This window comes from Bradyrhizobium sp. 190 (assembly GCF_023073415.1).
In the GTDB taxonomy this organism is placed as follows: Bacteria; Pseudomonadota; Alphaproteobacteria; order Rhizobiales; family Xanthobacteraceae; genus Bradyrhizobium.
Genome location: NZ_JADPJL010000012.1, coordinates 172,296 through 228,944 on the forward strand (window position 1 = coordinate 172,296; position 56,649 = coordinate 228,944).

Consider the following 56,649-nt stretch of genomic DNA (forward strand, 5'->3'; position numbering starts at 1 on the left):
GCCTGCTGCGACGAGCCGCACTGGCGGTCGACCGAGGTGGCAGGCACGCTCTCGGGAAGTTTTGAGGCCATCACCGCGTTGCGGGCGATGTTGTTGGATTGCTCGCCGGCCTGCATCACGCAGCCCATGATGACGTCTTCGATCTGGGCGGGATCGACCTTGGTGCGATCGACCAGCGAATTCAGCACGGAAGCGGCGAGATCGGCCGGGTGCCAGCCTGCGAGACGTCCGCCCTTGCGGCCACCCGCGGTCCGAGCGGTGGCGACGATATAGGCCTCGGCCATGTCTGTTCTCCCTGATTTGTTCTGATGGGTGTTTTGAAAGATGGGCTGGATTTAAGGGGCGCTCCGGGATTTAGTCAATCAATCAATTAACTCTTGAGTGCAGCCGCGGCATGCGCTTATGTGCGGCCCGGATTTCCGGCAGGCAGGGAATGGGATCGCCCTTGAATACCAGCGTACCGACCAGGCTTCCGGGCGGTAAGAACGGCACCGCCGAGAAGCTGCTTGTCGCGGCGAGCGAGCTGATGATCGAGCGCGCCTCGATCGAGGTCTCGCTGTCGGACATCGCGCAGAAGTCGGGCGTCAACGCTGCACTGGTGAAATACCATTTCGGCAACAAGGACGGGCTGTTGCTGGCGCTTCTGGCGCGCGACGCCGCGACCGAGATGTCGGGGCTCGAATATCTGATCAGCCAGCCGATCTCGCCGACTGCAAAACTCAAGCTGCATATCGGCGGCATCATCCGCGCCTATTATCAGTTCCCGTATATGAACCGGCTGATCCATTACCTGCTGCATGAAAGCAGCGCGGAAGCGGCCGACGAGGTGTCGAAGTTTTTCGTGGCGCCGCTCTTGGATTTCCAGCGGCGGCTGCTTGCGGAGGGCATCAAGGCCGGCGAATTCCGCAACATAGATCCGGTGATGTTCTACACCAGCCTGGTTGGCGCCTGCGATCACCTGTTCTTCGGCCGCCACGCGATGTCGCGGGCGACCGGTGTCGGCCCGGTCACCGATGAAGTCTGCCGCGAATACATCAAGCATATGGAAGCGCTGATCTGCGGCGGCATGTTGAACGGGAAAGGTGCCGCCGCCGGATAACGATCGCGACACTCAGTAGTCTACGAATCCAGAGAAGAAACTCCCAAGGAAAGGTTGTTACCATGCAGTTGCAAGACGTAGCCGTTCTCATCACCGGCGGTGGCTCCGGCCTCGGTGCCGCCACCGCCCGCGCTATGGCCGCCAAGGGCGCCAAAATCGGCGTGATCGACCAGAACAAGGAAAACGCCGAGAAGGTCGCCGCCGAAGTGAAGGGCGTTGCGCTCCACGCCGACGTCACGGACGAAGAGGCGATCAAGGCGGCGATCGCCAAGGCCGAAGCCGCGCACGGCATCGCGCGCGTCCTGATGAACTGCGCCGGCATCGGCGGCTCGCAGCGCACCGTCGGCAAGGACGGCGTCTATCCGCTGGCAAAGTTCGTCCGCATCATCAACGTCAATCTGATCGGCACCTTCAACGTGCTGCGCCTGTTCGCCGAGCGGCTCGCCACTGCGCCGACGATCGGTGAAGAGCGCGGCGTTGCCATCAACACCGCCTCCGTCGCGGCCTATGAAGGCCAGATCGGCCAGATCGCCTATTCTGCGTCGAAGGGCGGCGTCGTCGGCCTCACGCTGCCGGCCGCGCGCGACCTCGCCAGCCTGAAGATCCGCGTCAACACCATCGCGCCCGGCCTGTTCCTGACGCCGCTGCTGATGGGCCTGAACGAAGAGGCCCGCAAGAGCCTCGGCGCCCAGGTGCCGCATCCGGCCCGCCTCGGCGATGCTTCGGAGTACGGCAATCTCGCGGTCCACATCGTCGAGAACCCGATGCTCAACGGCGAGACCATCCGTCTCGACGGTGCCATCCGCATGGCGCCAAGGTAGGCACGCCCCATCGTCGTCCCCGCGAACGCGGGGACCCATACTCCGCGGCGGTTCTTGTTGCAGAAGGTCTCTGCCACCATGCCTCATCGATACGACACGGCGTATGGGTCCCGGCTCGCGCTTCGCTTGGCCGGGACGACGATGGATAGGAGATCCGCGTGACTCAACCGTTGCTGATCGAACATCACGACGGGGTCGACCGGGTCACACTCAATCGCCCGGACGCCCTCAACGCGCTCGATCCCAGTCTCATCGATGCACTCAACGCCTATTTCGAAGGCCTGCAGCGCAATCGTTCGACCCGAGTCGTGGTGCTGAAGGGCGCGGGCGCATCGTTCTGCGCCGGGCTCGACCTCAAACACGCAATGAAGCGCCGCGCCGGGCAGCAGGAGCCGCCCGGCGTGACCGAGTCGCTCGACTCGCAACGCCGCATTGCCGACATCGTGATGCTGATGCGGCGCTGCCCGCAGCCGATCATCGCGCTGATCCAGGGCGCCGCAGCCGGCGGCGGTTTTGCGCTGGCGCTCGCCGCGGATATCCGCATCGCCACCAAATCGGCGCGGATGAACTGCGCCTTTATCAAGCTCGGGCTCGGCGGCTGCGACATCGGCACCTCCTATTTCCTGCCACGCCTGGTTGGCGTCTCCGTCGCCTCCGAACTGATCCTGACCGGCCGTTTCATCGGCGCCGAACGTGCGCTCGCGGTGGGCCTCGTCTCCGAGGTCGTCGAGGAAGGCGGGCTTGACGCGGCGGCCGAGCCTTATGTCGATGCGATGATGACGGCCTCGCCGGTGGGGCTGCGGCTATCCAAGGAATGCCTCAATATGAGCGTCGACGCCGGCTCGATCGAGGCCGTGATCGCGATGGAGGACCGCAATCAGGTCCTGTGCAGCCGCTCCGAAGAATTCAACGAAGGCATCAGGGCCTTTCTTGAAAAACGAAAGCCTGTCTATATCAAGCGATGACGACAAGAACCGCAAAGGACTGAATTCCGGGAGACGCAAAATGAGTGGGAGTGCTGCCGCAGTGCTGACCAAGCTGGCCTTTCGCAAGATCGAATGGCTGGCGCGCGACATCGCGGTCGAGCGTCGTCCTGATGGCGTCATCATTCTGAAATCGCGCATCCCGCTGCAGCCTTACGAGAAGCATATTCCGGCGTCGCTTGCGAAATGGGCGAAGCAGGCGCCCGAGCGCATCTGGCTGGCGCAACGTGGCGGCGCGGATCGGCAATGGCGGAAGGTCTCCTACGGCGAAGCCAAGCGCATCGTCGACGGGCTGACGCAGGGGCTTCTCAACTTCGGCCTCGAAGACCGCCCCGTTGCGATCCTGTCAGGCAATTCGATCGAGCATGCGCTGATGACGCAGGCCGCGATGCAGGCGCGCTCTCCCGCTGCCCCGGTGTCGCCGGCCTATTCGCTGATGAGCCAGGATCATCTCAAGCTCAAATATCTCTTCGACCTGATCAAGCCTGCGGTCGTGATGGTGCAGGATGGGCCGACCTTCGAGAAGGCGCTGAAGGCTCTCGATCTCTCCGGCGTCACCGTCGTGCATGTGTTGCGGGCCTGCGAGGGCATCAAGAGCGTGTCCTTTGCCGATCTCGCGGCCTCGCCGGTGACGAGCGCGGTCGAGGAGTCGATTGCGAAAATTACGCCGAAGACTGTCGGCAAGCTGCTGTTCACATCCGGATCGACCGGCATGCCCAAGGCCGTCATCAACACGCAGGAAATGATGTGCGCCAATGCGGCGATGATGATGCAGGTGCGCCCGCGCGATCCGAACGGGCCGATTGCGACCGTGCTGGACTGGATGCCGTGGAATCACACCATGGGCGGCAATGCCGCGTTCCATCCGATCCTTGTCGATGGCGGCACGCTATATATCGACGACGGCCGGCCGATGCCTGGCCAGTTCGAAGAGACTATCCGTAATCTGCGCGAAGTGTCGCCGACCTATTATGCCAACGTGCCTGCCGGCTACGCGGCGCTTGCGGCTGCGATGGAGAAGGACGATGCGCTGTGCCGCAGCTTCTTCAAAAACCTCTCTATCATGGCCTATGGCGGCGCGCGGCTGCCTGACGATCTCTACGACCGCATGCAGGCGCTGGCGGTGCGCACCACCGGCGAACGCATCGTGTTCTACACCGGCTGGGGCTCGACCGAGACCGCGCCGACCTCGACCGGAACCTATTGGGATACGGAGCGCGTCGGCCTGATCGGCCTGCCGTTCCCCGGCGTCGAATTGAAGCTGGTGCCGTGCGGCTCGAAATACGAACTGCGCCTGCGCGGCATCAACGTCACGCCGGGTTATTTCGGCCAGCCCGATTTGACGACGAAGATGTTCGACGAGGAGGGGTTCTACTGCATCGGCGATGCCGGCGTGTTCGTCGATGAAAATGATCCGCTGCAGGGCATCATCTTCGCCGGCCGCGTGGTCGAGGACTTCAAGCTGACGACCGGCACCTTTGTGCATGTCGGCTCGCTGCGCACGGATGCGATTGCAGCCGCGACGCCTGTGGTGCACGACGCGCTGGTGGCCGGGCAGGACCGGGAATTCATCGGGCTATTGGCCTGGCCTAATCTGCACGCTTGCCGGCAGATGGTCGGCAATTCCGATGCGACGTTTGAGGACGTGGTCAAGCATCCCGAAGTGATCGCCTGCGTGAAGCGCGGGCTGGAAGCGCATAACGCATCCGCCACCGGCAGCAGCAAGCGGATTGCGCGGGCCATGCTGATGGCCGAGCCGCCCTCGATCGACGGCAACGAACTCACCGACAAGGGCTACATCAACCAGCGCGCCGGCCTCGAGCGCCGCGCTGCGCTGGTGGAGAGGCTTTACGCCGATAAGCCGGGAGACGACGTAATCATTTTGAACTGACCGTAGGATGGGTAGAGCGCAGCGAAACCCATCACTCGCAACCAAACAAAGGATGGGTATCGCTTCGCTCCACCCATCCTACGAGCCACCATCAACCCGAGTAACACGCCATGAACTTCGATTTCTCCGACGAACAAAAACAGATGCGCGACGAAGCGAGGAAGTTTCTCGCCGAAAAATGCCCGTCGAAAGCCGTGCGCGAGGTGCTCGACGGCAAGGCGCCGTATGACAAGGCGCTGTGGCAGGGGCTCGCCGAGATGGGTTTTCTCGGCGTCGCGATTCCGGAAGAATTCGGCGGCGCGGGTGCGGGCCATCTCGAACTCTGCGTGATCGCGGAAGAAATGGGCCGCGCGAATGCGCCGGTGCCGTTCTCTTCCACCGTCTATCTCGCCGCCGAGGCGCTGTTGCTGGCAGGCTCCGACGCGCAGAAGCAAAAATGGCTGCCGAAGATCGCCAGCGGCGAGGCGATCGGCACGCTGGCGCTGTTCGAAGGCAAGGGCAATCCGTCGCCGAAGGCGATCAAGCTGCAGGCCTCCGGCGGTACGCTCAGCGGCGTGAAGAAGCCGGTGCCGGATGGCGCGATCGCCGATTTCGCCGTGGTCGCCGCGCGCACCGGCTCCACGGGACGCGATTCCGACATCTCGCTATTCCTGGTCGACCTGAAGGCCGGCGGCGTCGAAGCCAAATCGCTGACCAATGTCGATCCGACACGCGGCCAGGCCGAACTCACCTTTGAGAACGCCAAGGCCGAACCGCTCGGTGCTGCCGGTGACGGCTGGAGCATCCTCACTCAAGTGCTCGACCGCGCGGCGGTGCTGCTGGCGTTCGAGCAGGTCGGCGGCTCCGATCGCGCGCTCGAAATGGGCCGCGACTATGCGCTGGATCGTATTGCCTTCGGCCGGCCGATCGGCTCGTTCCAGGCGGTCAAGCACATCCTCGCCGACATGTATGTCTCGGCGACGCTGGCGCGCTCGAATTGCTATTACGGCGCCTGGGCGCTCTCGACCAACGCGTCGGAATTGCCGGAAGCTGCCGCCGCCGCGCGCATCAGCGCGACGCAGGCGTTCCAGCACTGCTCCAAGAACAACATCCAGGTTCACGGCGGCATGGGCTTCACCTGGGAGTTCGACTGCCACATGTACTACCGCCGCGCCAACACGACCGCGCTGACGCTCGGCAGCCTGTCGTACTGGGAAGATCAGCTGATCGATCGCATGCGCAAGAAGAACGCGGCGTAACGCAACAAATGCTGTCGTCCCCGCGAACGCGGGGACCCATACGCCGGGAAGTTTCGATTGGATGACGATGCGAGAGCCCGGGTTAAATTTTGTAGGTTGGTGGTTATGGGTCCCTGCGTTCGCAGGGACGACAGCGGAATTTGAAGGACTACGCTCATGAACTTCGACGACACCCCGCAGGAAGCCGCGTTCCGCACTGAGGCCAAGGCGTGGATATCAGCCAACGCGCCGAAGCAATACGAGGAGGAACTTCGAAAGTCCTCGCTCGGCCGTACCGTGCTGAAGGGGGCCAACATTCTCGAGGTCGCAAAGGCCTGGCAAAAGAAGAAGGCCGATGCCGGCTGGGCCTGCCTGCACTGGCCGAAGGAATATGGTGGCCGAGGATCGTCGCCGATCGAGCGCGTGATCTGGCAGCAGGAAGAGGGTCCGTTCGGCAAACTTAGCGGCATGTTCATCATCGGCCACGGCATGTGCGGGCCGACCATGATGGCGTTCGCCGGCGAGGAGCAGAAGCGAAAGTACCTGCCGCCGCTGGCCTCGGGCGAGAAGGTCTGGTGTCAGTTGTTCTCCGAACCCGCCGGCGGTTCCGACGTGGCGGGCCTGCGCACCCGCGCCGAGAAGAGGGGCGACGACTGGATCATCAACGGCCAGAAGATCTGGACCTCGGGGGCGCATTACTCTGATTACGGCATCCTGCTCACCCGCACCGATCCCAACGTCGCCAAGCACAAGGGCCTCACGATGTTCTTCCTGGACATGAAGAGCCCGGGCGTCGAGGTGCGGCCGATCAAGCAGGCCAGCGGCCAGTCCGACTTCAACGAGGTCTACTTCACCGATGTGAAGATTCCGGATTCACAGCGGCTCGGTGCGGTCAACGACGGCTGGAATGTCTCGCTGACCACGCTGATGAACGAGCGCATGTCGATCGGCGCCGGCGTTTCGACCGGCTTTCCGGAATTGTTCGAGTTCTGCAACAGCCTGATGCTGGACGATGGTCCTGCGATCGAGGACCGCAACGTTCGCTCGAAGCTTGCGAACTATGCGGTGAAGGCGAGCGGCCTGAGATACACCAGCATGCGCGCGATCTCGGCGCTGTCGAAGGGCGAGCGTCCGGGTCCGGAGAACTCCATCGGGAAGCTGGTGGCAGGCTCGATGGTTCAGGAGGTCGCGATGTATGCGCTCGACCTGCAGGGCGCCGCCGGCGTGCTGAGCGGGCCTGAAGACGCCGAAGTCGCCGGCAAATTCCAGGCGATGCTGCTGCGCGCGCCGGGCACCCGCGTCGAGGGCGGCACGGATGAGATCATGCGCAACATCATTGCCGAGCGCGTGCTCGGTCTGCCCGGCGACATCAGGGTCGACAAGGACGTGCCGTTCAACAAGATCCCGACCAAGGGCCGGGCGTAAACAGATTTGTAGGGTGGGCAACGCGCATGCGTTGCCCACCGCGTCACACTCAAATGGTGGGCTCGTTTCGCTTAGCCCACCCTACGCAGAACAAAAAAGGAAGCCGCCATGAACTTCGACGATACCCCGCAGGAAGCTGAATTCCGCGCCACCGCCCGCAAATGGATCGAGGCCAACGCGCCGAAGAAATATGAGGCGGAGCTTTCCAAATCCTCGCTCGGCCGTATCCGGCTGGAGAAGGAAGAGATCGTCGACGTCGGCAAGGCCTGGCAGAAGAAGAAGGCCGAAGGCGGCTGGGCCTGCCTGCACTGGCCGAAGGAATATGGCGGCCGCGGTGCGACCCCGATCGAGAAGGTGATCTGGCAGCAGGAAGAGGGCGTCTACGGCAAGCTGACGCAGCCGTTCCAGATCGGCGAAGGCATGTGCGGCCCGACCGTGATGGCGTTCGGCAGCGAGGAGCACAAGCGCCACTATCTGCCAAAACTCGCGTCCGGCGAACATATCTGGTGCCAGTTGTTCTCCGAGCCAGCCGGCGGCTCCGACGTGGCGGGGCTACGCACGCGGGCGGAAAAGAAAGGCGACAACTGGATCGTCAACGGCCAGAAGATCTGGACCTCAGGCGCGCATTATTCCGACTACGGCCTTCTGATCACGCGCACCGATCCCAACGTACCCAAGCACAAGGGCCTGACGATGTTCTTCCTCGACATGAAGAGCAAGGGGGTCGAGGTGCGGCCGATCAAGCAGGCCAACGGCATGCAGGAATTCAATGAGGTCTATTTCACCGATGTCGTGATTCCCGATCACCAGCGCCTCGGCGCCGTCGGCGACGGCTGGAACGTGTCGTTGACCACGCTGATGAACGAGCGCATGTCGATCGGCTCGCGGCTCGCGACAGGTTTTCCCGAAATGTTCGAGTTCTGCTCCAACCTGATGACCGATGACGGGCTCGCGATCGACGATCCCGCCACGCGTTCGAAGCTTGCGAACTGGGCGGTGAAGGCGAGCGGGCTGAAATACACCAGCTACCGCGCTATCTCCTCGCTATCGAAGGGCGAGCGGCCGGGCCCCGAAAATTCCATCGGCAAGCTGGTCTCTGGCTCGATGCTGCAGGACATCGCAACCTATGCGATGGATCTGCAGGGTGCGGCCGGTGAGCTCTCCGGCGCCGACGAGCAAGAGGCGAGCGGCCAGTTCCAGCAGATGCTGCTCTCGTCACCCTCGATGCGCATCGCCGGCGGCACCGACGAAATCCTGCGCAACATCATCGCCGAGCGTGTGCTGGGCCTGCCCGGCGATATCCGCGTCGACAAGGACGTGCCGTTCAACAAGATCCCGACCAAAGGGCGGTAGTCTCGTGTCCCGGACGCGGTGCAGCGTGTAACGTTGCACCGCAGAGCCGGGACCTATTCCTCGATAGGCCCCGGCTCTGCAGCGCACCGCTTTGCGCTGCGTTGCGTCCGGGGCACGAAAGTGAGCAAGGCAATGGACGCTACCGTGAACCAAAACGATCGTATCGGCGTGCTCGAGGAGCTCCTGAACGAGCGCTATTCCGTTCGCGCCTTCCTGCCGCAGGAGGTGCCGCGCGAGACCATCGAGCACGTTCTGAGCGTATCGCAACGCACGGCGTCATGGTGCAACAGCCAGCCCTGGCAGGTGCTGATCGCCAGCGGCGAAGCCAAGGAAAAATTTCGCCAGGCGATCTACGCCGAGGCCGCCTCCGGCGCCAAGGACGATCACGACTTCACGCCGCCGCGCGAATATCTCGGCGTCTATCTCGAACGCCGCCGCGAGAGCGGTTTTCAGCTCTACAACACGCTCGGCATCGCGCGCGGCGACAAGATGGCCTACGCGAAGCAGGCGCTGGAGAACTACAATTTCTTCGGCGCGCCGCATGTCGCGATTATCCACACTGACGAGCCGCTCGGCATCTACGGCGCGATCGATTGCGGCGCCTATGTCTCTAATTTCATGCTGGCGGCGCAGGCGCTCGGCCTCGGTACCATTCCGCAGGCGGCGCTGGCGCGGCATTCCGGACTGATCCGGCGGCACTTCAAGCTCGCCGACGATCGCCGCGTGGTTTGCGGTATTTCGTTCGGCTATGCCGACCACGCCCACAAGGTGAACAGCTACCGCACCTCGCGGGCGAGCGTTGGCGATACCGTCACGTTTGTTGACTGAACCGAAAGCAAAAATGCTCCAGACCGTGGAGCGTTAGGCGAGTATTCAGCGGTACGGCGCCGCATGGCTTGATCCTTCCCCGTGTTCCAGAACGTCGCCAAACGCCTGGAACACAGAAGAATCAACGTCATGCGCCTCGTCTGCAAACATTAAACCGGACAGCCGCGGGCTTGACCCGGGCAGCCATCGGCTTCAAAGCAGGCTGCCATCTTTTCGATGGATTGCAGGGTCATCCCCGATCAGGTCGGGGACAGGTGCCCGGCAATGACGAGATGGAAAACGGAAGGCCTCCAATGAAATTTGGACCCGCAAAGCACTTCATCGCGCTCCTGCTGGCAGCCCCATTGCTCACCGGTTGCCTCGAACGCGGCCAGCCGACCATGGTCGACACCAGCGCCGACGACGACGCATTCTGCCGCGCCAATAATGTCGCCGTGGGTTCAAACGATTATGTCAATTGCCGCAAGAACCGCGACGTGCAGCGTGGCAATGCCAATGCCCGCGCCGACCGTTCCCAGCGCAATCTCGCCGAGCAGATGCTGAACAATCCGACCAGGCCGTGACCGGGAGGCCATCATGAATGAAGACGTCTTCAATGCCAGCCTGCGCGGCTTCCTCAAGAAGGTCGGCATCACCTCGCAGCGCGAGATCGAAAAAGCCGTGCGCGACGCCATCGAGGCCGGCAAGCTCAAGGGCAATGAGAAGCTGCCGGCGAAGATGGTGCTGACCATCGGCGGCGTCAGCCTCTCGCATGAGGTTAACGACGAGATCGAGCTGAGTTAAGCGCGACCGTCATCACCCGCGAAGGCGGGTGATCCAGTATCCAGAGAAATCAGTTTTGAATCGATAGGCCGAGGCGTACTGGATGCCCCGCCTTCGCGGGGCAGGTGCGCCGGATTGCGCTTGTCAGGTCACCGTAGACACTGGATACTGAGCGGGTGAGTGATTTCATTACTGGAAGCGGGCCGACGAAAGAAGCCAAGGTCGAGCGACGATTCAAGCCAAGACAATTCGAGCTAGTTTGCGTTCGCGTAGCGGGTGAGTCCAATGAGCTTGGAGGTAGCCACCAGGGATGTACCACGAGCGCACTTGCCTGTGGCATGGTCGCCGTGGCTCATCTCAATCTCAGTCGCGATCGTTTTTTTCCTCGCAGCGCGCCTTAGCCTCGCTTTGCTCGACAAGACCGACGGCATCGCGGTGTTCTGGCCGGCAGCGGGCGTAGCTACCGGATTCCTGGTAGCGTTCGGTTCGACCGTACGGTGGCCGGTCGTAATCGGCGTGGTCGCTGCCACTTTCGCGGCCAATCTGCTCGGCGATCGTAATCTTGCCAGCTCTACGGCTTTTGCCGTGGCCAATGCCGGTAGTCCTGTCATTGCTGCAGAGCTCATCCAGCGATTCTATGGCGCGCCATTTGAACTCAATGAGCTGCGCCGTGTCTTTGGACTGTTCAGCGCCGCGATAATTGCAGCCATTGTCTGCGGCTGCGTGGGCGCGGTTGGATTTGCGTTCTTTCATCCCTCAGCCTCGTCCGTCACGACGATATGGCGTCACTGGGTCGTTACCGAGACGCTGGGCAGCATTACAGTCGCGCCGCTTGTGATCGGGCTTGCGTCATTCTTGCGGAGCGCTCCGCCAAGGCGCGAAATTGTGGAGGGGACCTTCGCGCTCGCGATCGTGGGTACACTGTGTTTACTCCTGGTCATTCTGCCGCATGAGCCGTGGACACTCGAACTGTCGATTGCCTCATTTTGTCGGCTGTTCGTGTGGATCGCCGCCCGCGTTCGCCCTGCCTTTACGGCTGTCGCAACGTTCATGTGTGCAATCACGATTGTGTGGACCACAATATTTGCCGTTGGCCTCTTCGGCGATACGCGTTTGCCGCTTGAGGAGCGCATCCTGTCTGCTCAGGCGACCATTCTGGCCACTTCGTTCGGGGCGCTTGTTCTGGCCGCGCTGTTCAGCGAGCGACGGACATACGAACTCGCTCTGCTCGAAAGGGAACGGCGGCTGCAAGAAGCGCTTCGTGCTGGTGGTGTGATAACCTTTGATTGGGATCTTCGCATTGGCCTGATACAGCTGAGCCAGAATGCGGCCGAAATCCTGGGTCTGGGCCCGAAGCAATCACTCAGCAGCGCGGAATGGGTGAAACAAATCCATCCTGATGATCGCCCGTCGGTCACTACTCGCTTGAACATCGCCGGTCTGGACGAGCGCTCACATTCGACGACGTTCCGATTTCTGCGACCGGATGGACGCGGCGAAGTGTGGCTGGAGCAAGTTGCAGTTACGCGCTTTGACTCAGCGGGAAGGCCCACACGCATCAATGGGCTGACGACTGACGTCACGGAGCGGAAGCGATTTGAAGGAGAAGTTTCCCGCGCCTGGAAATCAGCGGCATTGGCAGATCAGGCAAAAACCAGCTTCCTGTCTGCCGCCAGCCATGACCTGCGACAGCCGCTGCAAACGCTGAGATTCCTGCAAGAGGCACTCGGGCCGCACCTCACGGATGGGGAGGGACGCAATCTAGTCGGCGGAATAGCGCGATCTCTTGATACCATGTCCAGCATTCTGTCTAGCCTGCTCGATGTCAATCGCCTGGAGGCCGGGAATCTCCGGCCATCCAAGCGCGACTTCGCGATCAATGAAGTGTTTGATTCGCTGGCAGCCGATTTCCTCGATTCCGTCGCTGAGAAGGGGGTTAGATGGCGCGTGGTCCGTTCGAAACTCCTGGTTCGTAGCGACAAGGGAATGCTCGAAGTCATGTTACGCAATTTGCTGTCGAACGCTGGGCGATATACGGATCGTGGAACGATTCTTCTGGGGTGCCGACGCGCGGGTGACAGAATTCGAATCGAGGTCTGGGATAGCGGGATCGGCATCTCGCAGGATCAACTGCCTCATATATTTCAGGAGTACTATCAGGGTCCGCTTGGTGCGGAGCGCGGCGGCTTCGGATTAGGTCTGGCCATCGTCAGGCGTATAGGGAAGATACTGGACCACAGCATCGATGTGCGTTCTACCCCCGGTAGGGGCACCGTGTTTTCGATTGAGGTTCCGCGCGGAGACTCAAACCGCGATACGATGGAAAGAGCGCAGACGCCGAGATTCCAGAAGGGGGACTTACCCGACACCATCCTTGTCGTTGAGGACGAGAAGGGTGTCCGGGCCTCGCTAAGTCGCCTGCTGAAAACGAAAGGCATGGACGCGATCCTGGTCGCCACGGCGGATGACGCGCTAGCGCTAATCAACCGGCATGAGATCCGTCCAGACTTCCTGATATGCGATTACAATCTCCGCGGATCGGCCAACGGCGTTGATACTGTTAATGCTCTGCGCGCAGCGCTTGCCTGGAGTATCCCGGCCATTGTCATGACTGGCGACATCCGGTCGGAGGTCGTTGACAGGGTTGCTGCACAGGGCATTTCTGTCCTGATCAAACCATTCGTAGCGGACGATCTGTTGCAGCACATTGCGCGGCTTCACCGGGGATCCAGTCCCGGCAATACAGCTGGCCCGGCTCCGCCAAACAAAAACGCGACGGAATGAACCGCCGCGTTCGAAATAGCTCAGCCGAAGCCACCGGAAACCCTACTCCTCCTCGTCGTCCTGCTTCTTGCCGCCGATCGTGAGACCTGCGTCCGGTTTCCCGGCTATCTTTTCTCAACGGTCATACCGCCGAAGAAAGAAGGCCGCACCGACAAGGTCAAAGGCCTGGTGCTGCGAACGGAGTTCTTGAAGAAGGCGTGAGCTGTCTCGGCTCACCCGATTGTCCTTCGCAAATCCATCTTCGAATCGATGCTATACGAGCGGCATGGAACAACTTGCTATCAAGCTGCTGGGGTTTGCGGCCGCCGCGTGCACGACCCTCGCTTATGCACCGCAGTTCGTGAAAGTCTGGAGAACCCGCTCCACCGAAGACATTTCGCTTGGAATGTTCCTCGTCATGGTGCTCGGCATCCTGCTTTGGCTGTTGTACGGCCTGCTTTCCGGAGATGCGCCGCTGATCGTTGCGAATGCGGTTACGATCGTCCTGGCCGGTGGGATTCTCTGGATGAAGCTGAAGTACGGTTGAAGCGCAGCCGGCAAACAAAAACGCGGCAGGTTGCCCTGCCGCGTTCGAAATTCAGCAACCCGAATATGAGAAGCCTTTACTCCTCGTCCTCGTCCTGCTTTTTCCCGCCGATCGTCTTCAGCTTGGCGAACACGGCGTCGACGTTGAGGTCGTCTTCCGTCTTCTCGCTCGGCTCGAATTCCGGCTCCTTCTTCGTGGTCTCGGAGGCCGGCAGCAGCGTCGCGCCGCCGTAGGCTGCAGGCACCGGCTTTTCCTTGGCCGCGCGCTGCACCTCGAAATCGAGCTCGATCTGCGAGCAGAGGCCGAGCGTCACCGGGTCCATCGGGGTCAGGGTAGAAGCGTTCCAATGGGTGCGGTCGCGGACGCTCGCGATGGTGGTCTTGGTGGTGCCGACCAGGCGCATGATCTGCGCGTCCTTCAACTCGGGGTGGTTGCGGACCAGCCACAGGATCGCGCTCGGCCGCTCGTGGCGGCGCGACACCGGGGTGTAGCGCGGGCCCTTCTTCTTGGCGGCCGGCGGCAGGACAACCTTGCTCTCGCCGAGCCTGAGGCGGTAATTCGGGTCTTTTTCGCCCCTTTCGATCTCGTCCCGGGTCAATTGTCCCGTCGAAATCGGGTCCATGCCCTTGATGCCCTGGGCGGCGTCGCCGTCGGCGATGGCGCGGACCTCAAGGGGGTGCATTTTGGTGAAATCGGCCACCTGGTCGAAGGTCAGTGCAGTATTGTCAACCAGCCACACGGCAGTCGCTTTTGGCATCAGCGGTGCATTGCTCATGGCAAATCTCCTTTGTGCCTCGCCCACCTCTTTTGGAGGCGAAGCCTATGGTCATCGGTGATGACGGGAATTACGGCGCTATATACGCCTTCCCGGGGTATTGGCGCAATGGTCTGCTAAAGTGCCTTGACAGAGCCCGAAAGCAGTCCCAAGTCCTTATGCGAATTGGCCGTTCCCAGCCCGCCGGCTAGGGGTGATTCGGTCCCCGAGATAGCCCTGATGCCAGCGAAACCAGACCTCAGAATCGTGCTTTGTTCTCCCCGTGGCTTCTGCGCCGGGGTGGTGCGGGCCATCGATACCGTCGAACGGGCGCTCGCCATCTATGGCGCCCCCGTCTATGTCCGTCACGAGATCGTGCACAATCGCTACGTGGTCGACAGCCTGAAGACCAAGGGCGCGATCTTCGTCGAGGAACTCGCCGAAATCCCTGATAATACCAACGCCCCGGTGGTGTTCTCGGCCCATGGGGTTCCCAAATCGGTTCCGGCCGACGCCCGCGCCCGCAATTTCTTTTCGCTGGACGCGACCTGTCCGCTGGTGACGAAAGTGCACCGCGAGGCGGCGATCCACTTCAAGCGCGGCCGCGAAATCCTCCTGATCGGGCATTCCCACCACCCCGAGGTGGTCGGCACGCTTGGTCAGTTGCCGGCCGGCGCGGTGACGCTGATCGAGACCGCGGAAGACGCCAAGACTTTCACGCCGAAGAATCCGGACAACCTCGCCTTCGTGACCCAGACGACGCTGTCGATCGACGACACCGCCGAGATCGTCGCCCTGCTCAAGGAGCGTTTCCCGAACATCAACGGGCCGCACAAGGAAGACATCTGCTACGCCACCACCAACCGCCAGCTCGCGGTGAAGAAGGTGGCGCCGGTGGTCGATGCGCTGATCGTGGTCGGCGCGCCGAACTCGTCGAACTCGCAGCGGCTGCGCGAAGTCGCCGAGCGCGAGGGCTGCCCGGTCTCGGTGCTGGCGCAGCGTGCCTCGGATCTCGACTGGTCGCGCTTTGAGGGCATCAAGAGCCTCGGCATCACGGCGGGCGCATCCGCGCCGGAAGTGATCGTCGAGGAAATCATGGGCGCCTTCGCCGAGCGCTTCGAATTGCATGTGGAGACGGTCTCGGCCGCGGAAGAAAACGAGTTCTTCCCGCTGCCGCGTTCGCTGCGACCCGACGCCGCCTGAGGTTCTTCATGGCGGTTTACACCGACGTCGCCGCCGAAGACCTCGCGGAGTTCATGAAAGGCTACGACATCGGCGAATTGCTCTCCTACAAGGGCATCGCCGAGGGCGTCGAGAATTCCAACTTCCTGGTGCATACCAGCAAGGGCGCCTTCATCCTCACGCTCTATGAAAAGCGCGTGGCGGTGGACGACTTGCCGTACTTCCTGTCGCTGATGGCGCATCTGGCCGAGCGCGGCGTACGCTGTCCACAGCCGGCCCGGAGTCGCAAGGGCGAGGTCTACAGCGAACTGGCCGGGCGCCCCGCGGCGATCATCAACTTCCTCGAAGGCGTGTGGCCGCGCCGGCCCAATGCCGCGCATTGCACCGGCGTCGGCGAAGCGCTCGCGAAAATGCATCTGGCGGGACGGGATTTTCCAATGTTCCGCAAGAACCCGCTGTCGGTCGAGGGCTGGCGGCCATTGTTCGATCTCGCCGCGCCGCGTGCGGATAGCGTTGCGCCCGGCTTGCAGGATTTTATCGCGCGCGAGCTCGATCACCTCGAAGCGAGCTGGCCGAAAGATCTGCCGCCCGGCGTCATCCATGCCGATCTGTTTCCCGACAACGTGTTCTTCCTCAGCGACAGGCTGTCGGGGCTGATCGACTTCCCGTTTTCCTGCAACGACATGCTGGCCTACGACGTCGCGATCTGCCTGAACGCGTGGTGCTTCGAGCCGGATCATTCCTTCAACGTCACCAAGGCCCGCGCACTGCTCAATGCCTATGGCCGCGAGCGCCAATTGTCTGATACCGAGCAGGAGGCGCTGCCGCTGCTGGCACGCGGCGCGGCGCTGCGTTTCCTGCTGACGCGGCTGGTCGATTTCCTCAACGTGCCGCCGGGCGCGCTGGTGAAGCCAAAGGATCCGCTGGAATATGTTCGCAAGCTGCGCTTCCACCAGAACGTCGCGAGCGTGCGCGATTACGGCCTGACCCAGCCGGGATGCGTCGCTTGAGCGAATTGCCTCACGTGACGGTCTTCACCGACGGCGCCTGCTCGGGCAATCCCGGCCCCGGCGGCTGGGGCGCGATCCTGAGATTCGGCGACAAAGAGAAAGAACTGAAGGGCGGCGAGGCCCACACCACCAACAACCGCATGGAGCTGATGGCGGCGATCTCGGCGTTGGAAGCGCTGAAGAAGCCGTGCGTGGTCGACCTCAGCACCGACAGCCAGTACGTACGCCAGGGCATCACCGGCTGGATCCACGGCTGGAAGCGGAACGGCTGGCGCACCGCCGACAAGAAGCCGGTCAAGAATGTTGAACTATGGCAGCGGCTCGATGCGGCGCTGAAGCCGCATCAGGTGCGCTGGCACTGGATCAAGGGCCACGCCGGCCACGCCGAAAACGAGCGCGCCGATCAATTGGCGCGCGAGGGCGTAGCGATGGCGAGGTTGAAGCAGACGGTGGGGAAATAGCTGGCTCTTCCCCTCTCCCCTTGTGGGAGAGGGTGGATCGAATGAGCGCAGCTCATTCGAGACGGGTGAGGGGTTCTATCCGCAAACACCGCTTGCGCGGAGACAGACCCCTCATCCGGCGGACTGCGTCCGCCACCTTCTCCCACAAGGGGAGAAGAAGGAGGAACGTCTTCGTTCAGCTTACAGCTGCCCCAGCAGCGTATCGCCGCCGGAGACTTCGACCTTGCCGGGCGCGGGCTCGAGGTTGAGCTTCTTCACCACGCCATCGTCGATCAGCATCGAGTAGCGCTTGGAGCGGATGCCGAGGCCGTTGCCGGAGGCGTCCAGCTCCATGCCGATTGCCTTGGTGAAGTCGGCATTGCCGTCGGCGAGGAACACGGCTTCGTCGCGCTGGTCGGTGTCGCGCTTCCAGGCGTTCATGACGAAGGCGTCGTTGACGGAGACGATGGCGATGGTGTTCACACCCTTGTCCTTGATGGCATAGGCGTTGAGGAAGATGCTCGGCAGGTGCATCTTGTGGCAGGTGCCGGTATAGGCGCCGGGCACCGCGAACAGCGCCACCTTCTTGCCCTTGAAAATGTCCTCGGTGGTTTTGACCTGCGGCCCTTCCGCCGTCATCACGCGAAACTTGGCTTCCGGCAGCTTGTCGCCAACTTGGATCGTCATCGTCAATTCTCCCTCAATGATCGGCTTGTGTCTTAGACCGGGCGGGTGACCGGCACAATATTCGCGGGGGTTGAAACGGCAACGGTAGCGGCCGTTCACGCTTCCGTCATCACGGCGAAAAACCCCCTTCGTCCAGGAAGGCTTGCTCCTCGGGCGTGGTGATGCGGCCCAAAATGCGGTTGCGATGAGGGAAGCGGCCAAACCGCCGGATGATATCGGCGTGGTGTTCGGCCCATTTCAGGCTTTCGGCTTGGCCGGCCGCGCGCTGCAGTTCGATGCAGCGCAACTGGTCGGCCAGATGCTCCGAATGCATGAGGGGCAGATAAAGGAATTGACGCAGCTCGGGATCGATCCGCGCGTCCACGCCGCGATCGATGGCGCGGTGCGCCACCTCGCGGGCGAGGCGGTCGCTGGCATAGGTTCTGATGTCGCCGCGGAACATGTTGCGGGGAAACTGGTCGAGCACGATGACGAGCGCCATCGCGCCGTCATCGCTCGTTTCCCAGGACGACAATTCGCCGGCTGCCGCTCGCTGCCACAGGTCGAGAAAGCGCCGGCGCACCTCCGCGTCGAACGCGTCGTCGCGCGTGTACCAGCGCTCGGGGCCGGCGTCACGCCAGAAGGCCAAAATGCCGGCCGGCGTGACGGGAGCTTCAGCCATCGACAGGAAGCCCGTACGCTCTTACGCCGCGGCCTTCTTCTCGTCGCGCAGTTCGCGGCGCAGGATCTTGCCGACATTGGTCTTGGGCAGGTCGGTCCTGAACTCGATCTGCTTGGGGACCTTATAGGCGGTGAGCTGGGTGCCGCAGTACTTGATGACGTCCTCAGCCGTCAGGTTCGGGTCCTTCTTGACGATGAACGCCTTCACCGCCTCGCCCGATTTCGAGTCGGCTACGCCGATTACGGCGCATTCGAGCACGCCGGCATGGCTTGCGATCACTTCCTCGATCTCGTTCGGATAGACGTTGAAGCCCGAGACCAGGATCATGTCCTTCTTGCGGTCGACGATCTTGGTGTAGCCGCGTTCGTCCATCACGCCGATGTCGCCGGTGCGGAAGAAGCCGTCCGCGGTCATCACGTTCGCGGTCTCTTCCGGCCGGTTCCAGTAGCCAATCATCACCTGCGGGCCCTTGGCGCAGATCTCGCCGGCTTCGCCGAGCGGCACTTCCTTGCCGTCGTCGTCGCGGATCGAGAGATCGGTCGAGGGCACGGGAATGCCGATCGAGCCGGAGAACTGGTCGATGTCGGCCGGGTTGCAGGTCAGCGTCGGCGAGGTCTCGGACAGGCCGTAGCCTTCCGACAGCGCGCAGCCGGTAACCTTCAGCCACTTCTCGGCGACAGGTTTTTGCGTCGCCATGCCGCCGCCGAACGAGGTCTTCAGCTTGGAGAAGTCGACCTTGTCGAAGCCGGGCGAATTCAATAGTCCGTTGTAGAGCGTGTTGACCGCCGGGAAGCTGTTGACCTGGTATTTCATGAGCTCCTTGATGAAGCCCGGCATGTCGCGCGGGTTCGGGATCAACAGGTTGACGCCACCGGCCCGCATCGCGAGCAGGAAGCACGCCGTCAGCGCAAAGATGTGATAGAGCGGCAGCGCGCAGACGATGAAGAGCTGGTCGACATGCGGCGGCTTCTTCAGCGCCGGCTGCAGCCAGGCGTCGTTCTGCAGCACGTTGGCGAGGATGTTGCGGTGGAGCAGCGTGGCGCCCTTGGAGACGCCGGTGGTGCCACCGGTGTACTGCAGGAAGGCGACGTCATCGAGCATGAGCTTCGGCTTGTCGAGCTTCTTGCCGCGGCCGGCGGCGAGCGCGTCGTTGAACGAGACCGCGCCCGGGATCGACCAGGCCGGCACCATCTTCTTCACCTTGCGCACGACCAAATTGACGATCACGCCCTTGAAGCCAAGGAGGTCACCCATGCTGCCGACGATCACGTGCTTGACCGCGGTCCTCGCGATCACCTGCTGCACGGTGGTAGCGAAATTCTCAAGAACGATGATCGCCTCGGCGCCGGAATCCTTGAGCTGATGCTCGAGCTCGCGCGGGGTGTAAAGCGGGTTGACGTTCACGACAGCATAGCCGGCGCGCAGCACGGCGGCGGTCGAGACCGGATATTGCAGCACGTTCGGCATCATCAGCGCGACGCGGGCGCCCTTTTGCAGGCCCTTGCTCTGCAGATAGGCGCCAAGTGCTGCCGACATTTCGTCGAGGTCGCGGTAGCTGATCGACTTGTCCATGCAGATGAACGCCTTGCGATCGGCGAACTTCTTGAAGCTTTCTTCCAACAGCTCGACCAGCGACGAGTACTGGTTGACGTCGATATCGGCGGGCACGCCGGCCGGATATTGCTTGAGCCAGATCCGCTCCATGGTATTTCCCCTCTGGTTGTTTCCCTGTTTCTCGGCCGGGCGCGCCTTGTTTTGGGCAGTATTGTGAATGCCGTCGCCGATGGCAAGCGGCTGCGCGTTATCGACGCATTCGGCGATCTGGAATTGTTCGGCCGAATGGCAGGAAAACTGCCTAATTACGCGGCTTCGCGGGCCGTTAACCAGCCGGCTTGGTTTCGCCCTTGGGTTTAGCGGCGGCCTTCGGCTTGGCCGGCTTCGGCGTGCCCTTGTCTCCGGCGGCGGCGGGCTTGGCGGCTGGCTTTTTTTCGGCCGAGGCGGCCGGTTTGGCGGCAGCCTCCGGCTTGGCGTTCGCATGTCTGGCCGCCGTAGCCTTGGCGCCTGGCTTCGCGTCGGCTTCAGCCTTGGGCGCCCCGGCATCGGGCTTCTTCGCGGCAATCTTCGATTTCTTGCCGCGCCTTGCCGACGCCTGCTTCTCGGCCTCCGCCGCAACGGCCGCGATCAACGCGGCGCCGGTCTTGGTCGGACCGGTATAGACCGGAACAGGCTCGGACGGCGCGGCCGCGGCCGCCAGTAGATCCGCAGGCTTGACCGGTGGCTGCAGCCCCGCCGTGAAGAAGGTCACCGCGGTTTCGCCGGTTGAAGCATTGCCATTGCTGGCGACGACATCCGCGTCCTCGTCGGTGGCTGGACGCTTGCGTTTGCCGTTGCACATCTCTTCGCGCAGGTTCGGCGGCGTCGCATCGATCGGAACCAGACTGTCGACGGTGCCGAGCGCGGGCTTCAGCCAGCCCAGCCCGTGGCCGCCGAAGCCGCGCTCCAGCAATTGTGCCGCGCGAACCGCGCGCGCCTGCCCCGAGGATGCGCCGAGCACGACGGCGATCAGCCGTTTGCCGTTCCGTGTCGCAGAGGCGACCAGGTTGTAGCCGGAAGCGCAGATGAAGCCGGTCTTGAAACCGTCGGCGCCGGGATAGCGTCCGATCAGCTTGTTGAAATTATGCGTCACCCTGCGGCCGTAGCGGATCGAGGGAATGTGCATGAAGTATTCGTATTCCGGCAGATCGCGAATGACGGCGCGCGCCAGGATCGCGAGATCGCGCGCCGAAGTGACCTGTCCGTCCGCCGGCAGGCCGTTCGGATTGACGTAGCTCGTCTGCGTCATGCCGAGCTTCAGCGCGGTCTGGTTCATCGTGCCGGAGAAACCGTCGACTGATCCGCCGACGCCTTCGGCAAGCACCACGGCCATGTCGTTGGCCGACTTCACCATCATCATCTTGAGCGCGTTGTCGACGGTCACCTGGGTGCCCGGAGGGAAACCCATCTTGGACGGCGATTCTGCGGCGGCCACCGGCGATACCGTCAACAACGTGTCGAGCGAGAGACGGCCTTCCTTGACGGCCTTCAGCGTGACGTAGGCCGTCATGATCTTGGTCACCGAGGCCGGATACCAGGGCATGGTGGCGTTGTCGGCCTGCAGGACCTTGCCGGTATCGGCTTCGACAACCAGCAGCGCTTCGGCGTGCACGGCGCGCGGCGTCACGACGGCAAGCGCCGCCACGAGAAGAATCCAGTTCGCCGACGGACGGCGAAGCAGCGGGCGAAGAAAATGCACTTTTCCGTTCCGGTCCTTTGAGACCCGCCTTCGAAAAGGAGGTCCTCGAGATCTAGCGTTCGGGTTTCAAGCGTGTCCGGCGCCGTCGCGTTGCGGCAGGCGCAAACCTATACCGGCTTGCCGATTCAGAACAGAGGCCGGGCGATTAAATCGTGGACGAAATCGTCGCAAATTCGGCAATGTCTAAACCGTGATCGCGCTCACGCAGGGCCTATTTGGCCTCGATTCCGGCGCGTGCATACTCCTGCACCATGAACTGGGCCTTCGCGAGTTCCGCAAAGCGCCCGCCCTTGGCCACCAGTTCATCGAAAGTTCCACTTTCGATCACGCGGCCGTTGTCGAACATCAGGATGCGGGTGGCGTTGCGAATGGTCGAAAGCCGGTGCGCGATCACGAAGGTGGTGCGGCCCTTCATCACCTCGTCGAGGGCGGCATTGACCTTGGCCTCGGTGACCGCGTCGAGCGCGCTGGTCGCCTCGTCGAGGATCAGGATCGGCGGGTCTTTTAGCAGCGCGCGAGCGATCGACAGACGCTGCCGTTCGCCGCCGGACAGCATGCGGCCGCGTTCGCCGGCATGAGTCTCGAATTTCTTGTCGCTGCGCTCGATGAATTCGAGCGCCTGTGCGCGGCTTGCGGCGATGCGCATTTCCTCGTCGGTGGCGTCAGGCTTGCCGACGCGCAGATTGTCGGCGAGCGAGCGGTTGAACAGCAACGCTTCCTGAAACACCACGCCGATATTCCGCCGCAGCGCGGTCAGCTTCAGGCCGCGGATGTCCATGCCGTCGATCTTGATGATGCCGGATTGCGGGTCGAACGCGCGGTGCAGAAGCGCGATCGCGGTGGATTTGCCGGCGCCGGTCGGGCCGACCAGGGCGATGGTCTGGCCGGGCAGAGCGGTAAACGAGACGTCCTCGACCGCGGGCCGCTTGCCATCATAGGAGAACGAGACGTCGTTGAATTCGATGAGGCCGGAGAGCCGCCCGGTGTCCATGGCGTTGGGCCGGTCGCGCACCGCGGGCACCGCGTCCAGCACGTCGAAGAATTCCTGCAGGCGCGGCGCCTCCATGAACACGCTGTTGATGAAGCTCACCACCTGTTCGAGCTTCTGGATCAGCATGGTCGCGAAGCTCACGAACATCACGATTTCGCCGACCGTGGTCTGCCCCTGTCCGTGCAGGTAGATGCCGACGGTGAAGATCGCAAGCACGGTGATGGTGGTAGAAGCGCGGGTGATGACGGTGACCAGCGCCCACCAGCCCAGTACCGGCATCTGCACGGCGAGCAGCTTGTCGGCGACGAAGCGCAGGCCCTGAACTTCGGCATCGATCCGCACAAAACTCTGCACCAGCGCGACGTTGCCGAGCGCGTCGGAGGCGCGGGCGGAGAGATCGCTGTAATGCGCCTCGACCTCGCTCTGCATGCCATAGGTCTTGCGCACCACCAGCGTGGTCAGCACGGTAAATATCACGCACAGCGCGAACAAGAGGATTGCCAGCCGCCAGTTGATGTAGAACGCGAGCGGCAGCAGCACGACCAGCGACAGGATCGCCGCAAAGTGCTCGCGGAAGAATCCGAGCCAGAGCCGCCACAGCGAATCAGTGCCGTTGAGCATCACCTTCATCAGCCGGCCGGAATGGGTGCCGGTGTGGAAGGTCAGCGGCAGTTGCATGATGTGCTCGAAATAGTCGGTCAGCACCGCCTGACGCTGGCGGTGTGCCAGCTTGTCGGCATGGAGCGCGACCAGCGCGCTGCAGGCGATGGTGAACAGGCCGAACCCGACCCAGGCCGCCAGCAGCGGCCAGGCCGAGTTCGTCGCCAGCGGGCCGGTCTGCGGCTTGCCGGAGAGCACGTCGATGATCTTGCCGAACAGCACCGGCTCGGCGAATTGCGCGGCGGCCAGCAGCAGATTGGCGACCGCGAGAATCCAGCCCAGTCGCGCCTCCTTGCCGAGCAGCTCGAGGACACGGGTGTAAAGGCGCAGCATGGACATTCGGATAAGGACTCAAAGGAAGCGATCAGCGGAGGTGCATTCTAATCAGGGATCGCGGTGGAGAACCAGAGCGGGATGAATTTGGTTCCGGTGCCGCGGAGACACCCACAGACCTCATCCTGAGAGGAGTTCGTAGCCCGGATGGAGCGAAGCGTAATCCGGGATCCTTGCGAAATTCGGCGGCGGTCCCGGGTTTCGCTTCGCTTCACCCGGGCTACGGCTATCGCGGCTCCTCATCATGAGGGGCCTGCCTCAATTGATCATGCGGCTGTTGAGCGGTGGCAGGAACTGGTCGTCGAAGATGTCGGAGGCCTGCGGCCGCTTCTGAAACTTGAAATCTTCCCCGACCTGGTCGATCGAGCGCTCGAATCGCACCGGATCGATCGCGCCGATGCCGTTGCGTTTCACTTCGCTGGTCAGGATGTTGTCGCGCAGGATGCTTTGCAGTCGTTCGAGTTCGAGGTCCTTTGAGCCGCCGTCCATGCGATTGGCGACTTCGGTCGCGGCACCTGCAGGGTCCTTGATCGTCAGATTGAGGCCTCCGATCACGGCCCGCACGAATCCCTTCACCGCCTCGGGCTTGGCGGCCGCCAGCGCCGGATTGACGATGACGGCGAAACCATAGGCCTCGCAGCCATAGTCGGCGAACTTCAGCAGCGCCAGATCGTCGGCCGGCACGCCGCGGTCCCTCAAATTGATCGCCGACAGATAGGAGAATCCGGTCACGGCATCGATCTGGCCGGCCGACAGCATCGGCTCGCGCACCGCGGCGCTGATGCTGCTCTGTTTCACGCTCTTGATCTTGATGCCGTTCTGGTGCGCCACCGCCGGCCACAGCCGGACCGACAGGTCGCCTTCGGCGACGCCGAGGGTCTTGCCCTCGATATCGGTCAGCGCGCGGACGCCGCGGCTCCTGCGGGCGATGATCGAATAGGGCGCCTTGTTGAACAGGACGAACACCGCCTTGATCCTGGGGCCGCCCTGCTTGTCCTTGTCGCGAAACCGCATCAACGCGTTGATGTCGACCACCGCAAAATCGCTGGTGCCCGCCGCGACGCGCGCAATCGCATCCGACGATCCGCTGGCGATGTTGGTGGTGACCGCAAGCGCTTCCGCGCCGAACAGACCGCCGGCTGAGGCCATCACGAACGGGGCCGCCGCGGCATCGATCGGACGATCGAGCGAAAACTGGATCGCGAGCGGAGGCCGCGGCTCGTCCGCGGCCAGGACATTGCTCGCCACCAAGCCCGCAATCGCACACAGCCCGGCAAGGGAAGCCAAGAGAATGCTGAAGAGAACGCTCAGGCGAGAGCGGATGGCGTTGGTCCTGATAGCACGCATCGAGATTACATCAGCATGAGGTGGGACAAGTTGCCGCGCCGGCGATGACTGTTTCGTGACATCGCCAACGGCATGAATCGCCCTTGGGCGAGCCATTCTGCAGCATCTAACCTGAACGGTCGATGACTGCCATGATTTTGCCAGGGATCGTTCAGCTGCCGTTCGGATTGGGGAACCTAGTATCCGCCCTGTGGTTAGCTATCTGAGGCCTGTCGGGCCAGCTTCCACGGAGGATGTCGAAATGTTTGCGCGAAAGGGTTTGTTTTCATCGATCGGCCGCGCCGGCGCGGTGGCGACGGTTGTGGCGGTAGCGCTGACGGCAGTCGAGCCGTCGATGGCCTTCGCCGGCTCCGCGACGTCAGGCAAAGCCTCAGGCAACGGCGTCTCGGCGTCGACCGGGACCAGCGACGCGACCGATATCAGCGCGCGCCGCCGGCATTATCGCGGCGGCGGCGGTGGTGCCGCGGCAGCGGCGGCCTTTGCCGGCATCGTCGGCACTGGGCTCGCGATCGCGGCCACGCAGAACCGCCGCGACTACTACTATGACCGCGGCTACGGCTACTATGGCGGCGGCCCGGCCTATTACGGCGGCCCGACCTATTACTCGCCAGGCCCTTACTACGGCCGTAGGCACTACTACGGCGGCTGGTAAACGCGACCGCTAAAATCGCAACCGTTAAAGATGAATCCACCGGCCGCTCCGGCCGGTGGATTTTTTACGGTTGCAGGGCCGGCCGTTAACACGCTCGCCACGGCTTTGCATTAGGTTCAGAGAATGAGTGATTCGCTCGAACGGCTTTATCAGGCTGTCATCGCGGCCAGGGATCTCGATCCGGCCACGTCGAGAACGGCCCGGCTGTTTCAGCGCGGCCCCTCCAAGATGGCCAAGAAGCTCGCCGAGGAAGCCATCGAAGTCGTCATCGACGCCGTCAACGGCAACACCGAGGCGGTGGTCCGCGAGAGTGCCGATCTGCTCTACAACCTGACCGTCCTGTGGGCTTCGGCCGGCGTGAAGCCGGAGGACGTCTGGCGCGAAATGGAGCGGCGCGAGGAAATGCTCGGCATCGCCGAGAAGCTGCCGAAGTCGGCGGTCAAAATGCCCAAAGTTCTGGCGAGCAAGGCGCTACCTGCCAAGGCGTTGCCCAAGACTTTGCCGAAGACTTTGCCCAAGGAGTTGTCCAAGGCGACGGCGTCCCCCGCGGTTCGGCGGCGAATTGTCGCGCTGGAAGGCCGCTCCTCGCATAAACGGCACTAATTCCTCTCCAATTCCGTCCTTTTCCGGCATGGACAAATCCGCCGCATGATGGTTCATGCGGCCATGCTGAAACGGACCTACGACTGGTGCATCGACGCCGCTGACAAGCCCTACGCGCTCTGGATCATGGCGGCCGTATCCTTCGCGGAAAGCTCGTTCTTCCCGATTCCGCCCGACATCATGCTGCTGCCGATGTCGTTGGCGCGGCCGAAGAAGGCATGGTGGTTCGCGACCGTCTGCACGATCTCTTCCGTCGCCGGCGGCGTGGTCGGATACGCGATCGGCGCGCTGCTCTACGATTCGATCGGGCACTGGCTGATCACCCTTTACGGTCTCAGTGACAAGGTCGAGACCTTCCGAGCCTCTTATGCTGAATGGGGCGCGGTGATCATCCTGCTGAAGGGGCTGACGCCGATCCCCTACAAGCTCGTGACCATCACCTCGGGCTTCGCGGGCTACAATATCTGGCTGTTCATCCTGTGCTCCATCGTCGCGCGCGGCGGGCGCTTCTTCGTGGTCGCCGTCCTGCTCAACCGCTATGGCGACCAGATCCGGAGCGAGCTGGAAAAGCGGCTCGGCCTGTGGGTCGCCATCGGGGCCGTCGTGCTGGTGCTCGGTTTCGTCGTTGCGTTCAAGCTGATCTAGCCGGGCTCTTTGCCGGGCTCGACCTTGAGGCTACGCTTCTTGATATGCCCGATCGAACTGGACATCTCTTCAATCTATTCGGGACGCAGCTCGCGACCTTCAGCCTTGGCTTGTCGATGCTGGTGATCGGTTCCGGCGCCGCCTGGCCGCAGGCCGCGCCTCCATCTACGCTCGGCCTGCAGTCGCCGGCCCAGCAACCGGTGCCGGCTCAGCCCGAGCCGCAGCAGATCGAACCGCCGCCGCGCGACGAGAATCCGGGTCTGATCAACGAGATCGGCAAGCTGTTCGAGAAATCCAAATCGCTGCTGCCGTCGCTGAAGAGCCCGAGCGAGACCATCGACGATTTCAACGCGCGGACCAAGGACGCCGGCGAAGGCCTGTCGAACATGGCAAAGCCCTCGACCATGGTGAGCGGGCGGGCGGCGTGTCTCGTGTCGGCCAACGGCGCACCGGACTGCAAGGCCGGCGCCGACCGGCTGTGCCAGAGCAAGGGCTACAAGGAAGGCAAGAGCCTCGACACCGATGCGGCCGAGAAATGCTCGCCGAAAGTGTACCTGCCGGGCTACAAGCGCCAGCCGGGCGACTGCAAGAACGAAAATTACGTGACGAGGGCGCTATGTCAGTAGCAATCTCGCGGTAGCGCCAAAACGCAATACTTGACACTGGAAAGATTGCCTTGTTGGTATGACGTACGGCATCTTTAGGGCCGTGATCCGGAATGGCGGATGCCAGACCTGCAAAGGGATCACGCGCCGAAACCGTGCCGCGCTTTACGCAAACAGATTGAGGATCGCTTCGAATGTCCATGCCCGCGCTGTTCAAGGGCCGCCTGTCGATACCCGTGATCGGGTCGCCATTGTTCATCATCTCCGTGCCCGATCTCGTGATCGCCCAGTGCAAGGCCGGCGTGGTCGGATCGTTTCCGGCGCTGAATGCGCGGCCGGCTTCGCTGCTCGACGAGTGGATCGCCCGGATCACCGAAGAACTCGCGGCTTACGACAAGGCCCATCCGGAGCGCCCGTCGGCACCGTTCGCGGTGAACCAGATCGTTCACAAGTCCAACAACCGGCTCGATCATGATCTGGCCGTCTGCGAGAAGTACAAGGTGCCGATGCTGATCACCTCGCTCGGCGCGCGCGAGGAGCTCAACAAGGCGGCGCACGACTGGGGCGGCATCGTCTTCCACGACGTGATCAACCAGAAATTCGCGCACAAGGCGGTCGAGAAGGGCGCCGACGGCCTGGTCTTGGTGGCGGCCGGCGCCGGCGGCCATGCCGGCACGATCTCGCCGCTCGCCTTCGTCGAGGAGACGCGCGCCTGGTTCGATGGACCGATCGCGCTGTCCGGCGCAATCGCCAACGGCCGCGCGATCCGCGCGGCGCGCATTCTCGGCGCCGACTTCGCCTATATCGGCTCGGCCTTCATCGCGACCGAGGAAGCCAACGCGGCCGAAGGCTACAAGGAGATGATCACGTCCTCGTCGGCGGAAGACATCGTCTATTCGAACCTGTTCACCGGCGTGCATGGCAATTACCTCAAGCCGTCGATCGTCAAGGCCGGCCTCAATCCCGACGACCTGCCGACCTCCGATCCCTCCAAAATGAGCTTCGGCACCGACGCCTCGGGCGAGCGCAACAAGCCGAAGGCGTGGAAGGAAATCTGGGGCTCTGGTCAGGGTATCGGCGGCATCGGCAAGGTCATGCCGGCCGCTGAACTGATCGCGCGGTTCAAGAAGGAATATGACGAGGCGGTCGACCCCGCGCTGTGATGCGTCTTGCGGGGCGCGCCCCGTCGTGAAGGCGATGGAGGATCGATGGCGGCCAGACAGGATCTGAGCGCGCATGTCGCGCTGGTGACGGGCGCGTCCCGCGGCATCGGTGCGGCGGTTGCGCTGGCGCTTGCGGAAGCCGGCGCCGCGGTTGCGGTGAATTACCGCGAGCGCGCGGAAGCCGCGGAGGCTGTCGTCGCCAGGGTCAAGGCCGGCGGCGGTCGCGCGACCGCGGTCGCGGCCGATGTCTCGCAGGCGGCGGCCGTGGCTGCGATGGTCGAACAGGTCGCATCCGCGCTCGGCCCGATCGATATCCTCGTCAACAATGCCGGCGTCGCGATCGTGCGCGGCGTCGATGATTTGACCGAGGACGATTTCGACCGCACCATCGCGGTCAACCTGAAATCGGCGTTCCTGTGCACGCAGGCCGTTCTGCCCATGATGCGGGCGCGCCAATGGGGCCGGATCGTCAACATCTCGTCGGGTGCTGCACGCGGCGCCGGCGCCATCGGCGTGCATTACAACGCCTCCAAGGCCGGCATGGAAGGATTGACGCGCGGGTACGCGGCGCGTCTCGTCAAGGAAGGCATCACCGTCAACGCGGTGGCGCCGTCGTTGATCGCAACCGACATGATGGGCGGCCGGACCGATCTCGCCCGCAACATCCCGCTCGGCCGCATGGGCCAGGCCGAGGAAGTGGCGCAAGCCGTCGCGATGGTGCTCGGCAACGACTACATGACCGGACAGACCATCGTCCTCAATGGCGGCATGGCGTTCATTTGACGCATGTCGTCCTGCTCTCCGTCTCTTGCGAAATGCGCGGGGCGCGATCTGCCCGCCGCGGCCTCGACTCGTTGTGCCGGAGCAGGCAAGAAGCGGTTCCCTTTGATCGACAGGACCCCACACTAATGGAAGCCATCTTTCGCGTTGACGGCAACGACGTCGTCACTAGCCCCTTTGCTGCGGGGCCATGGGACCCGAGCATGCAACACGGCTCGCCGCCGGCGGCGCTGGTGGTGTGGGCGGCGGAGCGGATTGCGACGCCGGTCGCGATGCGCGTTGCGCGCGTGACGGTCGACCTGATGCGTCCCGTGCCGGTGGCGCCGCTGACCATCGAGAGCGAGGTGTTGCGCGAGGGGCGCAAGATCCAGCTCTGCGCGATCAGATTATTGGCCGGCGGCGTGGTCGTGGTCGGCGCGACCGTGCTGAAGATCAAGGTGCAGGCCCACGAACTGCCGCCCGAGGCGGCGATCCTGCCGATAGAGCTTCCGGGGCCGGATCAGTCGCGGGTCGAGCCCGCGGATTTTTCCTCCAGTCCATTCGTGACCGGCATGTCGCTGCGCGCCGCCCGCGGCCGGTTCGGCTCGCCCGGTCCCGGCGCGATCTGGTACCGCGTCGACCGGTCGATCGTGGAAGGCGCGCCGGTATCGCAGGCGATGCGGGCGATGGCGGCGGCGGATTTCTGCAATGGTACCGCGGCCGTGCTGGACTTTCGCGAATGGACCTTTCTCAACGCCGACCTGACCGTGAATTTTTCGCGCGAGCCGGTCGGCGACTGGATCCTGCTCGATGCCGAATCCTGGATCGGTCCCGATGGCGCGGGGCTGGCCATGGCGCGGCTCGCCGATGAGCGCGGCTATTTCGGCCGCGCCATCCAGAGTCTGGTGATCGAGAAGCGCTGAGCGCAGACAGACGGCGTGGTGAAGCCGCGATCACAGGGATCGCGGCTTGCTGGTCATTCGAGTTCGAGCGGCTGGTAGCGTCCGCTCTCATCGAGCGCCGTGCCCCACACCTTGTTCGAGGCCTGGTGCTCGGAGCGGCCGAAGCTCAGCTGGGTCCCGAGACCGAGGTCGAGATTGCGCATCGTCTCCAACGTGTCGATCAGCTTCTCCGTATCGATCTGCGGGCCGGTCCGCTTGATGCCCGCGATCAGGACATTGGCGGCGACATAGCCTTCGAACGAAACGTAGTCGGCCGCTTCGCCTGGGAAATACTTGGCGAGCGCGTTCTTGTATTCGAGCACGGCGGATGAATAGCCCGACACCGCCGGCACCACCTGCGTCACGATCACGCCGTTGGTGTAGCGCGGTCCCAACAGCTTCAGTTCTTCGGCAAGCGCGGTGGAGCCGACGAACGAAACGTTGGAGTAGATCAAGCCGGGATAGGCTTCGCGCGTCTTCTCGATGAACCTTGCCGCGGCCCGGTAGGTCGCGACCATGACCACCGCCTTGATCGGCGGCTTCGCGAGCTTCAACTGATTGATGGCGTCGTCGACGTCCACGGTGTTTCGCGCATAGTTGAGCCGAAGGATGGCGCCGTCGTTGGCGCCCATGGAGCGGAACGCCTTCGCGACTCCTGCAAATCCGGAATCGCCGTACGAATCCTGCTGCGCAAAGACCGCGATCTGGCGCGGCTGCAGTCGGCGTATCTTGACGAGGTAACGAACGACCGCGTCGGTTTCCTGAACATAGCTGGCGCGATAATTGAAGACGTAGCGATCCGGCGGATCGTTGCGCAGGATGTTGGAACCGGTGAAGGCCCCGAAGAACAGCATCCGGCGTTCGAGCGCGTAAGGGATCGCCACCGCCGCGGTCGGCGTGCCGACATTGCCGACGATGCCGAACACCTGGTCCTTTTCATAGAGCTGCTTCATGGCCTCGCCGGTGCGCGAAGGCTCGTAGCCGTCGTCGGCGGCGAACAATTTCAGCATCCGCCCATCCACGCCGCCGCTATCGTTGATCCGGTTGAAGGCGGTTTCGATGCCGAGTTTCATCTGGCGTCCCAGCTCGCGGGCCGAGCCGGAGAAGGGGGCGGCGATGCCGAAGCGGATTTCCTTTTCGCCGACGCCGCGCGGCAGCGGTCCGGCCGGCACGTTGGCCGTCGGCGCGGTCGCGGCATTCGCGGCGGTCGCCGCGGCGGCAGGCGACGGGCCGATCACGCTGGAGAGGCTCGGTCCGGAGATCGAGCGTTCGAGATCGGCAAGCTGTCGGTCGGCCCGGATGCAATCGATCTTGCCCGAGGTGACGGCGGCGCGTCCTTCGGAGACGGTGCGATCGAACGTCTGGGTAAGGTCAGAACGCTCCGCCTCGTTCGACGAGGCCTCCCGGATCACCTGTGAAAATTTGTCGACAATGGTCTGGATGCGGGGACGCGCAATGTCGCGGCAGGCCTGTGCCGAGCCGATCACAGGGCCGACGCGGCCGGCAAGGTCGCGCACGATCGTAATGTCGCCGGCGGCTTGCGCGCTGCCTGCGATGCCGAAGAGCATGGCTCCGGCCAACAAGGTGACGCGGAGCGAGGTCATGGCAGACCTTGAGAACAAGATCGCTGAAAGTCGGTTCTCGGGCATGGTCAGCCCTCCGTCTGGATTATGGGTTGGTGCGTTGTGGTGTGGCCGGATCCGGCTTCTCGCGCCACTGCATGAACTGCTTGAGCAATTGGCTGTCCTGCTCGGACGCCGCCGGAGCGCTCGGCGGGGTGGAGGCGAGAAGGGCCTGGAACTCGTTGATCGCAGGCTTTGGCGAAGCCTCGGTGGACTGGAACAGCGCGCTCTTGATCGACTGCGCGACGTTGGAGAACGTCGACGTCGACGCCTCACCATCGCCCTGCCGCGAGCCGGGCACGGCGACGACGAAGAACAGCGCCACGAGAGCCGCGACGCCGATGGCGGCGGCGAAGCGTGCCGCGACGGTCCACAATGCCTTCTTCGACTCCAGGCCGGGTTCGTGCATCAGCTCGGGATCGAGGGGATGGCGCAGCGCATCGGATACTGCGCTCTCGAGCTGGGAGTCGAAGGACACAGGAGAAAACGGCGTTTCGGGGCTTGCACCGCGCATCGCGGACCGCTCACGTAACGAGCGCGGCGCGTAGTACAGGGGATCGCGGGGATTGAGATGCTCCTGCTCACTCACACTACTCATGCGCTTACTCCCTATGGCGCTCGGCGGATTAGCACTTGGCGAATTGGTTGGCGACGACGAAACGGCTGCGGACGTATTGGACAGGAGTTCCAGCTCATGGAGGAGGTGCGCGGAGGAATCCACATCCGCTCTCCACCCAGCGCTAAGTTTGGTCGGAGGATTTGAATCAAATTGTGGATCGTCGTCCCTCCGTCCGACGCCACCTGTCTGCGAGATCATATCTCGCGACCACACCATCCCCACGGCTTCCACTGCCTTAGTCCCCTGTCGGCAAATGTCCGTCTGCCCGACGGAACGAGCTGCCAGACCCAGGGAGTCCGCCAGCCACACATAAGTTTGTTGGAACCGCGCGAGGACTAATTTAGGTCGGAAACGTGACAAAAGTAAGTTGAGCTTCTGTTAACTACAACTCGAGAGACCCTTGTTTGCAAAGGCTTTGGCGCGCATCAGCCGCGATCAGCAGCAAGAATCGGCCACAAATGCGCCGGATTCGCCGCATCTTACGCGCTTTTCTGCGCGCAACGCGCGCTGTCGCATTAATTACTCGTTAACCAAGTTCGCCGATTGTTAACCATTCAATAAGAAAGGCGAGTCGAACACATGGACGTCCGAGCGGATCCTACGCGTCAACTGGTCCGGCTGCGCGGCCGTTCCTATGTCGCGTTCGTATTCAGCCCCGTCGTGCCGATCGTGGAATGGCTCGCCGAAATCGACGCCACGCTGGCGCGCTCGCCGGGCTATTTCGTCGGCAAGCCGATCGTGCTCGATCTTGCATCCGTCGATCTTTCCAGCTCCGCCATCGCGCATCTCCTCGGCAGCCTCAACGAGCGCAGCATTCGCGTCCTCGGCATCGAGGGCGTGGGCGAAGAGCGCCTCGGCGCGAACATGCCGCCCTTGCTGACCGGCGGCCGCGCCTGCGTGATCACGCGAAACGAGCCGGCGCAAAAGCCCGAGCCGGAGGCCAAGCCGAAGCCGACCTCGCTGCTGCTCGATAGCCCGGTGCGTTCGGGGCAGTCGATCGTCTTCATGGAGGGCGATGTCACCGTGGTGGGCTCGGTTGGCTCGGGCGCCGAGATCGTCGCCGGCGGATCGATCCACATCTATGGGACGCTGCGCGGCCGCGCGATGGCGGGCGTCAACGGCAATTCCAACGCGCGGATCTACTGCCAGAAGATCGAGGCGGAGCTGCTCGCCATCGACGGTTACTACCAGACTGCAGAAGAAATCGACGAAACGCTCCGTAACCGTCCGGCGCAGGCCTGGCTGCAGGGCGACACCATGAAAATTACCCCGCTGAACTAATCGGCTAAGGAGATCAAGTATGGCCAAGGTCATGGTCGTTACCTCGGGAAAGGGTGGCGTTGGAAAAACCACCACAACGGCCGCGCTCGGCGCCGCGCTTGCCCAAGGCGGGCAAAACGTCGTGGTAGTCGATTTTGACGTCGGCTTGCGCAACCTCGATCTCGTGATGGGCGCCGAACGCCGCGTGGTGTTCGACCTCATCAACGTGGTGCAGGGCGTCGCCAAGCTGCCGCAGGCCTTGATCCGCGACAAGCGCCTGGAAAATCTGTGGCTGCTGCCGGCATCGCAGACAAGGGACAAGGATGCGCTGACCGACGAGGGCGTTGGTCGCGTCATCACCGAGCTCAAGAGCCGGTTCGACTGGATCCTGTGCGACAGTCCCGCCGGCATCGAGCGCGGCGCCACGCTCGCCATGCGCTATGCGGACGAAGCCATCATCGTCACCAATCCCGAGGTCTCTTCGGTGCGCGATTCCGACCGCATCATCGGCATGCTGGATTCGAAAACCGTGAAGGCGGAGCGGGGCGAGCATGTCGAGAAACACGTGCTGATCACCCGATACGATCCGGCGCGCGCGGCGCGCGGCGAGATGCTCTCGATCGAAGACATCCTGGAAATCCTTGCAACCCCGCTGCTCGGCATCATTCCCGAGAGTCAGGATGTGCTTAAAGCGTCAAACGTCGGCACTCCGGTGACGCTGAACAATACCGACAGCGCGCCGGCCCGCGCCTATATCGACGCCTCGCGCCGGTTGATGGGCGAAGAGGTCGCCATGGTCGTGCCGGCCGAGCGCAAGAGCTTCATGAACCGCTTGCTGGGACGGAGGGCGGCATGAGCATGAGGCTGCTGCGCCTGTTCGGCGGCCGCAACGCGACCGCCCCCGTTGCGCGGGAGCGGCTGCAGATTCTGCTGTCGCACGAGCGCGGGCTGCTCGGTCAGTCCGATCTGCTGGTCACGCTGCGGGAGGAGATTCTTGCTGTGGTGTCGAAACACGTACAGCTCGACCCCGACAAGGTGATCGTCAAGCTGGAGCGGGGCAAGACGGTCTCGACACTGGAAGTCGACATCGAAGTGCCCAACAATTTCGACAAGTCGAAGGCGGCCATCGAGAAGCGACGCATGGCCGGCTGACCGCGACCGCCATGATGATCTTATGGCCTGCGATGTGATCGCAGTTAGAAGAATAGCTGTAGTTTCGTGTCCCGGACGCAGCGCATCACGCCGTTCTTACGGCGTGATGCGCTGCTGGCCGGGACCCAGCAAGCAGCTCGTTGTGGCATAGGTCCCGCTCTGCGTAGCAGCGCCATAGCGCGTCGAAGACGCGCGTGAACGCACTTATGGCGCTGCACCGCGTCCGGTACACGATCGTTCTGCCGCGTGTGGCCTACCCCACCATCCGGTCGCGGCCGGTCCAGAAGCCCGCCTTCAGCACTTTCTTGTCGACCTTGCCGACGCCCGTCATCGGCAACTCGGTGACGAACTTGATGTGCTTGGGCGCATGCGCCGAGCCTTTCTTCGCCTTCACCAGATTGATCAGCTCGACCGCATTCAGCTTTGCACCTTCGCGGGCCACGACCACGGCGGTGACGGCCTCGCCCCATTTGTCGTCGGGCACGCCGACCACGGCGACCATCGCGACGTCGGCATGCTGCGACAACACATCTTCGACCTCGCGCGGAAAGATGTTGAAGCCGCCGGAGACGATCATGTCCTTCTTGCGGTCGAGAATGAACTTATAGCCGCGCTCGTCTGATCGTGCGATGTCGCCGGTGTGCAGCCAGCCGTTCCTCAGCGTTTCCGCTGTGGCGTCCGGGCGCTTCCAGTATTCGGCCATCACATGGGTGCCGCGAACGCAGATCTCGCCGGCCTCGCCGGTGGCGACCTCCTGGTCGTCATTGTCGAGAATCTTGACCTCACACGCGGCGATCGGGAAGCCGCAGGACAAAAACAGCTCCGGCGTTTTGGGATCGTGATCTGCCTTGCGCAGCACCGACACCGGATAGCATTCGGTCTGGCCGTAAAGCTGCGAGAACACCGGGCCGATGCGCTCGATGCCTTCGACCAGCCGGCTCGGCGACATCGCGGAAGCGCCATACAGCAACAGTTCGAGCGAGGAGAGGTCGGTTTTGTCGAGGGAAGGATGATCGAGCATGACGTAGATCATCGTCGGCACGAACAGCGTAAAATTGATGCGCTCGCGCTCGATGGTTTTGAACACCGCCTCGGGATCAAAACCCTTCAGCATGTGCACGGTGCCGCCGCGCATCAGCGTCGGCAACACTTTCGTCCCGGCGACGTGGCTGATCGGCGCCACCGCCAGAAAGCTCGGGGTATCCGGAATTTCGAAATCGGCCAGGATTGCGTTGGCCCAACCGCCATACTCACGGTGATGGCGTAGCGCGCCCTTGGACTTGCCTGTCGTGCCGCCGGTGTAGTTGAGCGTGGCGATATCGTCAGGCCCGGCAAAGTTGCGTGCGGTGGCGCTGCCTGCCGCCTCGATCGCCTGCAGCAGATCGGCGCCGTAGTCGGCCGGCCCGAGCGTGAAGATGGTCTTCAAGGTTGATGCCCGGGCGGCGAGCTCGCCGCCGCGATCGCGGAAGGTGACGCCGTCGACCACCAGCATCTGCGCTTCGGAATCTTCCAGTTGAAACAGCTGATCGTCCAGCGAACCCAATGGATGCAGCCAGGTGATGGCAAACTGCGACAGTTGCGCGGCGCAGCCGGCGCACCAGGTGTCGGCGCGATTGGCGGTGAGAAATGCGACGCGGGTGCCGGGCGCAAAGCCCAGTTGCATGAAGACGCTCTGCATGCGGCCGATCATCTCGGCCGCGCCGCGATAGGTGATCGATCCGCCCGGCCAACTGAACGCCGTCCGCTCGGGGTAGCGCGCCAGCGCCCGCAACGTCTGTTCGCATGCCGTCGGAAACGCATAGAGCGGATTGCCCATCTTAAAATTCCTCCCTGCTGATGGATGACGTCGGCAGCATGACAGTCGCTGGCAGGGCCATCACGCTTTCCTCTTCCGATTGGCGCGCGGGGCGATCCCGTTAACCAGGGTGGCGACGCAAGCGTCGGCGATCTCTTCGGGCGAGCTTGGCCCATCGGGATCGTACCAACGCGCGATCCAGTTCAGCGCGCCTGTGAGCGTAAATGTGATCATCTTGGCGTTGCCTTGCCCAATCGAGCCGTCGGCCATTCCAACTTCGACCACGCGGCGCACGATCTGATCGATCTCGAGCTTCAGCGCCCGGAACTTTGCGCGGCCCTCGGTGGAAAGCTCATGGTCGGCCGTGCGCGTCACGCACATCCCGAAGTCCTTCGTCATAATGACCGCATAGTCGCGCATCAGCGCAGTGAGGCGCTCGAGGCCGCTACCGCCGCTGCGCTCCACAGTCTCGGCGGCCTGGCGGATACCCTCGAGACCGAGCCGCACGCACTCGAACAGGATTTCGTCCTTGTTGGCGAAGTAATGGTAGATGGTGGGCTTGGTGACGTTGAGCGAAGTAGCGACGTCATCTAGCGAGGTGGCGTGGAAGCCGCGCTCGTTGAAGAATTGCACGGCGGCGTGGAGCAGCGCTTCCCGCTTCTCGCCGCGCTCTCTTTCCCGTTCCACTGGCTTTCGCCAAGGCGACTGCCGCGCCGTTGAAGCCATGAACGATCCATTTTTTCAGGAAAACGACCTGGAGCTTTCCAGCGAGTAAGTACTATACTCATGAGTATATAGATGTCAAACGTTAGGGAATCTGCTCAAGCCAGATGATGCAAACAACCGACTCTCTCTCGCGCTTTCGCGACCGCGTCAGCCTGCCGCTGATCGCAGCGCCGATGTTTCTCGTCTCCGGCGTCGAGCTTGTGATCGCCGCCTGCCGCAACGGCGTGATCGGTTCGTTTCCGACGGTGAATTGCCGCAGTCCCGAACAACTCGACGAATGGCTCGGCGAAATCGAGAGCCGATTGCAGCGGCATTCGGATGCAAGCGGCAAACCCGCAGCACCCATCTGCGCAAACCTGATCGTGCATCGCTCCAATGCCCGGCTGGAGCAGGATCTTAAGGTGCTGCTGCGGCACCGGCCCGAAATGGTGATCACCTCGGTCGGTTCGCCTGCGCCGGTAATAGGACCGCTGCATGATGCCGGCGCGCTGGTGTTTGCCGATGTCGCCTCGATCCGCCATGCCGAGCGTGCCGTTGTCGCGGGCGCCGACGGGCTTGTGCTGTTGACGGCCGGTGCGGGCGGCCAGACCGGCTGGCTCAACCCCTTCGTGTTCGTGCGCGCGGTGCGGGCGTTCTTCGATGGGCCGATTGTGCTGGCGGGCGGCATCTCTGACGGCCACGCGTTGCGCGCCGCGCAAGCGCTTGGCTGCGACCTCGCCTACATGGGTACAAAATTCATCGCCACGCGCGAGAGCATGGCGGATGTCAGATACAAGGAGCTGCTGGTTGCCAGCACGGCCGACGATGTCCTGCTGACGTCGGCATTCACGGGATTGCAGACCAACATGCTGCGCCCGTCTATTGAAGCCGCCGGCCTTGACCCGGATAATCTGCCGCAGCGTGGCGCGATCGATATCGGCAAGGACATCGACATCGGCGCCCGCGAGAGCCGTCCAAAACGCTGGAAGGATATCTGGAGCGCAGGCCATTCCGTCTCAGGCGTGACGGAGCTGCTTTCGGTCGATGAGCTTGTGGCGCGCACGCTTGCTGAGTATCGCGAGGCCGCGGCGCGCGGAAAGCTTGGCTAGGGCGCTACGCCCCTTTCATCTTGCAGCGAATCTTGCAGCACTTGCGAAGTTCCTTGCGATTGAGCGCGGCGGCATTGCCGTGATGCGGGGAAATACCAAGAGAAAGCCGCCGCAATGGCAAACTTCCGACACAAGATCACGGCGAAAACAGGCGATCCGACATGACGCACGCGCGAGGGCGAGGCCGATCCCGGTTTCGCCGTCGGGCGCATTTTTTTCAAAAGAGGCCTTCGTGTCGCTCAAGCTCCTGCCGTCGATCCTCTTCGCCAGCGTTTTGTTCATCCTTCCGGCTCTCGCGCAGACCGGCGCTCCGCCCCCTGCGCCTGCCGCTGGCAGTGCCGAGGTCCTGACACCAGATCAGGCGAAGCGGGCGCTCGAGACGCTTTCCGACGACAAGAAGCGCGCACAGATGATCGAGACGCTGCGCGCGGTCGCCAATGCCTCACAGCCGCCGCAAGCCGGGGCTGGCGAGCCGAAATCTGCGATACCGCTCACCGCGGACAGCCTTGGCGCACAGCTCCTGCTCACCGTGTCCGAGCAGGTCGGCGAGATCTCGCGCGAGGTCGCCGATGTGGCGCGGAAACTGACGCACTTTCGAGCGTTCTATTACTGGTTTGTGCGGACCGCCAGCAATCCGTACGCCTACAATCAGTTGCTCGATATCGCCTGGAAGCTGGCGCTGGTGTTCATTTGCGCTCTTGCTGCCGAGTGGCTGGTCTTTCGACTCATCAAACGACCGGTGGCGCTACTGGAAGCGCGCCTTCCGCAAACCGCGCGTGCCCCGGTGCAGACGCTGGCGACCGTTGATCCGCCGTCGTCGGCGGCCGACGTCGTCGTGGAGCCCAAGCTGCAGCAGCGGCGCCTCAGCCTGGCGCGCACCTGGCAGTCGCTGGTCAGGCTGCCCTTCGTGCTGGGACGTCTCGCGCTTGAATTGCTCCCGGTGCTCGTCTTCATTGGGGTCGCCACGATGCTGCTGGGCACCGGGATCGGCGATCTCTCAACCACCCGGCTCGTCATCCTCGCGGTCGTCAATGCCTATGCGCTGTCGCGCGCGCTGATCTGCATCGTGCGGGCGCTGGCTGGGCCGTTCGGCCTGTTTCGGGTTCGCGCCGAGACCGCCGCCTATATCGAGATATGGGCACGGCGCATCGTCACCGTCGCGGTCGCGGGCATCGCCTTCGCCAATGTCGCGCTGCTGCTGGGCCTGCACCGCGCCGGCTACGCCGCATTGCTTCGGCTGGTGATGCTGGTCGTGCATCTCTTTGTCGTCGTCGTCATCCTGCAGTGCCGAAAGCCCGTCGCCGATGCCATTCGCGCGCCGGCCGGCCGCGACGGCGCGGCGGCCAGGATACGCAATCGCGTCGCCGGCCTCTGGCATTATCTGGCGATCGCCCTCGACCTTGCATTGTGGGCGGTGTGGGCGCTGAACATCCGCAACGGCTATTCGCTACTGCTGCAATATTTCGTCGGCACCCTCGCGGTCGTGCTGATCGCGCGTCTCGCCACCATCCTGGTGTTGAGCCTGATCGACCGCGGCTTTCGCATCAGCCCGGATCTGTTGCGCCGCTTCCCCGGCCTGGAGACCCGCGCCAACCGCTATCTGCCGCTGCTGCGCAACATCGTCTCGACGGTGATCGCCTTCATCGGCCTCGTCGCACTGCTAGAGGTCTGGGGCGTCGACGCTATCGTCTGGTTCTATGGCGGCCAGATCGGCAGCCGGTTGCTGTCGGCGGTGGTGACCGTCGGCATTGCCGCGCTGGCTGCGGCGGCGATCTGGGAAATCAGCAACGCGCTGCTGGATCGCAAGATCAATGCGCTCTCGCGCGAGGGCCATTACGCGCGCGCGGCGCGGCTGCGCACCTTTCAGCCGATGCTGCGAACCGCGCTGTTGTGCGTGATCGTCATCGTCGTTGGCCTCACCGCGCTGAGCGAGATCGGCGTCAACGTCGCGCCATTGCTCGCCGGCGCCGGCATCGTCGGTATCGCCATCGGCTTCGGCTCGCAGAAGCTGGTGCAGGACCTCATCACCGGGCTGTTTCTCCTGCTCGAAAACACCGTCCAGGTCGGCGACAACGTCACGCTGTCTGGCCTGTCGGGCGTGGTGGAAAACGTATCGATCCGCACCCTTCGTCTGCGCTCCGGCGACGGCTCGGTGCACATCGTGCCGTTCAGCGCGGTGACGACGATCACCAATTCGAGCCGCGGCGCCGGCAACGCGGCCGTCAGCGTCAACGTGTCCTACAAGGAGGACACCGACCGCGCCGGCCAGATCCTCAAGGACATCGTCGCCGAGATGCGTCGCGAGCCTGAGTACCAGCACCTGATCCGCGGCGATCTCGAGCTGTGGGGCGTCGACAAGGTGGACGGCTCGATGGCCTCGATCGTCGGCCAGATTCGCTGCACCGATGCCGGCCGCTGGCCGGTGCAGCGGGAATTCAACCGCCGCATGAAGCGGCGATTCCAGGAATGCGGCGTGGAAATAGCGCCCACCGCTCAAACCATTCTCATGCAGGTTCCGGCGCCCGCGCCTGCCGAGGTGGCCGCGAACGCAACGCCGAGGCGCGCGGCCGGCTAGTTCGCCACCATTCCGCGCGTCCTAGCGGACGATCCGGCCGAGGATGCGCGCGGCCTGGTCGATCTCCTTTTCATTCCATGCCGCGAAGCCGAGAAACAGGCCATGCTCACCTGTCCTGTGATACAGCATGCTCGATAGCGGACGGCTGACGACGCCCGCTTCGAGCAGCCGCGCCGACAATTGTTGGTCGTTCGCCGGCCCGCTGCATCGCGCCAGCAGTTGCATTCCGCCGGCCGGGGCTTCGACGCTGAGACGGTCGCCGGCTTGCGCGGCCAGCGCTTGCAGCATGCGGTCGCGGCGGCCCTTGTAGAGCCGCGTCACTCTCCTGATGTGGCCGAGATAGGCGCCCGAACTGATGAAATCGGCCAGCGCCTCTTGCATCGCAATCGACGTCAACATGCCCATGTGCCGCTGCGCGATCTCGAACACATCGATCAGCGCTTCGGGCACGACGAGGTAGCCGATGCGGATGTCCGCATAGGTCGACTTCGAGAATGTGCCGAGATAGAAAATGTGTGGCGACGGCGCGAGCCCCTGTAACGCGGCAACGGGGCGCGCCTCGTAGTGGAATTCTCCGTCATAGTCGTCCTCGATGATGCAGGCGCCCGCGGCGTCGGCAAAACGAAGAAGTTCGAGGCGGCGGCCGATCGGCATCAGCCGCCCCGTCGGGTACTGGTGCGACGGGGTGACGAAGATCAGGCGCGGGGCGTACTTGCGGGAGCCGACCGTCATGCCCTGCGCGTCGAGTGGAATGGCGGAGACGATGGCGCCGGCGGCCCGCAGCGCGACATGGGCGCCGCCATAGCCGGGGCTCTCGATCCAGGCGTGATCGCCCCGCTCGAGCAGCGCATTGGCGACCAGCGTCAGGCCGGCCTGGGCGGTCGGCACGACCAGTATCTGGGCCGGCGTTGCCTTGATCCCGCGATGAACCGCCAGATGCTGCAACAGCGCCTGCTGCAGCGGCGGATGATTGATGGATCGATCCCGCCGCGCCAACGCGTTGCGCGCTGCGCGCCGCAGATGGCGGCTCCAGAGGTCGTGCGGAAATTCCCGCTCGTCCGCCAGCCCCGGCTGAAACGGCCGCGGCCGCCCGGCATGGACTGGCGGCCAGTTCGTGACGTGCAGGCTGCGCGCCCACGACGACAGCTTCAAACGGCCGGCCGCGGCGCGATTGCCTTGGAATGGCGGTTTGCCGCCGTCGAGCGACAGGCCTTTGGCCACCGCCGGACGACGGCCGGCCGAAAGGCTCAGATAGCCTTCCGCGGCCAATTGCTCGATCGCAAACGAGACGGTGTTGCGTGACACGTCGAGCGATTGCGCCAGATGCCGGCTCGACGGCAGGCGCCGGCCGGGTGCGAGGCGGCCGTCGGCGATCAGCCCGCGCAACTGGTCGGTGAGCTGACGCGTCAGCGTCTCGCCGCCGTCGCGCGACAGATGGAGCATTCCCGGCAACAGCTCGTCCATAACTGGCCCTGTCATTTTGCCAAGACTGGTCCTTTTACTAGAGCCAGTTGGAAGGCTAGGCAATGCAGATCGGCTCATGACGGGACGCGTTCGAGATGGCCAGTGGACTTTCAGGCCGCAGCGCGGCGGTGCTCCTCGCTGGCGTCGTGCTGGCCTGGGGGACCAACTGGCCGGTGACCAAGATGATCGTGCAGGACGTGCCGCCGCTGTGGGCGACGGCACTGCGCTGCATGATCGCCGCCGCGACGCTGGCGCCGATGTTGTGGGCGCAGGGGGCTTTCATCGTCCCGAAGCGCGGCGACCTTCCGGTCGTGTTCTGCACCTCGATCCTGCATCTGGTGGCGTTTTCGGCGCTGGTCGCGGCCGGGCTGCAATTCGTGCCGGCGGGCAGGGCGATCGTGCTCGGCTACACCACGCCGCTATGGGTCGCGATCGGCGCCGCCATGATCCTGTCGGAGCCCATCACGCGCCGGCGCGCGATCGGCATCGTGTGTGGTTTGGCGGGCCTCGCAGTCATCTTCAATCCGCGGACGCTGAACTGGGGCGACCGCGACGCGCTGTTCGGCAGCGGATTGATTCTGCTTGCAGCGTTCTGCTGGGCCGGCAACATCGTCTACGTCCGGGCGCACAAATGGATCTCGACGCCGTTTCAGCTCGTGTTCTGGCAGGTATTGGTGGCGGCCGCGCTGCTCTCGACCATCGCCTGGATCACGGAAGGCGCGCCGCGCATCGTGTGGACCACCCGTCTCGCCGCCCTGATGCTCTATAGCGGAATCGTCTGCACGGCGTTCGCCAATTGGGCGATGACGATGGTGAACCGGAGCCTGCCCGCGGTCACCACCTCGCTGTGCCTGCTGGCGACGCCGCTGTTCGGGATCATCAGCGCAACCGTGATGCTGAACGAGCCGCTCGAGGCGTCATTGTTTCTGGCGATGACATTGATCATCGGTGGGATTGCGCTCGGCACCGTCGCGGGCGGATGGCCGCAAGGAACGATGCGCGTCAAGCCATCGTCCTAATTCGCCACGAAATACCAGTCCTTGTCGTAGCGGACGAGCTGGCTCGGCGGCTTGTCCTCGAACTCGAAGAAGTTTTTGGGGTCGCCGCCCGGCGGCACGTGCAGGAAGCCGGTAAAATAGTGTTTTAGGCCGCGCGAGGTCAAAAACAGCACGTAGGTGCCTTCGTCCGTCTGATCGACGACGATGTCGTTGCCGCCTGCGGAAACGTTGGGCTCGCGGTCGCCGAGCGCGATCAGGTTTTCGTTATGGCTGACATTGGGCTTGAGTTCGCCGGCCTCGATCCGCGCCACGATCCGCTCGCGCGTCTTGCGGTGCCAGTCGAAATTCTGCTGCAGGGCGATTTTGTGCAGCGGCGCGTAGACCAGCGCGGCGAGCGTCAGCGCGCAGATCAGGAAGGGGAGGGCAAACTTCAGCCCGCCTTCTCGGATGCTGAGTAGCAGCGTCGCCGACCACAGCGCGCAGCCGCAGAAGATCAGCGCCATCAGCGGCATGACCACAAGCAGGACGAAGCCGGACGGCCAGTCCGCCATCGCCAGTTCGAAGGTCGCGACCGACAGCGTGAAGGCTGAAATAGCGATGGCCGCCACCAGCGCGGCGCGAACCGACGGCCCGGCCGCGGCCATCGTCGTCTGGGATGTCGCTTCAGCCATGCCGGACTGTTCCGCTCCGCCGTTCGGTCACGTTCCGGCCCGTGCCATTGCGAGCCTTAACGCGCCGTTAACCATATCAGCCCCAACAATAGCCCCAGAGGATGGTCCGCCGCCATGGTGGGGCCGACAGCAAATCGAAGGGGTGTGGAATGGATCTCGATCAATATCTTGCTGCCAAAACCCCGGCGACCCTCCGCGAGATCACCCGGCGGGTGATGTTTGCGCTCGATCGGCATCCGCTGTGCCGCGGTATCGAATTCGAGGTCGTGAGCATGCCCCGCAGCCGTAAGAGCAACTGGACCGTCACCCTGCAGGCGATCGAGCCCGACGCCCTGTGGGAGGCGTCCGATATCGTGGCTGACATTCAGGACGCCTACGAACTGGCCGCGGCGGCCTGATTTCGGGCTATTTCGGGACGATTCCCCCAGCTTTTTGATCGCGTTACGGCTCCGATTGGCATCGTAACGCCTCAATTGTCATCCATTTTTCGGCAAAAGGGCCAAACGTCGGCGGGAATGGAGACCTTTTTGACCAAAACGATGACCATCGTTGCGCTGATCTGCTTTCTCGTGGTCGGCGCCGCCGCCACCGCCATTCTCGGCCGCGACAGCCTACCTGCGGCGCTGCCCCAACTGGCTTCTGCTTCTGTTGCTTCTGTCCAGGCACCCGCTGCCGTCCAGGGGCCGGTTTCGAACAAGGAAAAGAAGAAGGACCGGCTTGCCGTCGTGAGCTACGCGACGGCTGCCTTTGAGCCGCCGCAGACCACCGCGGCGCTGAGCGAGCCGTTGCGCCAGGCCTATGCGTCGACCGCCCCCGCCGATATCGGGCTGCCGAAGGAAGTCGCGCCTGCTGGTCCGATGGCGCCTGCCGCATCATCGCCTGCGGCGCCGCCGAAGCCCAAGGCCGTCGCCAAGCCGCAGCCGCAGAAGAACTATGCGCTCCTGAGTGACGTCCAGATCGCTGGGATTAAGGACCGCCTGAAACTCTCCGCCTCGCAGGAGTCCTACTGGCCGCCTGTGGAATCGGCGCTGCGCGCCGTCGCCCGCAAGATTCACGCGGGCCGACAGGCCAACCCGACTGCTGCAGGCGTGCCGATCGATCCCGAGTCCGCAGAAGTCCAGCAGTTGAAATCGGCGGCGATGCCGTTGCTGTTCCAGTTGCGTGAAGACCAGAAGAGCGAAGTCCGTTCGCTCGCGCGCATCATCGGTTTGGAAAAAGTCGCCGCGATGATTTGAGCGGCGAGCGCTGCGACTGCAGCACTGCAGGTTCCAATTCCCTCACGATGCCGTGCCGGAACATCGGCCCATGCCACGCGTTGCCCGCGTGGATAATGGAGCCGAATTATGCGGACATCGACGGCTTATTTTGCAGGCGTGGGAACCGTCATCGTGGCGGTCAGCGCTGGTCTTGGCGGTGGCTATCTGGCTGCGAACATTACCAGCCCGCCTTCGCAGACGATCTCCAAGCTGGAACGCAGGATGTCGGCGGAACCGATAACCGTCTCGACGGCACCAGCGGAGCCGGTGCCGCATGTTGCTGCGACGGCCGCGACGAATCCCGCTGCCGCGCCCGCCCAGGAGCAGACTCAGCAGCAGCCGCAAACGCAGCAACAGCCGAACACGCAGCAGCAGCCACAGCCGCAAATAGAGGCGGCAGCTCCGCCCGCTAGTCCTGCCCGCGCCGAAGAGAAGCCCGCCAACAAAGTAACGGCCGCGCAACCTGTACAGCCATCACCGCAACCTTCGAAGCCTGCCGAACAGGCCGAGGAAAAGACAGCCGCGCCTCGGGATGCCTACGCCAGGGCCCGCGACGCCGACATCAAACGTGCGGATGCCGAGAAACGGCGCGCGGAACGGCGACAGCAATGGGCCGACAAGCGCCGATTGAAGCAGCCCCGTGAGCAGGAGCTCGAGGCGGTTGAAGAGAGAGTCCGGGAAGTGACCGAGCCGCGGAGGGTTAGAGTCCGGGAGGAAAATGGGCCGAGGGATATGTTCGCCGAGCCCGCGAGAATCGAAATGCCCCGGATCCGGCTGTTCGATCAGGACGATTGATTCTTTTCCGGCGATCGCGACTGCATCTTGGAGCGTGATGACTTTGAAACGTCATCGCGCTCCTTCTGTTTGAGCATGATCTCCGGACAACCGCTTCGTGTTGTTCTGAGAGAAAACCGGTAACGACTTTTCCGGATGATGCGTTAGCCGCCGCGCGATTCCACCACCTTGCGGCAGCCATCCGACAGCTTCGACTTGTTCGCTTTCAGGCAGGCGTTCATCTGCGGCGGCTTGCCGACATGTTCGGCGCAGAATTTTCCGGCATCCGAACGGCAGGCCATCTGCTCCTGGGGCGTGGGACCGGATTGCGCTTGAGCCAGCGAGCCGGCCGCGAGCGACAGGATCAGCGCGGCGGCCGGGACGTGGATTGATTTCATCATGGATCACCTTTCGACGAGAATATGAGGGTTGAAAGCGCGCGGAAGCTCGTCGAGGTTGCGCCCGTGGTCCATGCCATGTTCATGGCGTCGGAAATCGGCCTGCAACTCCCGCGCGCACGCCCACACCATTTTCATGGGATGTTGCCGCGCCCCTCGATGGACCATGTACATCTCGCGTCGGCTGCGGTGACCGATCGGCACATCGCAAAGAGCTGCACGCCCAATTCTGGAGAGATGACACATGTTGAAGAAGACAGGTTGGCTGAGCGCTGGTCTGACGCTTGCTGCGTTCTCGGCCGTGGCTTCGTTCGCGCTGGGCGGTGTGGGTTCGGCCCAGGCCGCGGTGGTTTACTGCAAGACGGTCGGCGTGCCGAAGGGCTGCGTGGCGCGGCCGACACCGGTCGTGAGGGCAGCGGTGGTGACGCCGGTCGTCGGCGTTGCACGTGTTGGCGTCGGCGCCCCGGGCGTCGGTGTTCGTCCTGGCACGCCCATGAATCGCGGCGGTCCGGTCAACCGCGTCGGCCGCCGTTGAGGGCAGCCGAGGCAGACCTCAACCGGCAGCGCCGTCGCTGTCGGGAAAGCGGTGGGGCAATGTCAGCTTCACGCGCGTCCCTTGATGAGTCCCTTGGCTAGTCTGTTGGGCGCAGGAGCTCAGTTCCAGCTCTGCGCCACAGCGCGCCGCGCGGCTTCGCATATTGCGCAAGCCGCGCGCCGCTTTGATTGCGCCTGCCGCCGCACCCTCCGACGTGATCTCAAAGCCCTTGCCGTCGTCCTCGACGGTAATGCAGCCGCGGTCGAAGCCGTCGGCGCCGGCGAGCGTCTCTATCCTTACTGTGATACGCCGCGCATTGGCGTGCTTGACTGCATTGGTCAAGGCTTCATCCAATAGCCGCACGATCTGGATGACGTGCCATGGCCGCAGTTCGGGATGCACCGGCAGGCCCTGCGCCGTGACCGCGCGCCAGTCGAGCGCGATGTCATGCGGACGCAACTGTGCCATGGCGCGTTCGCGCCACGAGCCCAGCGCCAGCATCAGGTCGCCGCCGATGTCGTCCATTGAATCAATGACGAGACGTAGATCCTTCAGCGCCGCGCGCGCCGCATCGCCGATTCCCGCGCTGCCATTGCCGCGCTCGCTCAAGGCCACGATGCTGACGAGCTGGCCGCCGAGCCCGTCATGCAGATCGCGCATCAGCCGCGTCCGCTCCCGCGCCAGCGCCGCGGCACGGGCGCGTTCCTCCTCGCGGGCGAAACTGGCCTTCAGCTTCTCTTCCGCTTCGCGCACCTGGCTGACGAGGCGGCCGGCAAAGCCATCGACCTGGTTCAGCGCGCGGGCGAACCGCCAGGTCAGCCCCGCCCCGATTGCCACCAGCATCACCGAATAGGACAACCGCGCGGTGAAGATGCGATTGGGCATCATCTGAAATACCGAGAGCAGGTCGACAACCCAGCAGGTCAGCATGATCGTGACCGCGCAGCCGAGCAGGAAGCCTGCGACGTTCTGCCGTTTCAGCGCCGAACGCGCGGTGACAACAGCCATGACGACCAGCGAGAAGCCAACCATCGGCACGGCGAGAACCAGGAACAGCGCGCGCACCGTCGCCTGATTTCCGAACAAGCCGGCCAGCGCCAGCAGCACGCCGGGAATGAAAAGGATCCAGCCATAGCGCTGCCATTTCCAGCCCGAGAACAACAGCGCGAATGTCAGCACCAGCGCGCTTTCGATCGGCGCGGAGGAAATCAGGACCACGTTGAGTTTGGAAAACGGCGTCTCGTCCATCGGCGTCTGAAGAAACGCCTGCCCGACACCGACGGCCATCGCGGCCGCCAGAACGCCATAGGCTGGCTCATGGCGCCGCATCACCCACATGATGCCGAGAATGACCGCGAGGATTGCCTGCCACGACGAGAATACCACCGGCAGGGTGACGAAGATCAGCGTTCTCAGATCATAGCTCGGACGCAGCAATTGGTCCGGGCCGACCCAGATGCGATCGAGAAAGCCGGTGATAGGGCCCCAGATGAACAGGCGTATCGAGATGGTGTTGTCGCCGTCGCGCAGCACCGATGCCGGGATCACCGCAATTGCCGGCGTGTTGCGGTCGGGACGGTTGGCGGCGGGATCGCGCCGGCTGTCGAGGATCACGACATCGTTGACGGTGACTTCGACGCCATTGGTGAAGCGCGGCAGAAACACCGACCAGGCCCGCGCGGCTTCGCCGGCCGGGCGAACGAATTGTCCCGTGAAGCGGGGCGGATCGTTCATCGCATTCCGCAACGGGGAGAAATACGGCAGCGTCACCGCGCGCTCGACCCCGGCCTCGGTGAGATTGAACGCCGTGACCTGATATTGGGCGGGAGGTCCGGGAAGCGACTGTAGAAGTGCCAGCACGCAGGCGCCGGCGATCACTGCCTGCAGCAAAAGGTATTGAACCAGGCGGGACGTCTGCAGCCGCCGCCGTTCGCGGTCGGACAATTGTTCCGCCGTCGCGTCCTCGTCGTGATCGTTCACAACCTTATCAAGCCTTGCTGGACCGCCTCGAACACCGCTTCGCCCCGGGTATGAACCTCGAGCTTGCGATAGATGTTCTTGATATGCCCGGGCACGGTCTGGCGCGACAGACCGAGATGGCTGGCGATCTCGGCGTAGCTGAAGCCCTTGGCGATGCCCCAGAGGATGTCGATCTCGCGCGGCGTCAGTTTGGCGGTGTTGAGCACGGGGCCCGGCGGCGGCTCGGGCGTGCTCTGGGTCCGTCGCACGATGAAGCGCGCGATCGAGGCCGAGATCGGCGAATGCCCGGCGACGAGATCGCGCACGGTGGCGGCGATATCGGTCGGAAAGGCGTCCTTGAGCAGGTAGCCTGTCGCGCCGACGGTGATCGCCGAGATCACGCTCTCTTCGTCGCCGAGGATCGAAATCACCATGATTTCGGTGTCGGGAAAGCGCTGCCGCGTTTCCCGGATCAGGTCGACGCCGTGGCCATCAGGCAGTTGAAGATCGGTCAGCAGCACTCTTGGCGCGCCTTGCGCGAGACAGGCGCGGGCCTCGGCGAGTGTGCCGGCGGCCCTGACCTGATATCCGGCCTTGGCCAGCGCGTCCTGCAGCCGCCAAAGCGTCGGCGCGTCGTCCTCGACCAGTACGACCGTGATGGCCTCCACCTTCGGCTCATCGCTCAATGAATTCATCTGAAAACTCCGGCCGCCTGCCCCTGCGACCCACACAAGTGTAACGCCGCGGCGGCTTTTTGCGACACCCATGTTCATGGGGCGGGATTTTTACGAGATTCGGAGGAAGCGCGTCCGACGGAAAAGGCTTATACGATTGCCTCCCAACGAGGCCCCAGAAATGCCGAAAGCCCCCAAAAGCGCGCCACCGGATCAGCAGGCTTCCGAAGCAAGCCTTGCCGTCACGCCCAGCGACGTCACGGCCGCGGCGGCTGCGATCCGCGGTTCCGTCATGGTCACCGAATGCGACCAGAGCCGGACGCTGAGCGAGATCTGCGGCTGCAACCTCTGGCTCAAATTCGAGAACCTGCAGTTCACCTCGACCTTCAAGGAGCGCGGCGCGCTCAATCGGCTGCTGGCGCTGTCGCCGGACGAGCGGCGGCGTGGCGTGATCGCGATGTCGGCCGGCAACCATGCGCAGGGCGTGGCCTATCACGCGCATAGGCTCGGCATTCCCGCTGTGATCGTGATGCCGATAGGCACGCCGATGGTGAAGATCGAGAACACAAGGCGTCACGGCGCGGAGACGATTATTTCCGGCAAGACGCTGGAGGAGGCCACCGAGTTCGCACGGGCGCATGGCAAGGCAGAGAACCTAACCATGATCCACCCCTACGACGATCCTCTGATCGTAGCGGGACAAGGCACCATCGCGCTCGAAATGCTCGCCTCCGTGCCGCAGCTCGATACGCTGGTCGTTCCGATCGGCGGCGGCGGTCTGATCTCCGGCATGGCGGTCGCAGCCAAATCGCTGAAGCCGGAGTTGCAGATCATAGGCGTGCAGGCGCAGCTTTATCCGTCCATGTACAACGCCATCAAGGGCGAGCATCTGCCGATGCGCGGCGACACGCTCGCCGAAGGTATCGCCGTCAAGGCGCCGGGCCGGATCACGACCGAAATCATCCGCCATCTCGTCGACGACATCATTCTTGTCACGGAAGATCAGATCGAACGTGCGGTGGCAATGCTGATCGCGATCGAAAAAACCGTGGTCGAAGGCGCCGGCGCGGCAGGCCTTGCCGCGGTGCTGGCCGCGCCGGAGCGCTTTGCCGGGCGCCATGTCGGCCTCGTCCTGACCGGCGGCAACATCGATACGCGGCTGATCGCCTCGGTGCTGACCCGCGAACTCGCGCGCGAGGGACGGCTGACGCAGATCGCCATCGACATCGTCGACAGGCCGGGCCAGTTGGCGGCGGTCTCGGCGCTACTCGCCGAAGCCGGCGCCAACATCATCGAGGTCTCGCATCAGCGCACGTTCTCTGACCTGCCCGCCAAGGGCACGCTGCTGGAAGTCGTGATCGAAACGCGGGACCGCGTGCATCTGGACGAGGTTATGAAACGGCTTGGCAAAGCCGGATATACGGCGTGGCTGCCGGCACGGCGCTAATGTAGCGTTTTCGATCGAAGCAGATCCGGTTCGCGTAAAGAAACCGCGTCAAGGCGAGGTGCTGATACTCGACGTCCGGAGAGTTGTCGCACTGGCATCGATGATGACCGGAGCGCGCGGTACTGGATTCCTTTGCCGTGCAGCATTCGGGCCCGGACCTCGCTTCCGGGCCCGAATGAATCCACCGCGTTGCCCGATTTGAGCCGCATTGTGACCCAGGTCGCGGCCAAAGGTCGTGCCCCGAGGGGCGCGACACCGGGGTCTTCCATGTCCGGTCATTTGCGATTTTGCTTCGCCGCTTTCCTTCTCGCAGGGCTCTCGACATCGCCTGCGTCTTCGAATCCTTTTGCAGGCGTGCTCCCATCTTCGAATCCTATTGCAGGCTGGTTCAATACCGCTCCCCGGCAAGCCACTCCGCCCGCTTCCGCGGAAGAGGAGTGTTTGCCGCGGCCCGGCAAGTCGACGGCGGCCGGCCAGCGCTGGGTCTATCGTTTTGACGGCCACCGCAAATGCTGGTTCGAGGCCGCTGAGGAGACCGCGGTGAAGAAGCAGGTTCGTTATCGCGCCGCGAAGCCTCGTGTCACCGCTCCCGAGGAGAACGAGGCCGCGCGGCGCAAGCGAAAGGCGGTCGTGGATGCGCGTGCGGAGCTGCTGCGCTCCGCACCGGCGGAAACGTCTCAGCCGATGCGGCCCGCGCCCGAGCTCAAGGTGGCTGATGCCGCTTCCGTCCCGGCTACGGCGGCCGCGGCCTTCGTGCCGCCGGCACCCATCGAAAACCTCAAGACCGATCAGCTCACGCCCAATAGCCCCACGCCGCGCCAGGTCGACGTGGAGACGCTTCTGGCGGCCGCACCGGCCGCCAGCAATCCGGTTGCCGCCTCCATGCCTTCCGCGGCGCCGGTCACCGTTCCCATCGCGGAGGCAGCCGATGACGGATGGGGCTGGATGGTAACCTTGCTTGGTGTGCTGCTGATGACGCTGGGGCTCGTCTCCGTCTTGGGCTCAAGCCGGACCCTTCGGGAGGCCGTGCTGTTGCGCGATTGATGCGAGGACGGAGTTGGCGGCCATCGCGGACGACGGAGTCCGGAGCCTGATGCTTCATGTCACCGCTCGATCCTTCAACGCCGCCGGGATCGCGGAGCGGGACTGCGTTTGCTCTGACCATCCGTCACGTTCATCCGGCCGAGCCACGCGGTGCGGCTAACGGTGGGGCACGATCTTGATGCCCAGCGTCGTAACTCCGCTGAGGGTCATTCGCGTCGGTTTGGCCGGACCACGGCGACTTCCGGTCCATCCTGGTGAACGGACATTCTCAGGATAGGCGGGCATGTCTCAAAGGTGCCAAGCAGACCAGGGTAATCGGCGGGTCCAAGGCCGATGCGTTGTCGCAGAGAGCGCGGTTAGTCCGAGCCAAAATTGACCTGATACAGAGGTTACAAGAAAAGCTATTTGGCGTGTCGGATATGCACCCCGACGTTCGTCCTAGGGACATACATCGGAAGACAGTCGGAGTGAGAGCCATGATGCAGCAAGGCGGAAAGGCCGAAAGTCGGATCAAAGCGGTTATCGAAGCATGGGCGGACGCAGTCCGCAGGCATGATCTTTCCGGCATTCTTGCCCATCATGAGCAGGACATCGTGATGTTCGACGTCCCGCCGCCGCTGCAGTCGCGAGGAATGGACGAGTATAAGAAAACATGGGATCTGTTCTTCAGGTATCACAAGCCGTCACAAGCGTTCGACATAGAGGAGCTTGCAATTACCGCCGGCGAAGATGTCGCCTTTGCCGTCGCCATCGTGCGGTGCGGCTCCGGCACGTCCAGCGGCCCTCCGGAGGAAGGCGGGTTCCTCTTCAGGCTGACAATTGGACTGCGCAACGTCGATGGCGACTGGCGTATCGCGCACGAGCATCACTCCGTGCCGTCGACAGACTAAAGCATTCAGCCCATCTCATGTCGGTTTCGTACCATAGCTGACATGGTGCCGGGTCTGCTACAATAAGAGTGGTGCCCATAGTCTAAAGACGGTGGGCACCAATTGCCGGCGACTTGTCATTGTCGCTGCTCGCTAAAGATAGCTTTCCTAGCGCCCGCCGGACGCGACGGCTCGTTGCGCGGTCGCCTGCATGACGTTTTGCACGACATAGTCGCCGATCTGACGGCCCATGGCGGTGCCAACGACAGTCGAGAAGCGATAATGAAAGCCGGCCCAAACGCGCGCGTTCGATACTTCCTCGCAAAAGGCGTCCAGATTGGTGAAACGATGGATGACGCCCGGCGCGGTCGTGCTTGTCATCGCCACCTCAGGGATCGTCCTTGAGCCGAGCACAGCATCGATCACGCCGGCCGCCGCGCCGGCATTGATGCAATGAGCACACGGATATTCCGGGTGCATCGGTGTGTTGTCGATCGGCTGCCACGTGGCCTCTCGTTTGGTCGCGGCATTGTCCTCGATGTTGCCGTTACGGATCGCGGTGATAGGCCGCCATAGTTCGTAATGATATTTGGCATCGAACACCGCAATGTAGGAGTCCGTCAGCGCAACGGCGTAAAGCGCCATCAACCGCGCACTGTCGAGAATATCCATCTTCCGAGCGAGGACGAGCTGGCGCGGGACCTGGTGATAAGCCGCCGGTCCCACCGCCAGCCAGAAACGCGCGGTCTCGGTCTGTTGCGGCGAGCGCGAGGCGCTGGTTTTGCTGCCGAAGGTTTTGATCTCATTGTAGTCGGCGACCCACTCCTTGCTATCGAGAGCAGGAGGCGGTCCTGGACGGAACTGCGACGAACTTCCAACTGCAAAGGGCCTCATGTTCGGCCACGTGGAGGCCACGGCCATCGGTGTCGGGACCCAGACGCCCGGCCTGGTTTTCGGCCGATAGGCGTCAGGAGCCGTCGCCCCATCTGTCGCCCGTGCCTGCAGGATCGTTGCGGCGACGGCTTCGCCAAGTTTGACGCCTTCCACCTTTGCTGGGCCATCCGCAATCGGCGCAAGATATTTTCCGAGCGCAGTTTTGATGTCGCCTGCGGCCTCCGGATGCAGGCCAATGATCACGGCCGCAGCGGCGGCCGCGGCGGCGGCCTCCTGCGAGGTTCCAGGCGCCGCCCCCTGCTTGAAGAGGTACGGTTGATAACGCTGCTCGATGGCGTTGACCGCGTCGAACATGGCAACATTGACGATGGCCGCCTCACGCTGGCTCAGTGGCGCCGGCACTGCGGGAGCTATGATCGCCACCGCCTTGGCGTCCCAGTCGGCGATGACGTTGGCGGATGCCGATGTGATTGGGCTCGCGAACGAAAGACAGACCAGAAGTTTGCGCAGGATTTCCGACATGGTGTCCTCCCGGATGATCCAGGCGGAAGCTCGGCGTCGCCGTTGCTTCCGCCCTGTGGGCTTGACCTCGGGAATCTGCAGAACGACCGCTTGGCGCGGCAATGCGAAAGACGCCCCAGCTATCCAATTTACGTACCAAACGGTCTCCACTTTGCACCTTAATCGCCCTATGATCGGGGCGGAGGCGCGTCATGGGCCGTGAACTGCTTCCACGCGGATTGAAGAAGGCGATCGAGTGGCCTGAGTCCGAGCCCGCGCGCCCTTGGCGGGTTGGCGAACTGGCAGCGCTGTCTGGGGTCGCGCCGCGCACCTTGCAAAAGCACTTTCACCGTTTTCTCGACCAGGCGCCGCTGGCCTTTTTGCGCGACCTGCGGCTCGAGCGCGTACGCCGGGAATTGCTTCGCGACGCACAAGATACAAACATCACCGAAATCGCAACGCGTTTCGGCTTCGTCCATCTCGGCCGCTTCGCGATCCAGTACCGGGATCGCTACGGAGAGACCCCGTCGGCGACGTTGCGGAGGTCGCGGCGGGCCAGTACGACGTCGGCGTCACAGTGGCCGATGCTTGCATCCAGGCTGGAGAGGCCGGCTATTGACGTCCTTCCCTTCGACAACATCGGCCTGCCGCCCAATCATTCAACGGCCTTCGCCGACGAGATTGCCATGGCGCTCTGGCGCCTGCACTGGCTTCACGTCGTTGCGCCGCCGAATGCGCGCTATCGATTGTATGGCAAGGTGCGCGAAGGCGGGCGCGGGAGCATACGAGTTATCGTCCGTCTGCTCGATGCGTTGACAGGCCGATATCTATGGGCGGCGGCCTGGGAGGGCGATGTCCGCGACCCCATCGGCTTTGAGGAGCGCGTCGCTCACGGCGCGGCGCGAGCAATTCAGCCGGTGCTGCTCGATGCTGAGATCGATCGCGCGGTGCATCTCCAGCGTGGCGACCTCACCGCATGGGGACTGACCATGCGTGCGCTCCCATGCGTCACAGCGGTCGACGCTGTTGCTGAAGGCATGGCGCTCGAATTGCTGGACGAGGCCATGGAGCGTGCCCCGCACGACCCGCTGCCGATTGCAACGGCTGCGTGGTGCCGCGGGCTGCGTGCCGGCCATCATTTCACGGCACGGCCCGAAGTGGAGAGAGCCGCGGCGAGCGAATTGGCCGCCCGCGCGGCAAAGCTCAATGCCGGCGACGCACTGGCAGAAACCATGCTGGCTGCCGGCTACACGCTCGCGCACGACCTTGCCTCGGCCGCAGCCCATGCCGACCGCGCGCTTGCGCTCGATGGCGGATCGGCCTGGGCGTGGGGCCGTAGCGCGTGGGTCAAGGCATATCATGGCCAAGCGAGCGAAGCGCTGGAGGAATTCCAGATCGCGCGCTCCCTGGCACCGGCTGATCGGCTGAACTTTCTCTGGTCGGTCGGAATTGCCTCAACCAACTTCCAGAACGGGCGTTACGATGAATCGATCCGTTGGTATAAGCGCGCGCAGGCAGAAAATCCGGCAAGCACCTGGACCAATCGTTTCCTCGCAGCCACATACATCCTAGCGGGACGCGCCGACGAAGGTCGCCGCGCGCTCGATACTTTCATGCGTCACTATCCGGGCTTGACCATCAGTGCGGTGCGCTCGAGCCTTCCCTGGAACGCTTCTTACCTCGACCGTACCTGCGAAGGTCTTGAACAGGCGGGGATGCGGCCTTGAAGGCCCCGCGAACTTCCGCTTTGGGTCAGCGGATGCTGGTGCGGCTTTGAACGATGTTCCGCTTTCACATCGACAGCAAATATGGTCCCCGCTGTCCGGCCCAACTGCATGGTGCCATCAACCGCGATGCAGGTGCAGACTTTGAACAAACTATCAACGACGAGGTCTATGAACCTGCCGATGCTTT

The 56,649-nt window shown here is 63.4% G+C and carries 54 protein-coding genes (1 of these 54 cut by a window edge); 36 read left to right on the forward strand and 18 right to left on the reverse strand.

The window, feature by feature from the left end:
* Positions 1 to 284, reverse strand: the 5' portion of a protein-coding gene (locus IVB22_RS09865) for an acetyl-CoA C-acetyltransferase (RefSeq protein WP_247517142.1). Its footprint begins 889 nt before the window's first position; the window shows 284 of its 1,173 coding nt (coding positions 1-284); its start codon is at positions 282 to 284; the stop codon falls past the left edge of the window.
* Between the two features lie 149 nt (positions 285 to 433).
* Between IVB22_RS09865 and IVB22_RS09870 the strand changes: the two genes are divergently transcribed.
* From IVB22_RS09870 to IVB22_RS09925, 12 genes are all read left to right on the forward strand, one after another.
* A complete protein-coding gene (locus tag IVB22_RS09870) occupies positions 434 to 1,099 on the forward strand; it encodes a TetR family transcriptional regulator (RefSeq protein ID WP_247517143.1) in 666 nt (221 codons plus the stop codon).
* Positions 1,100 to 1,161: 62 nt separating this feature from the next.
* On the forward strand, positions 1,162 to 1,920 hold the full coding sequence (locus IVB22_RS09875) for an SDR family NAD(P)-dependent oxidoreductase (protein WP_247517144.1): 759 nt from the start codon (positions 1,162 to 1,164) through the stop codon (positions 1,918 to 1,920).
* 158 nt (positions 1,921 to 2,078) lie between these two features.
* A complete protein-coding gene (locus tag IVB22_RS09880; protein ID WP_247517145.1) occupies positions 2,079 to 2,885 on the forward strand; it encodes an enoyl-CoA hydratase/isomerase family protein in 807 nt (268 codons plus the stop codon).
* 40 nt (positions 2,886 to 2,925) lie between these two features.
* Positions 2,926 to 4,794 (forward strand): AMP-binding protein, encoded by a 1,869-nt coding sequence (locus IVB22_RS09885; RefSeq protein ID WP_247517146.1) that lies wholly within the window; start codon positions 2,926 to 2,928, stop codon positions 4,792 to 4,794.
* A 110-nt stretch (positions 4,795 to 4,904) separates the two neighbouring features.
* A complete protein-coding gene (locus IVB22_RS09890) occupies positions 4,905 to 6,032 on the forward strand; it encodes an acyl-CoA dehydrogenase family protein (RefSeq protein ID WP_247517147.1) in 1,128 nt (375 codons plus the stop codon).
* Positions 6,033 to 6,188: 156 nt separating this feature from the next.
* Positions 6,189 to 7,436, forward strand: coding sequence for an acyl-CoA dehydrogenase (locus IVB22_RS09895; protein WP_247517148.1), 1,248 nt, complete (start codon positions 6,189 to 6,191; stop codon positions 7,434 to 7,436).
* A gap of 108 nt (positions 7,437 to 7,544) precedes the next feature.
* Positions 7,545 to 8,789, forward strand: coding sequence for an acyl-CoA dehydrogenase (locus IVB22_RS09900; protein ID WP_247517149.1), 1,245 nt, complete (start codon positions 7,545 to 7,547; stop codon positions 8,787 to 8,789).
* Between the two features lie 132 nt (positions 8,790 to 8,921).
* On the forward strand, positions 8,922 to 9,617 hold the full coding sequence (locus IVB22_RS09905) for a nitroreductase (protein ID WP_247517150.1): 696 nt from the start codon (positions 8,922 to 8,924) through the stop codon (positions 9,615 to 9,617).
* Positions 9,618 to 9,910: 293 nt separating this feature from the next.
* On the forward strand, positions 9,911 to 10,180 hold the full coding sequence (locus IVB22_RS09910) for a hypothetical protein (protein WP_374207499.1): 270 nt from the start codon (positions 9,911 to 9,913) through the stop codon (positions 10,178 to 10,180).
* A 13-nt stretch (positions 10,181 to 10,193) separates the two neighbouring features.
* A complete protein-coding gene (locus IVB22_RS09915; protein WP_247517151.1) occupies positions 10,194 to 10,400 on the forward strand; it encodes a DUF6494 family protein in 207 nt (68 codons plus the stop codon).
* Between the two features lie 264 nt (positions 10,401 to 10,664).
* The gene (locus IVB22_RS09920; protein WP_247517152.1) at positions 10,665 to 13,163 is read left to right on the forward strand and encodes an MASE1 domain-containing protein; all 2,499 of its coding nucleotides are present in this window, start codon (positions 10,665 to 10,667) and stop codon (positions 13,161 to 13,163) included.
* Between the two features lie 265 nt (positions 13,164 to 13,428).
* On the forward strand, positions 13,429 to 13,689 hold the full coding sequence (locus IVB22_RS09925; protein WP_247517153.1) for a SemiSWEET transporter: 261 nt from the start codon (positions 13,429 to 13,431) through the stop codon (positions 13,687 to 13,689).
* A 76-nt stretch (positions 13,690 to 13,765) separates the two neighbouring features.
* On the opposite strand, the gene IVB22_RS09930 is transcribed toward IVB22_RS09925, so the two are convergent.
* On the reverse strand, positions 13,766 to 14,464 hold the full coding sequence (locus IVB22_RS09930) for a DUF1013 domain-containing protein (protein WP_247517154.1): 699 nt from the start codon (positions 14,462 to 14,464) through the stop codon (positions 13,766 to 13,768).
* 219 nt (positions 14,465 to 14,683) lie between these two features.
* Between IVB22_RS09930 and ispH the strand changes: the two genes are divergently transcribed.
* The 3 genes from ispH to rnhA are packed head-to-tail and all read left to right on the forward strand — an operon-like array spanning position 14,684 to position 17,096.
* The gene (ispH, locus tag IVB22_RS09935; protein ID WP_247517155.1) at positions 14,684 to 15,646 is read left to right on the forward strand and encodes a 4-hydroxy-3-methylbut-2-enyl diphosphate reductase; all 963 of its coding nucleotides are present in this window, start codon (positions 14,684 to 14,686) and stop codon (positions 15,644 to 15,646) included.
* A gap of 8 nt (positions 15,647 to 15,654) precedes the next feature.
* Positions 15,655 to 16,635 (forward strand): homoserine kinase, encoded by a 981-nt coding sequence (locus IVB22_RS09940; RefSeq protein ID WP_247517156.1) that lies wholly within the window; start codon positions 15,655 to 15,657, stop codon positions 16,633 to 16,635.
* Entirely contained in the window at positions 16,632 to 17,096 is a 465-nt protein-coding gene (rnhA, locus tag IVB22_RS09945; protein WP_247517157.1) for a ribonuclease HI, read from the forward strand. The genes IVB22_RS09940 and rnhA overlap by 4 nt, the downstream gene beginning before the upstream one ends.
* A gap of 180 nt (positions 17,097 to 17,276) precedes the next feature.
* On the opposite strand, the gene IVB22_RS09950 is transcribed toward rnhA, so the two are convergent.
* The 6 genes from IVB22_RS09950 to IVB22_RS09975 all read right to left on the reverse strand — a co-directional run bounded on the left by IVB22_RS09950 (position 17,277) and on the right by IVB22_RS09975 (position 25,046).
* A complete protein-coding gene (locus tag IVB22_RS09950) occupies positions 17,277 to 17,762 on the reverse strand; it encodes a peroxiredoxin (protein ID WP_247517158.1) in 486 nt (161 codons plus the stop codon).
* Between the two features lie 109 nt (positions 17,763 to 17,871).
* Entirely contained in the window at positions 17,872 to 18,423 is a 552-nt protein-coding gene (locus IVB22_RS09955) for a DUF924 family protein (RefSeq protein ID WP_247517159.1), read from the reverse strand.
* 21 nt (positions 18,424 to 18,444) lie between these two features.
* The gene (locus IVB22_RS09960) at positions 18,445 to 20,127 is read right to left on the reverse strand and encodes a long-chain fatty acid--CoA ligase (RefSeq protein WP_247517160.1); all 1,683 of its coding nucleotides are present in this window, start codon (positions 20,125 to 20,127) and stop codon (positions 18,445 to 18,447) included.
* Between the two features lie 175 nt (positions 20,128 to 20,302).
* The gene (locus IVB22_RS09965; protein ID WP_247517161.1) at positions 20,303 to 21,715 is read right to left on the reverse strand and encodes a D-alanyl-D-alanine carboxypeptidase family protein; all 1,413 of its coding nucleotides are present in this window, start codon (positions 21,713 to 21,715) and stop codon (positions 20,303 to 20,305) included.
* Between the two features lie 211 nt (positions 21,716 to 21,926).
* Complete coding sequence (locus IVB22_RS09970) at positions 21,927 to 23,705, reverse strand: glucan ABC transporter ATP-binding protein/ permease (protein WP_247517162.1); 1,779 nt, start codon at positions 23,703 to 23,705, stop codon at positions 21,927 to 21,929.
* 252 nt (positions 23,706 to 23,957) lie between these two features.
* Positions 23,958 to 25,046, reverse strand: a complete 1,089-nt coding sequence (locus IVB22_RS09975) for an ABC transporter substrate-binding protein (RefSeq protein WP_247517163.1) — start codon at positions 25,044 to 25,046, stop codon at positions 23,958 to 23,960.
* 241 nt (positions 25,047 to 25,287) lie between these two features.
* Between IVB22_RS09975 and IVB22_RS09980 the strand changes: the two genes are divergently transcribed.
* From IVB22_RS09980 to IVB22_RS10010, 7 genes are all read left to right on the forward strand, one after another.
* Positions 25,288 to 25,698 carry a hypothetical protein gene (locus tag IVB22_RS09980; protein WP_247517164.1) on the forward strand — a complete coding sequence of 137 codons (411 nt, stop codon included), beginning with the start codon at positions 25,288 to 25,290 and terminating at the stop codon, positions 25,696 to 25,698.
* A 123-nt stretch (positions 25,699 to 25,821) separates the two neighbouring features.
* On the forward strand, positions 25,822 to 26,301 hold the full coding sequence (gene hisE, locus IVB22_RS09985) for a phosphoribosyl-ATP diphosphatase (RefSeq protein ID WP_247517165.1): 480 nt from the start codon (positions 25,822 to 25,824) through the stop codon (positions 26,299 to 26,301).
* Between the two features lie 63 nt (positions 26,302 to 26,364).
* Positions 26,365 to 26,946 carry a YqaA family protein gene (locus IVB22_RS09990; protein WP_247517844.1) on the forward strand — a complete coding sequence of 194 codons (582 nt, stop codon included), beginning with the start codon at positions 26,365 to 26,367 and terminating at the stop codon, positions 26,944 to 26,946.
* A 44-nt stretch (positions 26,947 to 26,990) separates the two neighbouring features.
* On the forward strand, positions 26,991 to 27,572 hold the full coding sequence (locus IVB22_RS09995) for a hypothetical protein (protein ID WP_247517166.1): 582 nt from the start codon (positions 26,991 to 26,993) through the stop codon (positions 27,570 to 27,572).
* Positions 27,573 to 27,745: 173 nt separating this feature from the next.
* Positions 27,746 to 28,714 carry a nitronate monooxygenase family protein gene (locus IVB22_RS10000; RefSeq protein ID WP_247517167.1) on the forward strand — a complete coding sequence of 323 codons (969 nt, stop codon included), beginning with the start codon at positions 27,746 to 27,748 and terminating at the stop codon, positions 28,712 to 28,714.
* A gap of 45 nt (positions 28,715 to 28,759) precedes the next feature.
* Positions 28,760 to 29,497 (forward strand): SDR family NAD(P)-dependent oxidoreductase, encoded by a 738-nt coding sequence (locus IVB22_RS10005; protein WP_247517168.1) that lies wholly within the window; start codon positions 28,760 to 28,762, stop codon positions 29,495 to 29,497.
* Positions 29,498 to 29,622: 125 nt separating this feature from the next.
* On the forward strand, positions 29,623 to 30,396 hold the full coding sequence (locus IVB22_RS10010) for a thioesterase family protein (protein WP_247517169.1): 774 nt from the start codon (positions 29,623 to 29,625) through the stop codon (positions 30,394 to 30,396).
* 53 nt (positions 30,397 to 30,449) lie between these two features.
* Here IVB22_RS10010 and IVB22_RS10015 read toward each other — a convergent pair whose 3' ends face one another.
* On the reverse strand, positions 30,450 to 32,018 hold the full coding sequence (locus tag IVB22_RS10015) for an ABC transporter substrate-binding protein (protein WP_247517170.1): 1,569 nt from the start codon (positions 32,016 to 32,018) through the stop codon (positions 30,450 to 30,452).
* Between the two features lie 64 nt (positions 32,019 to 32,082).
* Complete coding sequence (locus IVB22_RS10020; RefSeq protein ID WP_247517171.1) at positions 32,083 to 32,634, reverse strand: hypothetical protein; 552 nt, start codon at positions 32,632 to 32,634, stop codon at positions 32,083 to 32,085.
* Positions 32,635 to 33,234: 600 nt separating this feature from the next.
* On the opposite strand from IVB22_RS10020, the gene minC reads away from it, so the two are divergent.
* The 3 genes from minC to minE are packed head-to-tail and all read left to right on the forward strand — an operon-like array spanning position 33,235 to position 35,067.
* A complete protein-coding gene (gene minC / locus IVB22_RS10025; protein ID WP_247517172.1) occupies positions 33,235 to 33,936 on the forward strand; it encodes a septum site-determining protein MinC in 702 nt (233 codons plus the stop codon).
* 19 nt (positions 33,937 to 33,955) lie between these two features.
* Complete coding sequence (minD, locus tag IVB22_RS10030) at positions 33,956 to 34,771, forward strand: septum site-determining protein MinD (RefSeq protein WP_247517173.1); 816 nt, start codon at positions 33,956 to 33,958, stop codon at positions 34,769 to 34,771.
* Positions 34,768 to 35,067: a cell division topological specificity factor MinE gene (minE, locus tag IVB22_RS10035; protein WP_247517174.1), complete on the forward strand. Its 300-nt coding sequence runs from the start codon at positions 34,768 to 34,770 to the stop codon at positions 35,065 to 35,067. Before minD ends, minE begins: the two co-directional genes overlap by 4 nt.
* 253 nt (positions 35,068 to 35,320) lie before the next feature.
* On the opposite strand, the gene IVB22_RS10040 is transcribed toward minE, so the two are convergent.
* Both IVB22_RS10040 and IVB22_RS10045 read right to left on the reverse strand, forming a co-directional pair.
* Positions 35,321 to 36,883, reverse strand: a complete 1,563-nt coding sequence (locus IVB22_RS10040) for an AMP-binding protein (RefSeq protein ID WP_247517175.1) — start codon at positions 36,881 to 36,883, stop codon at positions 35,321 to 35,323.
* A 60-nt stretch (positions 36,884 to 36,943) separates the two neighbouring features.
* Positions 36,944 to 37,549 carry a TetR/AcrR family transcriptional regulator gene (locus IVB22_RS10045; protein ID WP_247517176.1) on the reverse strand — a complete coding sequence of 202 codons (606 nt, stop codon included), beginning with the start codon at positions 37,547 to 37,549 and terminating at the stop codon, positions 36,944 to 36,946.
* Positions 37,550 to 37,695: 146 nt separating this feature from the next.
* Here IVB22_RS10045 and IVB22_RS10050 point away from each other — a divergent pair, with 146 nt between their 5' ends.
* Complete coding sequence (locus IVB22_RS10050) at positions 37,696 to 38,676, forward strand: NAD(P)H-dependent flavin oxidoreductase (RefSeq protein ID WP_374207520.1); 981 nt, start codon at positions 37,696 to 37,698, stop codon at positions 38,674 to 38,676.
* Between the two features lie 232 nt (positions 38,677 to 38,908).
* A complete protein-coding gene (locus IVB22_RS10055; RefSeq protein ID WP_247517178.1) occupies positions 38,909 to 41,251 on the forward strand; it encodes a mechanosensitive ion channel domain-containing protein in 2,343 nt (780 codons plus the stop codon).
* A gap of 21 nt (positions 41,252 to 41,272) precedes the next feature.
* On the opposite strand, the gene IVB22_RS10060 is transcribed toward IVB22_RS10055, so the two are convergent.
* Positions 41,273 to 42,715, reverse strand: a complete 1,443-nt coding sequence (locus tag IVB22_RS10060; protein WP_247517179.1) for a PLP-dependent aminotransferase family protein — start codon at positions 42,713 to 42,715, stop codon at positions 41,273 to 41,275.
* 95 nt (positions 42,716 to 42,810) lie between these two features.
* Here IVB22_RS10060 and IVB22_RS10065 point away from each other — a divergent pair, with 95 nt between their 5' ends.
* Positions 42,811 to 43,734, forward strand: a complete 924-nt coding sequence (locus IVB22_RS10065) for a DMT family transporter (protein ID WP_247517180.1) — start codon at positions 42,811 to 42,813, stop codon at positions 43,732 to 43,734.
* Here the strand turns inward: IVB22_RS10065 and IVB22_RS10070 are convergent.
* A complete protein-coding gene (locus IVB22_RS10070; RefSeq protein WP_247517181.1) occupies positions 43,731 to 44,384 on the reverse strand; it encodes a hypothetical protein in 654 nt (217 codons plus the stop codon). The two genes, IVB22_RS10065 and IVB22_RS10070, sit on opposite strands and share 4 nt — an antisense overlap.
* Before the next feature lie 149 nt (positions 44,385 to 44,533).
* On the opposite strand from IVB22_RS10070, the gene IVB22_RS10075 reads away from it, so the two are divergent.
* From IVB22_RS10075 to IVB22_RS10085, 3 genes are all read left to right on the forward strand, one after another.
* Complete coding sequence (locus tag IVB22_RS10075) at positions 44,534 to 44,782, forward strand: hypothetical protein (RefSeq protein ID WP_247517182.1); 249 nt, start codon at positions 44,534 to 44,536, stop codon at positions 44,780 to 44,782.
* A gap of 129 nt (positions 44,783 to 44,911) precedes the next feature.
* On the forward strand, positions 44,912 to 45,619 hold the full coding sequence (locus tag IVB22_RS10080; RefSeq protein ID WP_247517183.1) for a hypothetical protein: 708 nt from the start codon (positions 44,912 to 44,914) through the stop codon (positions 45,617 to 45,619).
* A gap of 108 nt (positions 45,620 to 45,727) precedes the next feature.
* The gene (locus tag IVB22_RS10085) at positions 45,728 to 46,435 is read left to right on the forward strand and encodes a hypothetical protein (RefSeq protein ID WP_247517184.1); all 708 of its coding nucleotides are present in this window, start codon (positions 45,728 to 45,730) and stop codon (positions 46,433 to 46,435) included.
* A 143-nt stretch (positions 46,436 to 46,578) separates the two neighbouring features.
* Here the strand turns inward: IVB22_RS10085 and IVB22_RS10090 are convergent, their stop codons facing one another.
* Positions 46,579 to 46,812, reverse strand: a complete 234-nt coding sequence (locus IVB22_RS10090) for a cysteine rich repeat-containing protein (RefSeq protein WP_247517185.1) — start codon at positions 46,810 to 46,812, stop codon at positions 46,579 to 46,581.
* 244 nt (positions 46,813 to 47,056) lie between these two features.
* On the opposite strand from IVB22_RS10090, the gene IVB22_RS10095 reads away from it, so the two are divergent.
* Positions 47,057 to 47,347, forward strand: coding sequence for a hypothetical protein (locus IVB22_RS10095; protein ID WP_247517186.1), 291 nt, complete (start codon positions 47,057 to 47,059; stop codon positions 47,345 to 47,347).
* An 18-nt stretch (positions 47,348 to 47,365) separates the two neighbouring features.
* On the opposite strand, the gene IVB22_RS10100 is transcribed toward IVB22_RS10095, so the two are convergent.
* The gene (locus IVB22_RS10100) at positions 47,366 to 49,327 is read right to left on the reverse strand and encodes an ATP-binding protein (protein WP_247517187.1); all 1,962 of its coding nucleotides are present in this window, start codon (positions 49,325 to 49,327) and stop codon (positions 47,366 to 47,368) included.
* A complete protein-coding gene (locus IVB22_RS10105) occupies positions 49,324 to 50,001 on the reverse strand; it encodes a response regulator (protein ID WP_374207500.1) in 678 nt (225 codons plus the stop codon). Before IVB22_RS10105 ends, IVB22_RS10100 begins: the two co-directional genes overlap by 4 nt.
* A 160-nt stretch (positions 50,002 to 50,161) precedes the next feature.
* Between IVB22_RS10105 and IVB22_RS10110 the strand changes: the two genes are divergently transcribed.
* The 3 genes from IVB22_RS10110 to IVB22_RS10120 all read left to right on the forward strand — a co-directional run bounded on the left by IVB22_RS10110 (position 50,162) and on the right by IVB22_RS10120 (position 53,361).
* Positions 50,162 to 51,427, forward strand: coding sequence for a threonine ammonia-lyase (locus IVB22_RS10110; protein ID WP_247517188.1), 1,266 nt, complete (start codon positions 50,162 to 50,164; stop codon positions 51,425 to 51,427).
* Between the two features lie 441 nt (positions 51,428 to 51,868).
* Positions 51,869 to 52,471 (forward strand): hypothetical protein, encoded by a 603-nt coding sequence (locus tag IVB22_RS10115; RefSeq protein ID WP_247517189.1) that lies wholly within the window; start codon positions 51,869 to 51,871, stop codon positions 52,469 to 52,471.
* 476 nt (positions 52,472 to 52,947) lie between these two features.
* Positions 52,948 to 53,361 (forward strand): nuclear transport factor 2 family protein, encoded by a 414-nt coding sequence (locus IVB22_RS10120; protein WP_247517190.1) that lies wholly within the window; start codon positions 52,948 to 52,950, stop codon positions 53,359 to 53,361.
* Positions 53,362 to 53,508: 147 nt separating this feature from the next.
* Here the strand turns inward: IVB22_RS10120 and IVB22_RS10125 are convergent, their stop codons facing one another.
* A complete protein-coding gene (locus IVB22_RS10125) occupies positions 53,509 to 54,756 on the reverse strand; it encodes a vanadium-dependent haloperoxidase (protein ID WP_247517191.1) in 1,248 nt (415 codons plus the stop codon).
* Positions 54,757 to 54,947: 191 nt separating this feature from the next.
* Between IVB22_RS10125 and IVB22_RS10130 the strand changes: the two genes are divergently transcribed.
* Positions 54,948 to 56,462, forward strand: coding sequence for a helix-turn-helix domain-containing protein (locus tag IVB22_RS10130; RefSeq protein ID WP_247517192.1), 1,515 nt, complete (start codon positions 54,948 to 54,950; stop codon positions 56,460 to 56,462).
* The last annotated feature ends 187 nt before the right edge of the window (positions 56,463 to 56,649 follow it).

Coding starts and splice junctions, on each gene's coding strand:
- hisE (WP_247517165.1), top strand. CDS start 25,822: ATGAGTGATTCGCTCGAACGGCTTTATCAGGCTGTCATCGCGGCCAGG.
- IVB22_RS09975 (WP_247517163.1), bottom strand. CDS start 25,046: ATGCGTGCTATCAGGACCAACGCCATCCGCTCTCGCCTGAGCGTTCTC.
- IVB22_RS10085 (WP_247517184.1), top strand. CDS start 45,728: ATGCGGACATCGACGGCTTATTTTGCAGGCGTGGGAACCGTCATCGTG.
- IVB22_RS10110 (WP_247517188.1), top strand. CDS start 50,162: ATGCCGAAAGCCCCCAAAAGCGCGCCACCGGATCAGCAGGCTTCCGAA.
- minE (WP_247517174.1), top strand. CDS start 34,768: ATGAGCATGAGGCTGCTGCGCCTGTTCGGCGGCCGCAACGCGACCGCC.
- minD (WP_247517173.1), top strand. CDS start 33,956: ATGGCCAAGGTCATGGTCGTTACCTCGGGAAAGGGTGGCGTTGGAAAA.
- IVB22_RS09900 (WP_247517149.1), top strand. CDS start 7,545: ATGAACTTCGACGATACCCCGCAGGAAGCTGAATTCCGCGCCACCGCC.
- IVB22_RS10020 (WP_247517171.1), bottom strand. CDS start 32,634: ATGAGTAGTGTGAGTGAGCAGGAGCATCTCAATCCCCGCGATCCCCTG.
- IVB22_RS10040 (WP_247517175.1), bottom strand. CDS start 36,883: ATGGGCAATCCGCTCTATGCGTTTCCGACGGCATGCGAACAGACGTTG.
- IVB22_RS09890 (WP_247517147.1), top strand. CDS start 4,905: ATGAACTTCGATTTCTCCGACGAACAAAAACAGATGCGCGACGAAGCG.
- IVB22_RS09950 (WP_247517158.1), bottom strand. CDS start 17,762: ATGACGATCCAAGTTGGCGACAAGCTGCCGGAAGCCAAGTTTCGCGTG.
- IVB22_RS09940 (WP_247517156.1), top strand. CDS start 15,655: ATGGCGGTTTACACCGACGTCGCCGCCGAAGACCTCGCGGAGTTCATG.
- IVB22_RS10120 (WP_247517190.1), top strand. CDS start 52,948: ATGATGCAGCAAGGCGGAAAGGCCGAAAGTCGGATCAAAGCGGTTATC.
- IVB22_RS10070 (WP_247517181.1), bottom strand. CDS start 44,384: ATGGCTGAAGCGACATCCCAGACGACGATGGCCGCGGCCGGGCCGTCG.
- IVB22_RS09955 (WP_247517159.1), bottom strand. CDS start 18,423: ATGGCTGAAGCTCCCGTCACGCCGGCCGGCATTTTGGCCTTCTGGCGT.
- IVB22_RS09885 (WP_247517146.1), top strand. CDS start 2,926: ATGAGTGGGAGTGCTGCCGCAGTGCTGACCAAGCTGGCCTTTCGCAAG.
- IVB22_RS09960 (WP_247517160.1), bottom strand. CDS start 20,127: ATGGAGCGGATCTGGCTCAAGCAATATCCGGCCGGCGTGCCCGCCGAT.
- IVB22_RS10090 (WP_247517185.1), bottom strand. CDS start 46,812: ATGAAATCAATCCACGTCCCGGCCGCCGCGCTGATCCTGTCGCTCGCG.
- IVB22_RS09870 (WP_247517143.1), top strand. CDS start 434: ATGGGATCGCCCTTGAATACCAGCGTACCGACCAGGCTTCCGGGCGGT.
- IVB22_RS10125 (WP_247517191.1), bottom strand. CDS start 54,756: ATGTCGGAAATCCTGCGCAAACTTCTGGTCTGTCTTTCGTTCGCGAGC.
- IVB22_RS09920 (WP_247517152.1), top strand. CDS start 10,665: ATGAGCTTGGAGGTAGCCACCAGGGATGTACCACGAGCGCACTTGCCT.
- IVB22_RS09995 (WP_247517166.1), top strand. CDS start 26,991: ATGCCCGATCGAACTGGACATCTCTTCAATCTATTCGGGACGCAGCTC.
- IVB22_RS09980 (WP_247517164.1), top strand. CDS start 25,288: ATGTTTGCGCGAAAGGGTTTGTTTTCATCGATCGGCCGCGCCGGCGCG.
- IVB22_RS10105 (WP_374207500.1), bottom strand. CDS start 50,001: ATGAATTCATTGAGCGATGAGCCGAAGGTGGAGGCCATCACGGTCGTA.
- IVB22_RS10050 (WP_374207520.1), top strand. CDS start 37,696: ATGCAAACAACCGACTCTCTCTCGCGCTTTCGCGACCGCGTCAGCCTG.
- IVB22_RS10000 (WP_247517167.1), top strand. CDS start 27,746: ATGTCCATGCCCGCGCTGTTCAAGGGCCGCCTGTCGATACCCGTGATC.
- IVB22_RS10075 (WP_247517182.1), top strand. CDS start 44,534: ATGGATCTCGATCAATATCTTGCTGCCAAAACCCCGGCGACCCTCCGC.
- IVB22_RS10095 (WP_247517186.1), top strand. CDS start 47,057: ATGTTGAAGAAGACAGGTTGGCTGAGCGCTGGTCTGACGCTTGCTGCG.
- IVB22_RS10065 (WP_247517180.1), top strand. CDS start 42,811: ATGGCCAGTGGACTTTCAGGCCGCAGCGCGGCGGTGCTCCTCGCTGGC.
- IVB22_RS09930 (WP_247517154.1), bottom strand. CDS start 14,464: ATGAGCAATGCACCGCTGATGCCAAAAGCGACTGCCGTGTGGCTGGTT.
- IVB22_RS10015 (WP_247517170.1), bottom strand. CDS start 32,018: ATGACCTCGCTCCGCGTCACCTTGTTGGCCGGAGCCATGCTCTTCGGC.
- IVB22_RS10005 (WP_247517168.1), top strand. CDS start 28,760: ATGGCGGCCAGACAGGATCTGAGCGCGCATGTCGCGCTGGTGACGGGC.
- IVB22_RS09915 (WP_247517151.1), top strand. CDS start 10,194: ATGAATGAAGACGTCTTCAATGCCAGCCTGCGCGGCTTCCTCAAGAAG.
- IVB22_RS09990 (WP_247517844.1), top strand. CDS start 26,365: ATGCTGAAACGGACCTACGACTGGTGCATCGACGCCGCTGACAAGCCC.
- IVB22_RS10010 (WP_247517169.1), top strand. CDS start 29,623: ATGGAAGCCATCTTTCGCGTTGACGGCAACGACGTCGTCACTAGCCCC.
- IVB22_RS09905 (WP_247517150.1), top strand. CDS start 8,922: ATGGACGCTACCGTGAACCAAAACGATCGTATCGGCGTGCTCGAGGAG.
- IVB22_RS10130 (WP_247517192.1), top strand. CDS start 54,948: ATGGGCCGTGAACTGCTTCCACGCGGATTGAAGAAGGCGATCGAGTGG.
- IVB22_RS09970 (WP_247517162.1), bottom strand. CDS start 23,705: ATGTCCATGCTGCGCCTTTACACCCGTGTCCTCGAGCTGCTCGGCAAG.
- IVB22_RS09875 (WP_247517144.1), top strand. CDS start 1,162: ATGCAGTTGCAAGACGTAGCCGTTCTCATCACCGGCGGTGGCTCCGGC.
- ispH (WP_247517155.1), top strand. CDS start 14,684: ATGCCAGCGAAACCAGACCTCAGAATCGTGCTTTGTTCTCCCCGTGGC.
- IVB22_RS10060 (WP_247517179.1), bottom strand. CDS start 42,715: ATGGACGAGCTGTTGCCGGGAATGCTCCATCTGTCGCGCGACGGCGGC.
- IVB22_RS09910 (WP_374207499.1), top strand. CDS start 9,911: ATGAAATTTGGACCCGCAAAGCACTTCATCGCGCTCCTGCTGGCAGCC.
- minC (WP_247517172.1), top strand. CDS start 33,235: ATGGACGTCCGAGCGGATCCTACGCGTCAACTGGTCCGGCTGCGCGGC.
- IVB22_RS09925 (WP_247517153.1), top strand. CDS start 13,429: ATGGAACAACTTGCTATCAAGCTGCTGGGGTTTGCGGCCGCCGCGTGC.
- IVB22_RS09895 (WP_247517148.1), top strand. CDS start 6,189: ATGAACTTCGACGACACCCCGCAGGAAGCCGCGTTCCGCACTGAGGCC.